The organism is Streptomyces sp. NPDC034037, from assembly GCF_055575715.1.
Window position 1 is genome coordinate 56,553 of sequence record NZ_JBVISC010000006.1, and the last position, 55,926, is coordinate 112,478.

Sequence of the window (55,926 nt, forward strand, 5' to 3'; positions counted from 1 at the left end):
TCTGGGCACCGGGACGTGGGAGCAGGTCTTCACCCGGCTCGGCACCCGGCTCCCCGCGGACTTCACGGCCCTCACCGAGCGGTACGGCGCGGGGAACTGGAGCTGGTGGCTGGACATGCCCGCTCCCCTGGACCTGGAGGGCCGCTGCGGGCTCGCGGCCGGCGCCGAGGAGATGCTGGAGGGCTACCGCGCCCTGCGCGAGGCGCACCCCGAGTACTACCCCCTGCCCGCCTGGCCGGAGCCCGGCGGCTTCCTGCCGTTCGCCTCGACCATCGACGGGGACGTGATCGGCTGGTGCACCGAGGGCGAGCCCGACCAGTGGCGCGTCGCCGTCAACCCACGGCACGCCGACCAGGGGCCGCCGCTGCCGGGGAACTTCACCGGGACGCTGCTGAACTGGCTGCGCGGCGACGGACCGGGCACCGCCGGCTTCCCCGGACTGCGCCCGGACCAGGACCCGTTGGAGCACATGTTCTTCGAGCCGTTCGCAGCGCGCGGGACCGGATGAGCGTCATCCCTCCGGACGTGCGGGTACGGGTGAGGGGGCGGCGCCCCTGTCGGGTGCGCCGCCCCCTCACGCGGACGGTGGAGAGCCTCAGCCCTCGCTGACGCCCAGCTTCTCCAGGATCAGCTCCTTGACGCGGGCGGCGTCGGCCTGGCCACGGGTGGCCTTCATGACCGCGCCGACCAGCGCCCCGGCCGCGGCGACCTTGCCGCCGCGGATCTTGTCCGCGACGCCCGGGTTGCCGGCGATGGCCTCGTCGACGGCGGCGGTGAGCGCGCCCTCGTCCGAGACGACCTTCAGGCCGCGCTTTTCGACGACCTCGTCCGGCGTGCCCTCGCCCTTCAGGACGGCCTCGATGACCTGGCGGGCCAGCTTGTCGTTCAGGTCGCCCGCGGCGACCAGCTCCGCCACGCGGGCGACGTGCTCCGGCGTGATCGGCAGCGCGCCGAGGTCCACGCCCTGCTCGTTGGCGTGCCGGGCCAGCTCGCCCATCCACCACTTGCGGGCCGACGCGGCGTCCGCGCCCGCGTTGATGGTGGCGACGATCGGGCCGATGGCGTCCGCGTTGAGGATCGACTGCATGTCGTGCTCGGAGATGCCCCACTCCTCGCGGAGCCGGTTGCGGCGCAGCCGCGGCAGCTCCGGGAGACCGGCGCGCAACTCCTCGACCCACTCCCGCGAGGGGGCCACGGGGACCAGGTCGGGCTCCGGGAAGTACCGGTAGTCCTCGGCGTTGTCCTTGATGCGGCCGGAGGTCGTGGAGCCGTCCTCCTCGTGGAAGTGGCGGGTCTCCTGGAGGATCGTGCCGCCGGAGGAGAGCACCGCCGCGTGGCGCTGGATCTCGAAGCGGGCGGCGCGCTCCACGGAGCGCAGCGAGTTGACGTTCTTCGTCTCGCTGCGCGTGCCGAACTCCCGTTGCCCCTTGGGGCGCAGGGAGAGGTTCACGTCGCAGCGCATCTGGCCCTTGTCCATGCGGGCCTCGGAGACGCCGAGCGCCTTGATCAGCTCGCGCAGCTCGGCGACGTACGCCTTGGCGACCTCGGGGGCCCGCTCGCCCGCGCCCTCGATGGGCTTGGTGACGATCTCGATGAGCGGGATGCCGGCGCGGTTGTAGTCCAGGAGCGAGTGCGAGGCGCCGTGGATGCGGCCCGTCGCGCCGCCCACGTGGGTGGACTTGCCGGTGTCCTCCTCCATGTGGGCGCGCTCGATCTCCACGCGGAAGACCTCGCCGTCCTCCAGCTGGACGTCCAGATAGCCGTTGAAGGCGATCGGCTCGTCGTACTGGGAGGTCTGGAAGTTCTTCGGCATGTCCGGATAGAAGTAGTTCTTCCGGGCGAAGCGGCACCACTCGGCGATCTCGCAGTGCAGCGCGAGGCCGATCTTGATGGCCGACTCGACGCCGATCTCGTTCACGACCGGCAGCGCGCCGGGCAGGCCGAGGCAGGTCGGGCAGGTCTGGCTGTTCGCGCCCTGCTTGAGGGTGGTCGAGCAGCCGCAGAACATCTTGGTCTTGGTGCCCAGCTCGACATGGACCTCGAGGCCCATGACGGGGTCGTACGTCGCGAGGGCTTCCTCGTACGACACCAGGTCGGTAGTGACAGTCACGGTGAAACTTTCCCTCTCAGCCCAGCAGGACGTCGTCGTCGCCGAGGCGCTTGAGCTCCCGCAGGAGCAGCGCGACGCCGGTGGCGATGGCGGCAGCGGAGACGACGGCGTCCACGAGGCGGAGCGTGTCGTGTTCGGTGCGGGCCAGCCTGGCCTGCTTGAGCACGGAGACCGCGCCGAACGCGGTGGTGCCGATCGACAGATACGTACCGGTCTTGGACTTCTTGAAGCCCTTGGCCTTGTTCAGTGCGCTCACAGTGACGGTGCCTCCTCCAGCAGCGGGTGCCCCCACTTTTCCACGAAGGCGGCCTCTACGGCGGCGCCCACCTTGTACAGGCGGTCGTCCTTCATGGCGGGGGCGATGATCTGCAGTCCGACGGGCAGGCCGTCCTCCGGCGCGAGACCGCAGGGCAGCGACATGGCGGAGTTGCCCGCCAGGTTGGTCGGGATGGTGCACAGGTCGGCCAGGTACATGGCCATCGGGTCGTCGGCGCGCTCGCCGATCGGGAAGGCCGTGGTCGGCGTCGTCGGGGAGACGATCACGTCGACCTGCTCGAAGGCCGCCTCGAACTCGCGGGTGATGAGCGTGCGGACCTTCTGGGCGCTTCCGTAGTACGCGTCGTAGTAGCCGGAGCTGAGCGCGTACGTACCCAGGATGATGCGGCGCTTGACCTCGTCGCCGAAGCCGGCCTCGCGGGTGAGCGCGGTGACGTCCTCGGCGGACTTCGTGCCGTCGTCGCCGACGCGCAGGCCGTAGCGCATCGCGTCGAACCGGGCGAGGTTCGAGGAGCACTCCGAGGGCGCGATCAGGTAGTACGCCGAAAGGGCGAGGTCGAAGGAGGGGCAGTCCAGCTCGACGATCTCCGCGCCCAGCGACTTCAGCAGCTCGACGGACTCGTCGAAGCGCTGGACGACACCGGCCTGGTAGCCCTCGCCGCGGAACTGCTTGACGACGCCCACGCGCATGCCCTGGACGGAGCCGTTGCGCGCCGCCTCGACGACCGGCGGGACCGGGGCGTCGATGGACGTCGAGTCCAGCTCGTCGTGCCCGGCGATGGCCTCGTGCAGCAGGGCCGCGTCGAGGACGGTGCGGGCGCAGGGGCCGCCCTGGTCCAGGGAGCTGGAGAAGGCCACCATGCCGTAGCGGGAGACGCCGCCGTAGGTGGGCTTGACGCCGACCGTGCCGGTGACGGCCGCGGGCTGGCGGATGGAGCCGCCGGTGTCCGTGCCGAGGGTCAGGGGGGCCTCGTAGGCGGCGAGGGCGGCGGCCGAGCCGCCTCCGGAGCCGCCGGGGATGCGGGTGAGGTCCCAGGGGTTGCCGGTCGGGCCGAAGGCGCTGTTCTCGGTGGAGGACCCCATGGCGAACTCGTCCATGTTGGTCTTGCCGAGGATGACGACGTCGGCGGCCTTCAGCTTCTTGGTGACCGTCGCGTCGTACGGCGGGATCCAGCCTTCGAGGATCTTGGAGCCGACCGTGGTCGGGATGCCCTCGGTGGTGAAGATGTCCTTGAGCGCCACGGGCACGCCGGCCAGCGGGCCGAGCTTCTCGCCCCGGGCGCGCTTCTCGTCGACGGCGCGGGCCTGCGCGAGGGCGCCCTCGCGGTCCACGTACAAGAAGGCGTGCACCTTCTCGTCGACGGCGTCGATGCGGGCCAGGTGGGCCTCGGTGACCTCGACGGCCGTCAGCTCGCCGGAGGCGATCCTCGCGGCGATCTCGGCGGCGGTGAGCTTGATGATGTCCGTCATGTTCTTAGTCCTCCCCCAGGATCTGCGGCACCTTGAAACGCTGCTGCTCCTGGGCGGGGGCGCCCGAGAGCGCCTGCTCGGGGGTGAGCGACGGACGGACCTCGTCCGCGCGCATGACGTTGGTCAGCGGCAGCGGGTGCGAGGTCGGCGGTACGTCTTGGTCGGCGACCTCCGAGACGCGGGCGACCGCGCCGATGATGTCGTCGAGCTGTCCGGCGAAGTGGTCGAGCTCCTCGGCCTTCAGCTCCAGACGTGCAAGGCGGGCGAGGTGGGCGACCTCCTCGCGCGTGATGCCAGGCATGCGGCGATCCTCAGGGGTGAGTTTGCGGGTTGTGGGGCCAATCCTATGGGTCGAGGTGGTGTGGCCGTTAAACGGTTTCCCCGCGGCCGACCGCGGGGGGCCTCTCGCCGCGCCTCAAGGGCTGCCCTGCCGCCTGCCGCCTGCGCCCGCCCGGTACCCCGGGGTCTCGGGCTACTTGACCACGTGCCCCGAGGACTCCCCCACGTCGGAGCCCTCGGCGAGCGCCGCCGCCTCCGCCGCGACGTCCGCCGGGCGGCGCCAGCCGCGTGAGCCGCGGGCCCGCAGCCAGGCGGTCGTCTCCTCCGGAGGCATCGCGGCGGCGACCAGCCACCCCTGGACCGCGTCGCACCCGAGGTCCCGCAGCCGCTCCCACGTCTCGTCGTCCTCGACGCCCTCGGCGACGACGAGCAGGCCCAGCGAATGGGCGAGGTCCACCGTGCAGCGGACGATCGAGGCGTCCTCCTCGTCGATGGCGAGCCGGGCCACGAAGGAGCGGTCGATCTTCAGCTCGCTGACGGGCAGCCGCCGCAGGTGGACCAGCGAGGAGTACCCCGTGCCGAAGTCGTCGAGGGACATCTTGACCCCGTGGCCGGTGAGCCCGGCCAGGGTGTCCGCGGCGCGCTGCGGGTCCTCCAGGAGCACGTGTTCCGTTATCTCCAGCTGGAGCGCCCCCGCGGGCACCCCGTGCCGGGCCAGGCGCGCCGCGACGGACCCGGCGAAACCGGGCGTGTGGACGTCGCGCGGGGAGACGTTGACGGCGACCGGGACCTTGAGGCCCTGGGCGTGCCACTTGGCCACCTGGCCGAGGGCCGACTCCAGGACGTACTCCGTCAGGTGCGGCATGAGTCCGGAGGACTCGGCGATGGCGATGAACTCGTCCGGCGGCACCTTCCCCCGCTCGGGGTGCACCCAGCGCACCAGCGCCTCCAGGCCCTCGACCTTGCCGTCGAAGCGGACCTTGGGCTGGTAGTGCAGTTCGACGTCGCCCGCGTCCAGCGCCCGGCGCAGGTCCCCCAGCAGGCCGAGGCGGTCCGGGGTGTTGGAGTCCCGCTTGGACTCGTACACCTCGACGCCTGTGCGGTCCCGCTTGGCCTGGTACATCGCCACGTCGGCGCGGCGCAGGAGGCCCTCCGCGTCGAGCGCGTGGTCGGGGAAGACGGCGAGGCCCGCGCTGGCCTCCAGGACGAGGGTGAGGCCGTCGAGGTCGAGCGGTGAGCCGAGCGCGGCCACCAGCTGCCGCGCCACGCGCGTGGCGGACGTGGTGGAGTCGGCGATGGGCAGCAGCACGGCGAACTCGTCGCCGCCGAGGCGGGCCGCCTCCGCGCCGTGCGGGAGGGCGAGCCGGAGCCGGTCCGCTATCTGCAGCAGCAGCCGGTCCCCGGCGAGATGGCCGAGGGTGTCGTTCACGGACCGGAAGCGGTCCATGTCGATCAGCATCAGGGCGGAGCGCGCGCCGATCCGCTCGGCGTCGTCGAGGGCCGTCCAGGTCCGCTCCAGGAGCCACTGCCGGTTGGGCAGTCCGGTGAGCGGGTCCCTGAGCTGCTCCTCGGCCCGGGCGCGGGCGATCCACAGGGTGGAGTCGAGTGCGACCAACGGGATCGCGAAGAGCGGCAGCAGGATCGGCAGGGAGACGGCCACCACGCAGATCAGCGGGGCGATGCCGAGCAGCGCGATGCCGAGAAGGCCCTGCCTGACCAGGGCCGTTCGGGTGACGGTCGGCAGGGCGCCGGTGCGCGGCGCGTGGACGTACCAGAGCAGGACGCGGGTGACGACGAGGTAGGCGACGGCGACCAGCGCCACTTCGGGGGCGGTGTACAGGTCCCAGGTCTCGGGCAGCCAGGGCGACTCGGCGGTCGGCGCCGTGCCGAACGCGGCCAGGGTGAGCGCGCCCGCGCCGATGCCGAGGAGGTCGACCGCGCCGTGCAGCACGCCCTGGCGCCGGCGGTGCCTGCGGGCGACGCCGACCAGGACGACGACGGTGAGGCTGACCAGGCCGGCGGGCACCCACCCGTACAGCAGGAGCACGGCGACGGTGAGGGCCCCGCCGGAGCCCGTGCCGCCCCACCAGCGGTCGCGGCCGAGGGCGACGAGGTGGCCGACGATGAGGCCGGTCAGGACGGCGAGGGACCAGCCGGTCGCCCCGGCGGGGAACAGCGTGTGCCGGCCCGTGAGGGCCTGGAAGAAGCCGGTGCCGAGGAGTAACGCGGCTGCCGCGACGACCAGGAGGGGCAGCAGGGGCCAGGGGTCGCGGGGGTCCTGTTCGGTGGGGCCGCCCGCCATGGCCACGGCGCTCTCCGTGCCGCATCCGGAGGTGGGCGAGGTCCAGGCCCGCTCACGGGGTTCGATGGCGGTGCTCAGCGCGCCGCAGCCGGGTCCGCTCGCGAGGCCCGGGTCGGCGGCCGGTACGGTCCGCCGGCCGCGCAGCCAGGTGGCCGGCGCGCACCACCGGCGCGCGCGCAGCGGTGAGTACGGGGCGGCGCTCTCGGTCGGTTCCATTCCCGTCCCTCTCACAGCCGGCGGTGCCCACGCCAAACGGACTCGGCCCAAAGGCGGCCGGGCCCGGAACTTCCGTCCCCGCGCTCCGAACGAGCGAGGGCCGCACAACTCCCGGACTCGTGCCGAGCGGGGGATGCCCCCTTCCGAGCTCTTGTCGAGCAGGAGATGCCCCGTTCGCGGCGGGGCCCGGCAGGCGCACCTCTCAACAGTAGGCCGCGGAAGGCTTCCACGGGCAGCGGTCGCCCACGGTTGCCCGAATGCGACCCGGCCACCCGTATGCATCTGGTATGCGCCGAACGGGTGGCCTTCAACCGCTACTCCTCGGTCGGAAGCGCGACTTCCCGCGCCGCGTCCGGTCCTTGTTCCAGCAGCACGACGAAGCCTTCCTCGTCGAGAACCGGAACCTTCACCTGCATCGCCTTGTCGTACTTCGAGCCGGGGTTGTCCCCCACGACGACGAAGGACGTCTTCTTCGAAACGGAACCCGTCACCTTCGCGCCACGGCTCTGCAGCGCCTCTTTCGCGCCATCCCGGGTGTAGTGCTCCAGCGTGCCGGTGACGACGACCGTGAGGCCTGCCAGGGGGCGGGGACCCTCGTCCTCGCCGCTCGTCTCCTCCTCCATGCGCACCCCGGCCGCCCGCCACTTGCGGAGGATCTCGCGGTGCCACTCCTCGGCGAACCACTGTTTGAGGGAGGCCGCGATGACCGGCCCCACTCCTTCCGTCGTGGCCAGCTCTTCCTCGGTGGCCTGTTCGATCCGGTCGATGGAGCGGAACTCGCGGGCCAGCGCCTCGGCGGCCACCGGGCCGACGTGCCGGATCGAGAGGCCGGTCAGGACGCGGGCGAGGGGGCGCTCCTTGGCCGCCGCGATGTTCTCCAGCATGGCGAGGGTGTTCTTCTTCGCCTCGCCCTTCTGGTTGGCGAAGAAGGTGACGACCTTCTCCTCGCCGGTCTTGGGGTCGCGCTTGGGCAGGCCGGAGTCCTGGTCGAGGACGTAGGACTTGATGGGGAGCAGCTCCTCGATCCGCAGGTCGAAGATGTCGCCCTCGTCGAGGATCGGTGGCTCGGCCGGCTCCAGGGGTCTGGTCAGCGCGGCCGCGGCGACGTATCCGAAGTTCTCGATGTCCAGGGACTTGCGGCCGGCCAGGTAGAAGAGCCGTTCGCGCAACTGGGCCGGGCAGGTCTGGGCGTTGGGGCAGCGGAGGTCGATGTCGCCCTCCTTCATGGGCCGCAGCGCCGTGCCGCACTCGGGGCACTCGGCGGGCATCTCGAACTCCCGCTCGGTGCCGTCCCGCAGGTCCACCACCGGGCCGAGGATCTCCGGGATGACGTCACCGGCCTTGCGCAGCACGACCGTGTCGCCGATGAGGACGCCCTTCTTCTTCACCACCTCCTGGTTGTGCAGGGTGGCGAACTCCACCTCGGAGCCGGCGACCGTGACGGGCTCCACCTGGGCGTACGGCGTGACGCGGCCGGTGCGGCCGACGCCGACGCGGATGTTGACCAGTTTGGTGTTGACCTCCTCCGGGGCGTACTTCCAGGCGATGGCCCAGCGCGGGGCGCGCGAGGTGGAGCCGAGGCGGCCCTGGAGGGGGATCTCGTCGAGCTTGACGACGACGCCGTCGATCTCGTGCTCCACGGAGTGGCGGTTCTCCCCGAAGTACGTGATGAAGTCCCGCACGCCTTGGAGGTCGTCGACGACCTTGTTGTGCCGGGCGGTGGGCAGGCCCCACTCGTGAAGCAGCTCGTAGGCGTGGCTGAGGCAGTCGATGTCGAGGCCCTCGCGGGCGCCGATGCCGTGCACGACCATGTGCAGGGGCCGGGTCGCGGTGATGCGGGGGTCCTTCTGGCGCAGTGAGCCCGCCGCGGCGTTGCGAGGGTTGGCGAAGGGCTTGTCGCCCGCCTCCACCAGGCGGGCGTTGAGCTCCTCGAACTTCTCCATGGGGAAGAAGACCTCGCCGCGGATCTCCACCAGGGCGGGCACGCGGTCGCCCTTGAGCCGCTGGGGGATGTCCGCGATGGTGCGGACGTTCGGCGTGATGTCCTCGCCGGTGCGGCCGTCGCCGCGGGTGGCGGCGCGGGTCAGCCTGCCGTCCTCGTACGTCAGGTTGACCGCGAGGCCGTCGACCTTCAGCTCGCACAGGAAGTGGTAGCCCGGCGAGCCGACGTCCTTGGCCACGCGGTCGGCCCAGGCGGCCAGCTCCGCGTCGTCGAAGGCGTTGTCGAGGGAGAGCATGCGCTCGCGGTGCTCGACCGCCGTGAACTCCGTCTCGTACGCCCCCGAGACCTTCTGGGTGGGCGAGTCCGGTGTCCGCAGCTCCGCGTACTCCTCCTCCAGGGCCTCCAGGGAGCGCAGGAGCTTGTCGAACTCCGCGTCGCTGACGACGGGTTGGTCCTTCACGTAGTACCGGAAGCGGTGCTCCTCGATCTGTTCGGCCAGCTGGGCATGCTGATCCCGTGCCTCGGCGGGCACGGAGCCTTGCTGTTCGACAGCCACCGTAAAAGTCCTCCCGTTACGTCATACCCAATTACTCAGGGTTGTCTGCGAGCGATCTCGCCGCCTTGACGCAGTGGGCGTGTGCCGCGCGGGCGTACGCGGGGGAAGCCCCCGCGAGTCCGCACGACGGAGTGAGTACGACCGACTCCGCGAGTGATCCCGGATTCAGCCCCAGCCTGCGCCACAGCGTCCTGACACCCATGACGCTACCGGCAGGGTCCGACAATGGGCCGTTCACGCCCGGCACGACACCGGCGAAGAGCTTCGTGCCGCCCTCGACCGCCTCGCCGATCACCTCGTCGTCACGCTCGGTGAGGAGCGAGAAGTCGAACGAGATCGCGTGGGCCCCGGCGCGGCGCAGCAGCGCGAAGGGCACGTCCGGCGCACAGGAGTGGACGACGGTCGGTCCCTCGCCCTGGACGGCCAGGACGTCCCGCAGGGTGTCCTCCACGCTCTGGCGGTCCACGGCGCGGTGGGTGCGGTACTGGCTCGCCGTCCTGACCTGCCCGCGGAGCACGGCGATGAGCGAGGGCTCGTCCAGTTGCAGCACCACCTGGGCGCCCGGGACCCTGCGGCGCACGTCGGCGAGGTGCTCGCGCAGGCCCTCGGCGAGGGATCCGGCGAGGTCACGGCAGGCGCCCGGGTCGGAGAGCGCCACTTCGCCGTTGCGCAGCTCCAGGGCGGCGGCGAGCGTCCAGGGGCCGACGGCCTGGACCTTGAGCGGCCCCTGATACCCCTGGGTGAACTCCTCCAGGGCGTCGAGGTCCTCGCCGAGCCAGGCCCTGGCCCGCTTGGTGTCGCGGCCGGGGCGGTCGCCGACGCGCCAGCCGCTGGGCTCCACGCGCGCGTACAGGTCCACGAGCAGTCCGGCGGTGCGGCCGATCATGTCGGCGCCGGGTCCGCGCGCGGGCAGTTCGGCGAGGTGGGGGATGCCCTCCCCGGGGCCCGCGAAGCTGCCGGTGACGGTCTTCGCGGCCTCGCGGGCGTCCCCGCCGGGCAGGGACCCGACGCCGGTCGCCGGGCCCCAGGTCATCGTGTCGCTCATCGTCCCGGCCGCACCGTCAGGTCGTTGACCTCCGCGTCGCGCGGCAGGTCCAGGGCCATGACGATCGTCGTGGCGATGGACTCGGGGTCGATCCAGCGGGACGCGTCGTAGTCCTTGCCCTCCTGCTGGTGGACCTTGACCTGCATGGCACTGGCCGTGCGGCCGGGGTAGACGGAGGTGACCCGCACGCCGTTGCCGTGCTCCTCCTGGCGCAGGGAGTCGGCGAGGGCCTTCAGGCCGTGCTTGGAGGCGGCGTACGCGGACCACTCGGCGTGGGCGTTCAGGCCGGCGCCGGAGTTGACGAAGACGACGTGTCCCTGGCAGGCGCGCAGTTGGGGCAGGAAGTGGCGGGTCAGTTCGGCGGGGGCGACGAGGTTGACGTTGAGCTGGTGGTGCCAGGCCTTGGGGGTGAGGTCGCCGACCGGGCCGAGGTCGACGACGCCGGCGATGTGCAGGAGGGAGTCCACGCGCGAGGGCAGCGACTGGTGGCCGAAGGCCCAGGAGAGCCTGTCGGGGTCCGCGAGGTCGCCGACGAGCGTGCTCGCGCCGGGGAACTGCGCGGCCAGTTCCTTGGCGCGGCCCGCGTCGCGCGCGTGGAGGACGAGTTCGTCGCCGCGTGCGTGCAGGCGGCGGGCGACGGCCGCTCCGATGCCGGAGCCGGCCCCGGTGATCACATGTGTTGCCATACCCGCCATGCTCGCATCACCGCGTGCCCTGTGATTCCTCCAGGTAGGCCAGGGCGCCGACGGGCTCCTCGGCGAAGAAGACCAGTTCGGTGAGGGGTACGGGCAGGAAACCCTCGTCCTCCATGCGGCGGAACTGCTCCTTGAGGCCGTCGTAGAACCCGGCGGAGTTCAGCAGGACCACCGGCTTGGTGTGCTTGCCGTGCTTCTTCAGCTCCAGAATCTCGGTGGCTTCGTCGAGGGTGCCGGTGCCACCGACCATGATCACGATCGCGTCGGCCTTCTCCAGGAGGAGCGCCTTGCGCTCGGCGAGGTCGCGGGCGATCACCATCTCGTGGGGGTCGGCGACGGCCCGGGCCTTGGCCGCGAGGAAGTCGACGGAGACACCCACCAGCCGCCCGCCCGCCTCCTCGACACCGTCCGCGACCACCTTCATCAGGCCGCTCTCCGAACCGCCCCACACCAGGGTGTGGCCTCCCTTGCCGAGCAGTTCGGCGAACTGCCTGGCGGGGCGGGTGTAGCGCTCGTCCAGGTCGGCGGCGGAGAGGAAGACGCAAATATCCATGTGCTCACGGTACGGTCCGAGGGGAAGGCGCCTGTCGAGGAGGTACGTCGTGGCCAAGGGACACCGGATCACTGTCGAGCAGGGCACGGACCATGTGCGCGTGGTGCACGACGGGCAGGTCGTCGCGGAGAGCCGCCGCCCGCTGCTGTTGCGCGAGACGGGGTGTCCCGTGCGGTACTACCTGCCTCCGGAGGACGTGCGTACGGACCTGCTGACGCCGTCCGCGACGAGCACGCACTGCCCGTTCAAGGGCACGGCCTCCTACTGGTCGCTGCCGGGCGCGCAGGACGCGGTGTGGGCCTACCCCGAGCCGAAGCCGGAGGTGGCCGCCGTCAAGGACCACTACTGCTTCTACGAGGCACAGGTGGTCCCGCCGCAGGGTTAGGTAGGTCACCCGCCGGCGCCGGCGAACGTCTTGCGGTAGGCGGCCGGGGAGACCCCGAGCACCGCGCGCATGTGCTGGCGCAGTGAGTTGCCGGTGCCGAATCCGGCCCGGTGGGCGACCACGTCCACGGGCAGGTCGCTCGACTCCAGGAGCTGGCGGGCCAGTTCGATGCGCTGGGCGGTCAGCCAGCGGCCGGGGGGCATGCCGACCTCCTCCTGGAAGCGGCGCGTGAAGGTCCGCAGGCTCATGCGCGCGTGGGCGGCCAGCTCGCCGAGCGGCAGCGGCTCGTGGAGCCTCTCGAGCGCCCACGCGCGCGTGGCGGCCGTCGTGGCGAGCGTCGGCGCGGGGACGGGCCGCTCGATGTACTGCGCCTGCCCGCCCTCGCGCCAGGGCGGGACCACGCAGAAGCGGGCGACGCGGTGGGCGACGGCGGTGCCGTGGTCGCGGCGCAGCAGGTGCAGGCACAGGTCGATGCCCGCGCCGACGCCGGCCGCCGTCAGGATGTCGCCGTCGTCCACGAAGAGGACGTCCTCGTCGAGCGCGACCCGGGGGAAGGTGCGCCGGAAGTGGTCGGCCTCCTTCCAGTGGGTGGTCGCGGGGCGCCCGTCGAGCAGCCCGGCGGCGGCCAGGACGTACGAGGCGGTGCAGAGCGACACCCAGCGTGTGCCGGGCCGCACCCGGGCGAGCGCGGCGGCCAGGGGGCCCGGCAGGACGCCTTCGTCCGTGCCGCCGCACAGCCGCTCGGTGGGCGGGATGACGACCGTGTCGGCGGCGGCGAGCGCCTCGGGGCCGTGTTCCACCGCCACCTCGAACCCGGCGTCGGTCCGCACCGGCCCGCCGTCCACCGTGCACACGACGACGTCGTACAGCGGGTGTCCGCCGGCGTCCTGGGCGGCCCCGAAGATCCGGGGCGGGATGCCCATCTCGAAGGCGTACACCCCGTCCAGCGCGAAGACCGCCACCCGATGCCGGCCGCCAGGAGAAGTCATGGCCGAATCCTGTCACATCATGGCCAAACTGCCAGCACCGCGCCCGCCGGTCCCGACGCACTCTGGGTCCTCCAGCCGTTCCGGCAGAAGATCCGGCCCGGCAGAAGAACCGGTCCGGAGTTCCAAGAGGATGACCATGAAGATGCGTGCCGTAAGCCCCCGCTCCTGGGGCGCCCCCGAGAACCTGCTCCCCGTGGAGGTGGACCGTCCCGAGCCCGGCCTCACCGAGATCCTGGTGCGGGTGCACGCGGCGGGGGTGAACCCCGTCGACTGGAAGACCCGCGCGGAGGGCGCCTTCGGCAGCTGGGGGGACACGCCGATCCTCGGCTACGACGTGTCGGGCGTCGTCGAGGAGGTGGGCCCCGGAGTGACCCTGTACTCCCCCGGGGACGAGGTCTTCGGCATGCCCCGCTTCCCCGAGCAGGCGGGCGGCTACGCGGAGTACGTCGTGGCGCCCGCGCGGCGCTTCGCGCCCAAGCCCGTGGGCCTGTCCCACGTGGAGGCCGCCGCCCTGCCGCTCGCGGCGCTCACCGCGTGGCAGGGGCTCGTCGAGACGGCGGGGCTGCGGGCCGGGCAGCGGGTGCTGATCCACGCGGCGGCCGGCGGTGTGGGGCACCTGGCCGTGCAGATCGCCAAGGCCCGGGGCGCGTACGTCATCGGGACCGCGCGGGAGGACAAGCACGCCTTCCTGCGCGGCCTCGGCGCGGACGAAGTCGTGGACTACGCGTGCGTGGACTTCACCGAGGCGGTGAGCGACGTCGACGTCGTCCTGGACGGGGTGGGCGGCGAGTACGGCACACGGTCCCTTCGGGTCCTGCGTCCCGGCGGCCACCTGGTGACGCTGCCGGACCCCGGCGGCCTGCCGGACGCCGGTCTCGCGCGGGAGCACGGCGTCCACGCGGGCTGGACGATCGTGGAGCCGGACCGCCTGGGCCTCTTGGAGATCGCCCGCCTGGTGGACGAGGGGAAGCTCCGCGTCGAGATCGACACGGTGCTGCCTCTGGAGGAGGCGGCCAAGGCCCACGCGCACGGCGAGCAGGGCCGCACGCGGGGCAAGATCGTGCTCCGGGTCGCCGCGTAGCCGCCGGGTGAGCGGGTGGGGCGGCGGGTGTCAGACGCCCGCCGTCACCCGCTCCGTCGTCGCGATCGTCGCCGAGCCGACCACGCGCGTGCCGTCGTACAGCACGATCGCCTGGCCGGGGGCCACGCCGCGGACGGGCTCGGTGAAGGAGACCCGCAGTTCGCCGTCGACCAGCTCGGCGGAGACCTCGCTCTCGCCGCCGTGGGCCCGCAGCTGCGCCGTGTACGTGCCGGGGCCGGTGGGGGCCGCGCCGCACCAGCGGGGCCTGACGGCGGTCAGGCCGGTGACGTCCAGGGCGGCGGCCGGGCCGACCGTCACGGTGTTGTCCACCGGCGAGATGTCCAGGACGTAGCGCGGCTTGCCGTCGGGGGCCGGGGTGCCGATGCGCAGGCCCTTGCGCTGGCCGATGGTGTACCCGTACGCCCCCTCGTGGCTGCCGAGGACCGTCCCGGACTCGTCCACGATGTCGCCCTGCGCCTTGCCGAGGCGGGCGGCGAGGAAGCCCTGGGTGTCGCCGTCGGCGATGAAGCAGATGTCGTGGCTGTCGGGCTTCTTGGCGACGGCGAGGCCCCGGCGCTCGGCCTCGGCGCGGATCTCCTCCTTGGTGGTGACGGTGTCACCGAGGGGGAACATCGCGTGGGCGAGCTGCCGGTCGTCCAGGACGCCGAGGACGTAGCTCTGGTCCTTGGCCATGTCGGAGGCGCGGTGCAGCTCGCGGGTGCCGTCCTCACGGACGATCACCTTGGCGTAGTGGCCGGTGACGACCGCGTCGAAGCCGAGGGCGAGGGCCTTGTCGAGCAGCGCGGCGAACTTGATCTTCTCGTTGCAGCGCAGGCACGGGTTGGGGGTGCGCCCCGCCTCGTACTCGGCGACGAAGTCCTCCACCACGTCCTCACGGAACCGCTCGGCGAGGTCCCACACGTAGAACGGGATGCCGATGACGTCCGCGGCGCGGCGGGCGTCGCGCGAGTCCTCGATGGTGCAGCAGCCCCGGGCGCCCGTGCGGAACGACTGGGGGTTCGCCGAGAGGGCGAGGTGCACTCCCGTCACGTCGTGTCCGGCTTCGGCGGCGCGCGCGGCGGCGACGGCGGAGTCCACGCCGCCGGACATGGCGGCCAGGACACGGAGGGGGCGCTGGGGAGGCTGCGGGGTCTCGGTGAAAGTCATAGCCCTAACAGAGTACGGGCCCGCGGGAACCGGACGCCCGCCGCCAAGCGTTGACGAGCACATGGGGGAATCAGAGGGGCGCGGACCGGGACGCCGCGGAGTCAGCCGGCGCACCCTGCTGATCGGCGGCGGTGCGGCCGCCGCCGGCACGGCGGTGTTCGCCGGGGACGACCTGGGGCGGCTGTGGTGGCGGATGCCCGGTGTGGTGAAGAGGCGCGAGGAGGGCGAGGTGGACGCCCGGGGCGCGCAGTGGACGGCTGCCTCGGACTACAACTGGCGCCGCGCGAACCGCCCCGACGACTACGCCATCGACCGCGTCGTCATCCACGTCGTCCAGGGCGGGTACGCGACGGCGCTGCGCGTCTTCAAGGACCCCGGCCACGGGGCCGCCGCGCATTACGTGGTGCGCAAGGACGGGCATGTGGCGCAGCTGATCCGCGAGCTGGACGTGGCCTTCCACGCCGGCGACCGGAGCTACAACGAACGCAGTGTGGGCATCGAGCACGAGGGGTTCGTCGACGACAAGTCCTCGTTCACCGACGCGATGTACGCCGCGTCGGCACGGCTCACGGCCGGAATATGCGAGCGGTACGACATCCCGGTGGACCGCGAGCACATCGTCGGGCACGTGGAGGTGCCGGGCACGGACCACACGGACCCGGGGCCGCACTGGGACTGGGACCGGTACCTGCGCCTGGTCCGCGCCGCCCGGGACGGTGGCAGGAAGCTCCCGGGGCAGCGGAAGAAGAAGTCCTAGCTGAGCCCCGCCGTGCGGGCCCGGTCCACCGCGGGGCCGATCGCCGCCGCGACGGCGTCGACGTCCGCCCTGGTGGACGTGTGGCCGAGGGAGAAGCGCAGGGTGCCGCGCGCCAGGTCGGGGTCGGTGCCCGTGGCCAGCAGGACGTGGCTGGGCTGGGCCACGCCCGCCGTGCACGCCGAGCCCGTGGAGCACTCGATGCCCTGCGCGTCGAGCAGCAGCAGGAGGGAGTCGCCCTCGCAGCCGGGGAAGGTGAAGTGCGCGTTGGCGGGCAGCCGGCCCGCCGGGGACGGGTCGCCGCCGAGGATCGCCTCGGGGACCGCCGCGCGGACGGCGGCCACCAGCTCGTCCCGCAGGGCGCCGACCTCGGCGGCGAACCGCTCGCGGTGCTCGGCGGCGTACTCCCCCGCCACGGCGAAGGCGGCGACGGCGGGCACGTCGAGCGTCCCGGAGCGCACGTGCCGCTCCTGGCCGCCGCCGTGCAGCACGGGCACGGGGCTGTGCTCCCGGCCGAGCAGCAGCGCGCCGATGCCGTAGGGGCCGCCGATCTTGTGGCCGGAAACGGTCATCGCGGCGAGCCCCGAGGCTTGGAAGTCCACGGGGATCTGGCCGTAGGCCTGGACGGCGTCGGCGTGCAGCGGCACGCCGAACTCGGCGGCCACGTCGGCCAGTTCGCGGACGGGCTGGATCGTGCCGATCTCGTTGTTGGCCCACATGACGGTGGCCAGGGCGACGTCGTCGGGGTTGCGTCCGATCGCCTCGCGCAGCGCGTCGGGGTGGACGCGGCCGTGGGCGTCGACGGGGAGGTATTCGACGGTGGCGCCCTCGTGCCGGCCGAGCCAGTCGACGGCGTCGAGGACGGCGTGGTGCTCGACGGGGCTGGCGAGGACGCGGGTGCGGGCCGGCTCCGCGTCGCGCCGGGCCCAGTACAGGCCCTTCACGGCGAGGTTGTCGGCCTCGGTGCCGCCGGAGGTGAAGACCACCTCGCTGGGGCGCGCGCCGAGCGACTCGGCGAGGGTCTCGCGGGCCTCCTCGACGGATCGGCGCGCCCGCCGGCCCGCCGCGTGCAGCGAGGAGGCGTTGCCGGTGACGGCGATCTGCGCGGTCATCGCCGCGATCGCTGCCGGGAGCATCGGAGTGGTCGCTGCGTGGTCGAGGTAGGCCATGGTGCGCACGATTCTACGAGCCGTACGGCCCCGGACGCCCCGGCGGTATCAGCCTGCGAGACCCCAGGACACGGTGCCGTCCATCGCGACCAGCGCGGCGAGGACCGCCAGGTCGGCCACGCCGAGCCCGAGTCCGAGCAGGGCGCGGCCCTTTCGGGCGGTGCCGCGGTGCAGGGCGAGGCCCGCGAGGACGATCGCCGTGGGGCCGAGAAAGATGTTCAGGACGAGCAGTCCGAGCAGGCCGCAGACGAAGGAGGCGACGGCCATGCCGTCGGTGTCCCGGCGTCCGGTGGGGCGCGGCGGGGCGGCCTCCACGGCCTGACGCGGGGTGCGGTCGGCGGGGCGTTCGACGCTCCGGTCCGTGGCGGGTCCGGTGCGGTGCTGGGTGGTGAGTGCCATGGTCCGACTCCTTACGGGTCGTGGTGCCGCACGGATCTGGGATGAGGGCCGCTCAGTGGTGGTGGGTGCGGCGCTCGCGGAGCGCGAAGACCACGAGCCACACCCCGATGACCGCGGCGGCGACGAGCGTCACCGGCAGGGGGGTGTGGGCCACGGAACCCATGGCGACACCCAGCAGCAGGAGGGCGGCGACGAGGAAGAGCATGAGATCCCTCTCCAATCGGCGACCGGACCGTCACGGGCCCGATTCGGTGAACGCTTGTGGTAACAACTGTTCACTGACTTTCAGGGTACTCCGTCCCGCGCTTTCCAAACTCGGAGAACAGTTGTTAACTGCATGGCATGAGTCACACCCTCGGCGTCCGGCAGGCCCAGAAGCGCAGGACCCGGCAGGCGCTCCTCGACGCGGCGCTGCGGCTGCTGGAGGAGCAGAGCCTGTCCAGCCTGGGCCTGCGCGAGGTCACCCGCGCCGTCGGTGTCGCCCCCACCGCCTTCTACCGGCACTTCCGGGACATGGCCGACCTGGGTGTTGCGCTGGTGGAGGAGGCGCTCGGCAGCCTGCATCTGGCGCTCACCGCGCTGCTCTCCGCGACGGGTGAGCGCGCCGGGGATGACGACGGGGAGGAGCGCATCGCGGCCACCGTCGAACTGATCGCCGCGTACGTCCGCGCCCATCCCGCCCATGTCCGCTTCATCGCCCGCGAGCAGCACGGTGGCGTGCAGGCGGTGCGGGCCGCGATAAACGGCCAGCTCGCGCTGTTCGCCCAGGAGGTGAAGGACCAGTTCGCCGGGGAGCCGGGGACGGCGGGCTGGGCCGAGGACGACCTTTTGATGCTCGCCGGGATGTACGTCGACCACATGGTGATGACGGCCTCCGCCCTCCTGGAGGCGCAGGGCGACCCGGCGGCCGCCGAGCGGGTGGCGGCCACGGCGCGGCGCCGGCTGCGCCTGGTCAGCCTCGGGCGCCGCCACTGGCTGGACGTCTGAAGTAAGGGGCAACTAAGCTCTACGGTCATGACGAACGCCGGTGACGCCTGGATTCTCGACCGCACCTTCGCCGGCTCCTCGGGCGCCGTCCGCTGGGCCGCGCTCGGGCCCGTCGGCGCCCCGCCCGTCGTCCTGGTGCACGGCACCCCCTTCTCGTCGTACGTCTGGCGGGCCGTCGCCCGCGCCCTCGCGGGCGAACACCGCGTGTACGTCTGGGACCTGGCCGGATACGGCGCCTCCGAGATGCGGGACGGGCAGGACGTCTCGCTCGCCGCGCAGGGCCGGGTCCTGACCGAGCTGCTCGACCACTGGGGCCTTGAGCGGCCCGCCGTCCTCGCGCACGACTTCGGCGGCTGCGTCGCCCTGCGCGCCCACCTCCTGCACGGCGCGCGCTACGACCGCCTCGCCCTCGTCGACCCGGTCGCCCTCGCCCCTTGGGGCACCCCCACCTACCGGCTCCTCGGCGCGCACGCCGGCGTCTTCGCGCAGCTGCCGCCCCACCTGCACGAGGCGCTCGTACGGACCTACGTCGGCTCGGCGTCCCACCGCGGCCTGCACCCCGCGGTGCTCGACCGGCTGGTGGCCCCCTGGTGCACGGCGGAGGGCAGGCCCGCCTTCTACCGGCAGATCGAGCAGAACGACCAGCGCTACACCGACGAGATCCAGGGCAGGTACGGGGAGTTGGACCTGCCGGTGCTGATCTGCTGGGGCGCCGAGGACACCTGGATCCCGGTGGCGCGCGCCCACGAGCTGGCCGCGGCGATCCCCGGCGCCGGGCTGCGCCTGATCGAGGGCGCGGGGCATCTCGTACAGGAGGACGCGCCCGCCGAACTCAGCGCGGAGCTGGCCCGTTTCCTCCGGGCTGATCCGCCGCGTACAGGGCGGTGACGGCCGCGGCGGCCCGGGCCAGTTCGGCGCGCACCTCGGGCGGCGAGAGCACCTCGACCGTGTCCGCGAAGGGCAGCAGCGTCTTGGTCGCGCCCAGGAACTCGTACGCCAGACGGACCGTGATCCACTCGCCCGTGCCGTCGTCGTCCTCGGGCGGGTGGGCCAACGCGGTGCCGTTGAGGCGCAGGAACAGGTCGTAGCGGTCGCGCCGCACTCGCGCCGTCACCTCGATGCCGCCGGGGCGCTCCTCCACCTGCGCCTTCAACAGCGCCCACACCTCGGCGAGTTCGACGCCGGGGCGGCGCCGGACCGGGGCCTCGGTGAGGGTGGCCGAGCCGATCCGGTCGGCGCGGAACAGGCGCGGGGCGCCGCGCCGGTCGGCGACGAGGTACCAGACGCCGGCCTTCGACACCAGGCCGTACGGGTCGACGGTGTACGTCCTTGGCCGCGGGCCCCCGGCGTGCCGGTAGCGCAGCCGCAGGCGCCGGTCCGCGAAGACGGCGTCCTGGAGCGCGGCCAGCTCCCCGCCGGCCGAGGGGCCCGCCATCCAGCGGGAGGCGTCGACGAGGATGCGGCGGCCGGTCAGTTCGGCGGCGGGCCGGTGCGGTTCGGGCAGCGCGGCCATGACCTTGCGCAGCGCCGAGCCGAGCGCCCGGTCCAGGCCGAGCGCGGCGTGCGCGCCCCGTGCGGCGAGGACGAACAGGGCGCGCGACTCGTCGGCGGTCAGCCCCGTCACGTCGGTGCGGAAGCCGGCGAGCAGCTCGATGCCGCCGTGCCGGCCCCGCTCGGCGTAGACCGGGACACCGGAGGCGGACAGGGCCTCGACGTCCCGGTAGACGGTGCGAACGGAGACCTCCAGCCGCTCGGCCAGTTCGCGCGCGGGCACCCGGCCGCGGGTCTGGAGCAGCAGCAGGATCGAGAGCAGCCGGTCAGCTTTCACGCCGTCCAGGATCCCGTACGAGGGTCTGCCCGCCGCGGCGGCTCCGGTACGAGGGTCTGCCCGCCCGGCGGTTCAGGACAGGCGGGCGCGGGCCAGCTGGCGCGACTGCGCGACCAGGCGGTCCGCGCTGTCCCACACCTCGGCGTCCTCCTCCAGGAAGCCGCCCGCGAGGTTGCGCGTGGTGATCGCGACGCGCAGCGGTCCGGGAGCCGGGCGGCAGCGCACGTGCACCGTCAGCTCCACGGTGGGCACCCAGCCGGTGAGGCCCATTTCGAAGGCGGTGGGCGGCAACGCGTCCACCGCGAGCAGCAGCGACAGCGGGTCGGCGTCGCGGCCGTCCGCGAGGCCGAACCAGGCCCTCATCTCCCCCTTGCCGGAGGGCTGCCCGAGCGCCCAGCCGAGGGTGGCGGGGTCGAGCTTGAGGAAGAGGCGGTCGGCGATGGCGGAGCTGCCGGGCACCGGGCGGTGGCCGGGAGCGTCCTGGGCGCCGAAGCACTGGTCGAGCGGCGGGATCGCGGGCGGCTCCGCACTCGTGCGGACGTCGTCGGGGAGCGCGTCGAGGTCTCCGTACGAGGCGAGGACGCGGATCCGCTCGACCTCGCGGCCCTCCTCGTCGTACTGGAAGAGGGAGGCCTGTCCGGTGGAGAGGGAGCGGCCGCCGCGCACCACGTCCGTGCGGACCACGGCCGGGCCGGGCCGGGACGCGGTGAGGTAGTGCGCGGAGATGGTGAACGGGTCGGCGTGCGGCAGGGCGTCGGCGAGGGCGCGGCCGATGACGGCCAGGAGGTAGCCGCCGTTGACGGCGCTGATGATCGTCCAGCCGGCGGAGAGTTCGGTGTCGTAGACGCCGGGCTCGCGCCGGGTGACCGCGGTGTCGCGGTCGAACTCGCTGTCGCCGATGCGGGCGGGCGCCGCCGCGGGGAGGGGGGCTGCCGAGGTGTCCGAAGCTGCCGTTGCCATGGCAGCAAGGTACAACACCCAATTACTGAGCGGTAGCTTTTCGGGCTACGGCGTCTCCTCCACGTCCGCCTCCACCGCCGTGGAGCGCCGGTGCCAGGCACGCGGTGCCCGCCAGTGGTAGCGCAGCGCCAGCAGGCGCAGGACGAACGCCGTCACGACGGCGAGGCCGCTGGTGAAGGCGGTCAGCTCGTCGAAGCGGATGCACAGGGCGACCATCGCCGCGCCCACGATGGCCGGCACGGCGTACAGGTCGCGGTCCCAGCGGACCAGCGAGGGCACTTCGTTGGCGACGATGTCGCGCAGGACGCCGCCGCCGACCGCGGTCATCAGGCCGAGGGCGGCGGACGCGGTGAGGCCGAGGCCGTAGTCGTACGCCTTGGTCGTCCCCGACACGCAGAAGAGCCCGAGGCCCGCCGCGTCGAAGACGTTCACCGCGAGCTGGGTGCGCTCCACCTCCGGGTGGAGGAAGAAGACCAGGGCGGCCGCGAAGAGCGGGGTGATGAAGTATCCGAGGTCGGTGAAGGCGGCCGGCGGGACGGCTCCGATGACCAGGTCGCGGAAGAGTCCCCCGCCCAGCGCGGTGACCTCGGCGAGGACGGCGATGCCGAAGACGTCGAAGTTCTTGCGCACGGCGAGCAGCGCGCCGGAGATCGCGAAGACGAAGATCCCCACGATGTCGAGCGCGTGCTGGACGGAGGGGCTGAACAGATCCTGGAGCACGCGCCATTCTTACCCGGGGCCACCCCTGCCTCGTCGCCGGCTTCGGCCCCGGTTGAGGGTTCGTGTGCGGCTGTTCGCTGTGCCGCCTCGCGCTGTCGTCCGAAAGTCCCCACTGGAACTTCAATGACACGGTTGAAGGCAGGCAAGGCAGGTGCGACGGACGAGTGAAGTGAGGTGCCATGAAGTTCGTGCTGGAGGTCGACATGGGCGAGAACGCGTTCGAGGGAAGGGCCGCCGAGGAACTGGGCCGCATCCTGCGGTACTGGGGCGGCAACCTCGGCCACTACGCGCTGACGCCCGGCGACGGCGAGGCCGTCCAGGACTCCGCGTACCGGGAAGTGGGGCGCTGGAGCGTCACGGAGTGAGCGGGGTCGGCTCGCCGCCGACACGGCGGAGGGAGGGCACGCGCCGATCGCGCGCCCTCCCTCCGGGGCCTCCTACTTGCCCGCCGACTCCGCGGGCGGCTCCACGGACTTGGCGGGGGCCTCAGCCGACGTGGCGGGGGTCTCGGCCGACTCGGCGGGGGTGTCCGCCGGCCCGGCGGGGATCTCCGCAGACTTGGCGGGGGCCTCCCCGGGCTCGGCGGGGGTCTCCGCCGACTTCGCGGGAGTCTCCACCGGCTCGGCCGGGGTCTCCACCGGCTGCACAAGCGGCTCCACCGACTTCGCGGGGACCTCCACCGGCTCGGCCGGGGTCTCCACCGGCTTCGCAAGAGGCGCTGTCGACTTCGCGGAGGCCTCCGTCGGCTTCGCGAGCGGCTTTGCCGTCTTCGTGGCGGGCTGATCCGGGGTCGATCCGTCCGCCTTGGGGGCCACCCTCACCACCTCGATGGCCTCCTTGGCGGCCGCCAGCAGCGTGGTGTCCTCGGGGGCCTGGTCCGCCGCGTTCTCCGGGTGGTGGCACGCCACCTGGTGCCCGGTGGCGAGCGGGATCAGCGGCGGCTCCTTCGTCTTGCAGATCTCCGTCGCCTTCCAGCACCGCGTGTGGAAGCGGCAGCCGCTCGGCGGGTCGATCGGCGAGGGCACGTCGCCGCGCAGCAGGATGCGCTCGCTCTTGGTGCCGCGCCGCTTGGGGTCGGGCACCGGCACGGCGGACAGCAGCGCCTTGGTGTACGGGTGCATCGGCGTGGAGTAGAGGTCCCTGCGGTCCGCCAGCTCCACGATCTTGCCGAGGTACATCACCGCGATGCGGTCCGAGACGTGCCGGATGACCGACAGGTCGTGCGCGATGATCACGTACGTGAGGCCCAGCTCGTCCTGGAGGTCGTCCAGGAGGTTGACCACCTGGGCCTGGATGGAGACGTCCAGGGCCGAGACGGGCTCGTCCGCCACGACCAGCTTCGGCCGCAGCGCCAGCGCCCGCGCGATGCCGATGCGCTGGCGCTGACCGCCGGAGAACTCGTGCGGGTAGCGGTTGTAGTGCTCGGGGTTGAGCCCGACGCGCTCCAGCATCTCCTGCACGGTCTTGCGCACGCCGCCCTCGGGCTTGACGCCCTGGAGCTTGAAGGGCGCGCCGACGATCGTGCCGATGGTGTGCCGGGGGTTCAGCGACGAGTACGGGTCCTGGAAGATCATCTGTACGTCACGGCGGAACGGACGCATCTTCGCGGTGTTCAGGTGCGTGATGTCCGTGCCCTCGAACTCGACGCGCCCGCCGGTCGGTTCGAGGAGCCGGGTGATGAGCCGGCCCATCGTCGACTTGCCGCAGCCGGACTCGCCGACCACGCCGAGCGTCTCGCCCGGACGCACGTCGAAGGTCAGCCCGTCGACCGCCTGCACGGCCGCCACCTGGCGCTGGAGCAGCCCCTTCTTGATGGGGAAGTGCTTCACCAGGCCCTCGACCTTGAGCAGCGGCTCGGGCGAGGTCTCGCTCTGCGCCGGGATCGTCATCTCCTGGCCCTGGCCCTTCACGTCGTCTTTCACAGCTTCGGCGCAATCTCTTCGGTCCAGATCCGGGTGCGCTCGTCCCGCGACATGTGGCAGGCGGAGTAGTGCCCCTCGGCCACCAGGCGCAGCTCGGGGCGCTCGGTGCGGGTGATCTGGTCCTTGGGGATGTCCGCGTAGGGGCAGCGCGGGTTGAAGGCGCAGCCGCTCGGCAGGTTGATCAGGCTGGGCGGGGAGCCCTTGACCGGGATGAGCCGCTCGGTCTCCTCGCGGTCGATGCGGGGCATCGAACCGAGCAGTCCCCAGGTGTACGGGTGCTGCGGCTCGTAGAAGACCTTCTCGGCGGTGCCGCGCTCGACGCACCGGCCGCCGTACATGACCAGCAGCTCGTCGGCCATCTCGGCGACCACGCCCAGGTCGTGCGTGATCATGATGACGGCGGAGCCGAACTCCTTCTGCAGATCCCGGATGAGGTCCAGGATCTGCGCCTGGACGGTGACGTCCAGGGCGGTGGTCGGCTCGTCGGCGATGAGCAGCTCGGGGTTGTTGACCAGCGCCATGGCGATCATGGCGCGCTGGCGCATGCCGCCGGAGAACTCGTGCGGGTAGCTGTCCACGCGCTTGTCGGGCTGCGGGATGCCGACCCGGTCGAGCATCTCGATCGCCCGCTTGCGGGCGGTCTTCTTGTCGACGGCGTTGTGGACCCGGTACGCCTCGACGATCTGCTTGCCGATGGAGTAGTACGGGTGCAGCGCGGAGAGGGGATCCTGGAAGATCATCGCCATCTCGCGGCCGCGCAGCTTGCGCACCTCGGTGGGGTCGGCGCCCAGCAGCTCCTTGCCGTCCAGCCAGATCTCCCCCGAGATCCGCGCCTTGCGGGCGCCGTACTGGCCGGCGGTGTGCAGTCCGAGGATGCCGAGCGAGGTGACCGACTTGCCGGAGCCGGACTCGCCCACGATGCCGAGGGTCTTGCCCTTCTCCAGCGAGAAGGTGAGCCCGTCGACGGACTTGACCAGGCCGTCGTCGGTCGGGAAGTGCACCTTGAGGTCGCGCACCTCCAGGAAGGCGGAGGGCGCGGGCGAGTCGGTGACGGGCTCGTTCACCGCGGCCCCGCTCTTGGACAGTTCGGTCATCCCAGCCTCACTCGCGGGTCGATGACGGCGTACAGAAGGTCGACGACGAGGTTGGCCACGGCGATGGCGAGCGCCGCGCACAGGGTCACGCCCAGGATGACGGGCAGGTCCTTGCTGCTGATGGCCCTGACCGCCTCCAGGCCGAGCCCGGGCAGGTTGAACGTGGACTCGGTGAGGACCGCGCCGCCCATCAGGACACCGAGGTCGAGGCCGAAGACGGTGAGGATCGGCGTCATCGCGGAACGCAGCGCGTGCTTGCGGATGACGGCGGACTCGCCGAGGCCCTTGGCGCGGGCGGTGCGGATGTAGTCCTCGCCGAGCACCTCCAGCATGGTGGCGCGGGTGAGGCGGGCGTACATGGCGGCGTTGAGGAAGGCCAGCACGATCCACGGCAGGATCAGCGTCTGGAGCCAGACACCGGCGGAGTCGTCGGTGCTGAGACTGTCCGCGATCTTGACCCAGCCGAGGTTGTGGACGAAGACGCCCATCGCGATCATGCCGGTGAAGAAGACGGGGAGCGAGACGCCGCCGAGGGCGGTGGTCATCGCGGCCCGGTCCCAGACGGTGCCCCGGCGCAGCGCGGAGACGACGCCGGTGGCGACACCGCCGGCGAGCCAGAGCACACACGCGCCGGCGGCGAGCGCGCCGGTGACGGGCAGGGCGTCCTTGAGGGTCTCCCACACGGGGGCCTCGGTGCGGAAGGAGTAGCCGAAGCAGGGCGCCGGGCAGTGCGTGACGTCACTGCCGTTGACGTAGTCGCGCCCCATCGGGATGCCCTTGACGAAGTCCCAGAACTGGACGAGCAGGGGGTCGTCGAGACCCAGTTTGACGCGGATGCCTTCGAGCTGCTCGGCACCCGACGCCTTGCCGGCGAAGAGGACGGCGATGTCCTGTCCCGCCCATTTGGGCAGCATGAAGAAGACGGTGAAGGTCGCGAGCAGTACGACCAGCACCATGATGATGACGGCGATCAGGCGCCGGATGAGGTAAGCAAGCACTGTGCGCGGCCCGGCGGCGGCCAGGACCCCCTTGTGAGGGGTCCCGGCCGCCGCCCGGGGCCATCACCTGCCCTTCGGACTGGCGGGATGCGGCGGCGGTGGGTCAATCAACTGCGGGTGCCCGGACGGATGGTGCCTCGCCCGGTGTTCCGGGTGTTACTTCGTGACGCCGAGCGAGACGTAGTCGTAACGGCCGTTGTAGGCGTCCGACATGTAGGCGTTGGTCAGTCGCGGTCCGCGCCAGGTGATGTTCTTCTCGTAGAGGAAGGGCATCCAGTCGGCGTTGTCGAGGATCCGCTTGTCGAGCTGCTTGTAGATCTCGCCGGCCTTGGCCGGGTCGGTCTCCGCGATGGCCTTGTCGAAGAGCCCGTCGATCTTCTTGTCCTTGATCTGCGACTCGTTGTAGTTGCCGTTGTCGATCAGGTAACGGCTGTCGAACAGCGGCTGCGCGTAGCCCTGGCCGGAGGGGAAGTCCGGGCCCCAGCCGCTCATCTGCATGCTGTAGCCGCGCTTCTTCACGACGGAGGGCGAGCCGGTGATGCTGGCGGAGTCGGCGCCGTCGAGGGACTCGACCTCGACCTTGATGCCGACCTTCTCCAGCTGGGCCTGGAGCGCCTCGGCGGCGTCGACCTCACCCGGGTTGTTGTTGCGGGCGGTCAGCTTGGCCGAGAAGCCGTTCGGCTTGCCGCACTTCTTCAGCTCGTCCTTGGCCTTGGTGGCGTCCGGCTTGCCCTTGCGCTCAAGCACGCCGTACGGGTCGTAGTCGCTGTGACCGGGGATCGCCACGGGGAACGTGCTGTTGGCGATGTCGCCGGCCGCCACCTTGCCGCCGCGGGTCTGCTGCAGGCCGGCGAAGTCGGTCCCGTAGAAGACGGCCTTGCGGCAGTGCGCGTTGTCGAACGGCTTGGCGGTGTGGATCAGGGCGACGTAGCGCACGAAGGACGTGTGCATGTTGTCGACGCTGTCGCGGTGCTTCTGCACGGCGGTGACACGGCCGGACTGGGTCATGCCCGTGCCGTTCATGTCGACGTCGTAGTCACCCGCCATCAGCTTCTTGTCGTTCTCCTCCAGGTTGGCGGAGATCGTCACGTCGACCTTGTCGGGCAGCGCCGCGCGGATCGGGTCCGTGGACTTCTTCCAGGCCGTGTTGCGCACCAGCACGATCTTCTTGCCGGACTTGTACTCCTGGAACTTGTACGGGCCCGAGGAGAACGGACGCGCGGTGTACTTCGCCTTGGTGTCCTTGGCCTCCTTCACCGGCGAACCGGAAGGCATGGCGAGGAACTGCTCGAAGTCACCGTTGCGCTTGGGCAGCTTGAAGACGATGGTCTGGTCGTCGGGCGTCTGGATCGCCTTCAGACCGCCCTTGTCCTTGTAGGGGCCCTGGTACTTCTTGTCCGGGTCGAGGGCCTGGCGGATGTAGCCGGGGCCACCGGTGATGGTGTCCGTCGCCCAGGAGCGCTCGATGCCGTACTTGATGTCCTTGGAGGTCAGCTTGGAGCCGTCCTCCCAGGTCAGGCCATCCCGCAGCTTGTACGTGTAGGTCTTGCCGTCGTCGGAGATCTTCGCCGTGGAGGTGGCGAGGTCCGGGACCAGCTTCGTGCCCGCCTTGCCCGGCTTGGTGTCGTAGGACACCAGCTGCCGGGTGTAGAAGCGCATGAAGTCCCACGACATGCCGTAGTAGGCGCGCTGGGGGTCGGCCGAGTCGAGGTCCTGCTTGCCGACCATCCTCAGCGTGCCCCCCTTCTTCTTGGACGGGTTGGCGACCTTGTCGAGCGCCGCGTTGTAGCCGGCACCCTTCGAGTCGCCGTCGTCACCGTCACCGCCGCCGCACGCCGTGGTGGTCACCAGCGCCGCGACCACGAGGGCCGCACCAGCGGTGAGCCGTCGTTTCGAGGAAACTGTGGGCATTTTCTCGTAACCTCCGAGATTCGCGGTCCCTGGCCTTGAGCTGCCGGAGAACCATGGATAGAGCCACCTGACATGCGGCAGGGGCAAGTCGGTCGGGGACCGCTAGCGCGTCCCCTTCGGGTCGAGCGCGTCGCGCAGCCCGTCACCGAAGAGATTGAAGGCCAGGACCGTGATGAAGATCGTCACGCCCGGGAAGACCATGAACATCGGATCGTGCTCGTACGTCTCCAGCGCGTCGCGCAGCATGCCGCCCCAGGAGGCGGTGGGCGGCCGGACACCGGCGCCGAGGAAGCTGAGGGCCGCCTCCGTGAGGATGTTGGTCGGGATCATCAGCGTCGCGTAGACGGTGATCGGGGCGACCAGGTTGGGCAGCAGCTCGCGGAAGAGGATGTGACGCTTTCCGCCGCCGAGGCTGCGGGCCGCTTCCACGTACTCGCGCTCACGCAGCGAGAGGGTCTGCCCCCTGACGATGCGTCCGACGTAGGGCCAGCCGAAGAAGCCGATGACCAGGACCAGGATCGCGACGCGCACGCTGGAGCCGGTCAGGCCGAGCAGGTCGTCGGGCAGGACGGAGACGAGGGAGATGATGAAGAGCAGCTGCGGGAAGGAGAGCAGTACGTCCATCACCCGGCTGATCAGCGCGTCGATCCAGCCGCCGAAGTAGCCGGCGATGATCCCGAAGAGGGTGCCGAGCACGACGGCGACGATGGCGGCGAGGAAGGCCACCAGGAGCGAGATCCGCGCGCCGTAGACGATGCGGCTGAAGACGTCGCGGCCCTTGTTGGGCTCGACGCCGAAGAGGAAGTCGCCGCTCATGCCGCCGAGCGCGCCCTTGGGGAGGTTGGTCAGCTCGTCGAGCTCTTCCTGGTGGAAGTCGTTGGGCGGGTGCCCGAGCAGGCTCACGATCAGGGGCGCGAAGACGGCGACCAGGACCAGGAGCACCACGGTGATGCCGCCCGCGAGGGCGACCTTGTCCCGCTTCAGGCGGTTCCAGGCGATCTGCTTGAGGGACCGGCCCTCGACCTTCTTCACCCCTGCACCAACTGCGGGAGCGACGTCCTCGGTCGGGTCCGCGTCCGCAGGTGTGTCATGCAATGGTGCCGTCATCGTGGCAGGGACCCCTCTCAACCGGTGGTGACCGGCCCGCACTTGCCGCTGTAGCGACGTGATCAGTCCGTCGTGCACAGGGGCGAAGGCCCCTTGGAGCGGGAGTCTTCATCCAGGCTGCGAGCTGTTACCAGTCTTGTTGGTGAATGGATGCGCAACCGTGATGCTGATCGAGGTGTTCCGTTATCCGGACGCGGCTGAACGAGGGTCGAACACGGGGCAGTTGGGGTGCAACGCTTCACGGGCGACCATAGGGCCCCACCCGCATCAGAACGGACATCGCGTCCGTTCGCGCTGTTCAGTACTGCGCGGGGTAGCCGTAACCGCCGGCCGGGGCGGGGGACGCCTGGGCCTCGCGGTCGTAGAAGGGGCGGGCGTTGGCCCGCAGCCACAGGGTGACCGGGTCGTAGTCGTCCGACATCGCGACCGTCGAGACGGGCAGGCCCTCCGGCACGGCGGGGATGGACTGGCGCATCATCGCCCGCACCGCCTCCACCGAGGGCGGCGAGGTGTCGTACACGTCCAGGCCGATGGCCAGGTGGGGCGCGCCGAGCACGGGCTGGACCCAGGCGCGGCGTAGGGAGCGCACGACGGGCGTGCGGTGCGCGTTCTGCGTCAACAGGGCGTAGAACTGGGGCAGCTCGATGCTCGGCTCGGTCAGCCTGAGCGGTCCGGCGGGCAGCAGGTCGAGGCCGGTGGCGATGCGGCGCAGATCCAGCCAGGGGATGCCGACGCCGCCGCCGGGGGCGTGCGGATTGAGCCACAGGCCGTAGTGGTCGGGGTAGAGGGTGCGGGCGACGTCGACGCCGCGCACCACCTCGTAGCTGCGGTTCCAGCCGCTGGCGGACAGCTCCTGGGCGGAGGTCACACAGGGGGCGTAGCCGAGGCCCTCGACCTCCATGGTGCCGTACTGGGCGTCGGGCGAGCCGGCCTGGCCGTGCCACAGGAGCATCCACAGCTGGTCGGCGGCGAGCGCGCGCAGCAGTGCCTCGTACGCGTCGTAGCGCCCCGGCGTCACCTGGCGCAGCATCTGCTCGACCTGTCCCCGAGGACTTGAGCCAGCTCGTCCAGGGGAGGCCCCATCGGCCGCAGCCGTGCCCGACGCACTCACCCGTTACCGCCCCTTCACTACGAACCCGCACCGCCCCGGCCGGGCCATGGAACCAGCTTAAGCGGCGAGGCGGGCGCGGACTTGACGTACGCGCTTCCCATCGCGCCCCGACCGGCGCGGGCTCAGGCGTGCCGCTGGAAGAACGGCCGCACCTTCGCGCGCAGCCAGTCGCCCACCGGGTCCTGCGCCACGTCCAGCAGGACGAGGTTGACCGGCCAGGCCACCGGGACCCGGCCGAGGGCGCGGCCGAGCGCCTCCATCGGCAGCTCGCGGGCCGGACCCTCCCAGGTGGCCAGTTCGACGCCGACGAACAGGGTCGGCTCGTCCGTCTCGACGGCGGCCAAGCAGCGGCGGGCGGTGAGGACGACGCCCGTCGCCTCGAACTCCCCGGCGGCGGCGGCGAGGAAGTCCACCGGGTCCTCCTGCCAGTCCGGCTCGAAGAGGCGGACCCGGCCGCCGGTGGTCGGCCCGTCCAGCGGGGTGCGCCCCGCCCGGCACAGCTCGGCCACGGCGGCCGGCGGCAGGGGGACGCCGACGGTGCCCTCGGGGTTCAGGGCGATGCCCAGCTGCGGTGGCAGGCCCCGGGCGAACTCCACGGCGGGCGCCACCGTGCAGCCCATGCGGTCCGCCGCGTCGCCGAGGGCCTGGCGGAACTGCTGCTCGGAGGTGAAGACGGGGACGTAGGCCTGGCCGTCGATCTCCAGCGTGGGCAGGTCCAGGGTGCGGCTGTCGGGGCCGCCGCCGTTCGGCAGCGGGACCCAGAGGTGGCTGCGGCCGAGGACCTCCACGATGCGGCCGCCCGCCGGGACGGGGGCGCCGAGGCAGGCCGCGAGGACCTCTTCCAGTTCGTTGCCCGGCCATCCCCCGTACGGATGGGCGTGTGCCTGCGCCGGAAAGTTCATCTGTCCAACCCCTGCTCGCGACCGCTTAGCCTGCGGCTGAACCCTAACGTCGGCCGCCCTCAGCGGTCGAAGGCGATCCCCCGGCCGTCGAAGGAGACGGCCCGCAGCACCTGTGCCGCCGCCCGGTCCAGGAGCACCGCCGACCCGCAGCCGCGCGGCAGGTCGCCCCGCTCGGCGGCGCCGACCAGCCGGCCGACCGTCCTGCGGTGGCGCGCGAAGGCGTACCGGGACACGCCCCGGCCGCGCTCGCGCTGGCCCTGGAGGGCGGTGTCGGCCGGCACGTCGAGCAGGAGCAGATGCAGTGTCCTGCCCCGTCGGGCGGCCTCGCGGGCCAGCCAGCGGCGCACCCAGGGCTGGGTGCCGCAGTCGTGCACGACGACGCCGGCGCCGGACCGCAGGACGCGGCGCAGGCCCGCGTAGTGCGCGAGGCGGACCAGGGGGCGGTAGAGCGCGTACGGCAGCGGGGCGGGCATGCGGGCGGCCCACGCGTCGCGGGTGTCCTGGGAGTCGACGCGGGGGCCCGTGACGGCCTGGCGCATCAGCGTGGACTTCCCGCCGCCGGGCAGCCCGGAGACGACGACCAGGTCGCCCTCGTCGAAGGTGAGGCGGTGGGGGCTGTGCCCGGCCCGCTGCCGCAGGTCCCGGACGACGGGCACGGGCAGCGGGCCGCAGCCCTCCCGGGCCGGGGCGGCAGCCTGCTTCGGCAGCGCCATCCCCGTGGTCATGGCGTGGACGCTCGTCCTGCTGCGCACCGTGATCGGCCTCCCCATAGCGGTCACGTACTGCTTTCCCCGGCAAGTGTAAAGAGAAGGTAATGCGGCACAAGGGAAATTTCCGGAGCCCGCGCCGGACCCCACGCGGCCGGACCACCAGTCCCCCTGGCCCCCGCCGCGTGCAATGATGTGCGCGCCAACTCCATACCGGCCGTTTGAATCCGCGCGGGAGAGTTCCCGGACCAGCACGCATGGGCCCGGGGCGCCGAAGGAGCAAGTCCCTCCCTTGAATCTCTCAGGCCCCGTACCGCGCGGGCGAGGCACATCTGAAAAGCGAGCCGGCATGCCGGCTCCACCCAAGGTGCAAGCCGTCCGTCCCGCATGTCGGGACGCTCGCGGCGAACCTCTCAGGTTCCGATGACAGATGGGGAGGATCGACCTCGCCCGTCATGCCCTGGGAGTTCCCTCATGAGCACTGCCCCCCGCCTCACCGCCCTCGATGCCGTGCATCGTGCGCTCGGCGCGACCATGACCGACTTCGCGGGCTGGGACATGCCGCTGCGCTACGGCAGCGAGCGCGACGAGCACAACGCCGTGCGCACCAAGGCCGGCCTCTTCGACCTCTCCCACATGGGCGAGATCACCGTCACCGGCCCCGAGGCCGTCGACCTGCTGAACTTCTCGCTGGTCGGCAACATCGGCTCGGTGGGTGTCGGCCGCGCCCGCTACACCATGATCTGCGCCGAGGACGGCGGCATCCTCGACGACCTGATCGTCTACCGCCTCGGCGAGAGCGAGTACCTGGTCGTCGCCAACGCCTCCAACGCCCAGGTCGTGCTCGACGCGCTGAACGCCCGCGCCGAGGGCTTCGACGCCGAGGTCCGCGACGACCGCGACGCCTACGCGCTGCTCGCCGTCCAGGGCCCCGAGTCCCCCGGCATCCTGAAGTCGGTGACCGACGCCGACCTGGACGGCCTGAAGTACTACGCGGGCCTGCCCGGCACCGTCGCGGGCGTCCCCGCCCTGATCGCCCGCACGGGCTACACCGGCGAGGACGGTTTCGAGCTCTTCGTCGCCCCCGGTGACGCGGAGAAGCTGTGGAACGCGCTGATGGAGGCGGGCACGCCCGCCGGCATGGTGCCGGCCGGCCTCTCCTGCCGCGACACGCTGCGCCTGGAGGCGGGCATGCCGCTGTACGGGCACGAGCTGACCGCCGCCCTCACGCCCTTCGACGCCGGTCTCGGCCGGGTGGTGAAGTTCGACAAGACCTCGCAGGCCGACACCTTCGTGGGCCGCGCGGCGCTCGCGGCCGCCGCCGAGCGCGCCGAGAGCGCCCCGCCGCGCAAGCTGGTCGGCCTGGTCGCCGAAGGCCGCCGCGTGCCGCGCGCGGGCTTCTCCGTCGTCGCGGACGGCCAGGTCATCGGCGAGGTCACCTCCGGCGCCCCCTCCCCGACGCTGGGCAAGCCGATCGCGATGGCGTACGTCGACGCGGAGCACGCCGCCCCGGGCACGCCCGGCGTGGGCGTGGACATCCGCGGTACGCACGAGCCGTACGAGGTCGTGGCGCTGCCGTTCTACAAGCGCCGGAAGTGACCCCCCGCACACCTTTCCCGTTCCGCAGCACCCACCCGCGTACAGGAGAATTCAGGTCATGAGCAACCCCCAGCAGCTCCGCTACAGCAAGGAGCACGAGTGGCTGTCGGACGCCGAAGAGGGCGTGTCGACGGTGGGCATCACGGAGCACGCGGCCAACGCGCTCGGTGACGTCGTCTTCGTGCAGCTTCCCGAGGTCGGTGAGACGGTGACCGCGGGCGAGACCTGCGGCGAGCTGGAGTCGACCAAGTCCGTCAGCGACCTGTACTCGCCGGTGAGCGGCGAGGTCGTCGAGGCCAACCAGGACGTCGTGGACGACCCGTCGCTGGTGAACTCGGCTCCCTTCGAGGGCGGTTGGCTCTTCAAGGTCCGGATCGCGGAGGAGCCGAAGGACCTGCTCTCCGCGGACGAGTACACCGAGTTCTCCGGCAGCTAAGGATCATCCCGATGTCGCTTCTGAACACCCCTCTGCACGAGCTGGACCCGGACGTCGCCGCCGCCGTCGACGCCGAGCTGCACCGCCAGCAGTCGACCCTGGAAATGATCGCCTCGGAGAACTTCGCTCCGGTCGCCGTCATGGAGGCCCAGGGCACCGTCCTCACCAACAAGTACGCCGAGGGCTACCCCGGCCGCCGCTACTACGGCGGCTGTGAGCACGTCGACGTCACCGAGCGACTCGCGATCGAGCGCGTCAAGGAGCTGTTCGGCGCCGAGTACGCCAACGTCCAGCCGCACTCCGGCGCCTCCGCCAACCAGGCCGCCCTCTTCGCGCTCGCCCAGCCCGGCGACACGATCCTCGGCCTGGACCTGGCGCACGGCGGCCACCTCACCCACGGCATGCGCCTGAACTTCTCCGGCAAGCAGTTCAACGTGGTCGCCTACCACGTGGACGAGGCCGGCCTGGTCGACATGGCCGAGGTCGAGCGCCTGGCCAAGGAGAACAGCCCGAAGGTGATCATCGCGGGCTGGTCCGCCTACCCGCGGCAGCTGGACTTCGCCGAGTTCCGCCGGATCGCCGACGAGGTCGGCGCGTACCTGTGGGTCGACATGGCGCACTTCGCCGGTCTGGTCGCCGCCGGGCTGCACCCGAACCCGGTGCCGCACGCGGACGTGGTGACCTCCACCACGCACAAGACGCTGGGCGGCCCGCGCGGCGGCATCATCCTGGCCCGCAACAAGGACTTCGCGAAGAAGCTGAACTCCGCGGTCTTCCCCGGCTTCCAGGGCGGCCCGCTGGAGCACGTGATCGCGGCCAAGGCGGTCTCCTTCAAGGTCGCCGCGAGCGAGGAGTTCAAGGAGCGCCAGCAGCGCACCCTGGACGGCGCCCGCATCCTGGCCGAGCGCCTGGTCCAGGACGACGCGAAGGCCGTCGGCGTCGACGTCCTGTCCGGCGGCACCGACGTGCACCTGGTCCTGGTGGACCTGCGCGACAGCGAGCTGGACGGGCAGCAGGCCGAGGACCGCCTCCACGAGGTCGGCATCACGGTCAACCGCAACGCGGTCCCGAACGACCCGCGCCCCCCGATGGTCACCTCGGGCCTGCGGATCGGCACCCCGGCGCTCGCCACGCGCGGCTTCCAGGAGGACGACTTCCGTGAGGTCGCCGACATCATCGCCGAGGCCCTCAAGCCCGGCTTCGAGGCGGACGCCCTGAAGGCCCGGGTCTCGGCCCTGGCCGACAAGCACCCCCTGTACCCCAGCCTGTAGTGATTTCGTACGCTTTCCTTCGTACGTAACTCCGGGGCACCGCGCACACTGGAACTGAACACAGTGAGCGCGGTGCCCCCGCTCATGCCCGGCGCACGCCCCGGTCTCCGCACCACCCCGGCGGACGGGGCGTCCACCAAAACCATTGGAGTCTCCCGTGGCCATCTCGGTCTTCGACCTGTTCTCGATCGGCATCGGCCCGTCCAGCTCCCACACGGTCGGCCCGATGCGGGCCGCCCGCATGTTCGCGAGCCGCCTCAAGAACGAGGGCCTCATGGCCCACACCGCCGCGATACGGGCCGAGCTGTACGGCTCGCTCGGCGCCACCGGCCACGGGCACGGCACCCCCAAGGCCGTCCTGCTCGGCCTGGAGGGCGAGTCGCCCCGCACCGTCGACGTGGAGTCCGCCGACGGCCGCGTCGAGGCGATCAAGAGCAGCGGCCGCCTCAGCCTGCTCGGCGTGCACGAGATCGACTTCGACTTCGACACGGACCTGGTCCTGCACCGCCGCAAGGCCCTGCCGTACCACGCCAACGGCATGACGATCTTCGCGTACGACCGTGACGGCGCCCTCGTCCTGGAGAAGACGTACTACTCCGTGGGCGGCGGTTTCGTCGTCGACGAGACCGTCCTGGAGCAGGAGGGCGGCTCGGGCGAGAACCCGATCGTGCCGGACGACACCGTCCTGAAGTACGCCTTCCGCACCGGCGACGAGCTGCTGCGGCTCTCCCGGGAGACCGGTCTGTCCATCTCCGCGATGATGCTGGAGAACGAGAAGGCCTGGCGCACCGAGGAGGAGATCCGCGAAGGCCTCCTGGACATCTGGCGCGTCATGCAGGCCTGCGTCTCCCGCGGCATGTCCCGCGAGGGCATCCTGCCGGGCGGTCTGAAGGTGCGCCGCCGCGCGGCGAACTCGGCCCGCCAGCTGCGCGCCGAGGGCGACCCGCAGGCCCGCTCCATGGAGTGGATCACGCTCTACGCCATGGCCGTCAACGAGGAGAACGCCGCCGGCGGCCGCGTCGTGACCGCCCCGACGAACGGCGCCGCGGGCATCATCCCGGCCGTCCTGCACTACTACATGAACTTCATCCCCGGAGCCGACGAGGACGGCGTGGTCCGCTTCCTGCTCGCGGCCGGGGCGATCGGCCTGCTCTTCAAGGAGAACGCCTCCATCTCCGGCGCCGAGGTCGGCTGCCAGGGCGAGGTCGGCTCCGCCTGCTCGATGGCGGCGGGCGCCCTCGCCGAGGTCCTCGGCGGCTCCCCCGAGCAGGTGGAGAACGCCGCCGAGATCGGCATGGAGCACAACCTCGGCCTGACCTGCGACCCGGTCGGCGGCCTCGTGCAGATCCCGTGCATCGAGCGCAACGGCATGGCGGCCGTGAAGGCCGTCACCGCCGCCAAGATGGCGATGCGCGGCGACGGCTCCCACAAGGTGTCCCTCGACAAGGTCATCAAGACCATGAAGGACACCGGCGCCGACATGTCCGTCAAGTACAAGGAGACGGCCCGGGGCGGGCTCGCGGTGAACATCATCGAGTGCTGAGGCGCTCCGCGAGGTGATCCCGTCGTCGCGGTCGACGACGGGACATCTCGAATTCACTGTGCGCGGACTCCGCCCCACGTACGCGCTCTTTTCTCGGAAAGGCCTCCTTTTCCGGCGCCTGATGAGAGGGAAATGGCGTTCCCCCGGATCGGTGGACGCCGTCCGCAGGGCCGCCGGGCCACCCGGCCGCCATCCTTTTGGCTCTCCCTCAAAACGTCGGGAAGACCGTCTCGGAAAGCGAGACATCCGGCTGTTTTCCTCAAAAGCTGCTGCTACGTTCTCGCCTGTCGCCGGCATTCAGTACCCGGCCCGTGACGCGGCACCGTCATCACCGCCCGCGAGATCGGGCCCAGGCAGCGCAATGGGGGCCACTGCCAGTGATCATCGTTCCGTACGCTCATGGCGCGGCCAGCCCGCACCGGATCGCCGGAGCGGCGGCGCCGTTCGGCGGTGCCGTCTTCGTCGTCGACCCCGCGGAGCCGCTGCCCCCGACCGTGCTGTCCCTGCTGGGGCAGTTGGGGCCGGTGGTCTCGGGCAGCCAGGGGGACGCGGCGCTGCTCACCGAGCTGGAGCGGTACCGGCCCAGGGGCGTGGTCGCCTTCGTCGACGTGCTGCTGCCGCTCGCCTCCTGGATCGGCGCCCACTTCGAACTGCCCTGTCACACCGCCGCCACCTGCGCCTTCCTGACCAGCAAGGCCGCCCAGCGGCGCCGGCTCAACGAACAAGGCGCGGGGCACGTCTCCACCACCGCGTTCTCGTTCGAGGGCGACCTGCCGGCGCACCTCGCCGAGTCGGTCTACCCGGCGGTGCTCAAGCCCGACGCGGGAGCCTCCAGCCGGGACACCTTCTACCTGGAGAGCTTCGCCGATCTGCGGGCGCACACCGGTGACCTCGTCACCGGCCGGCGCTACGTCCTCGAAGAGGCGATCGTCGGCGCCGGCCGGCTGCCCGGGTCGTGGCTCGCCGACTATCTGTCCGTGGAGCACGCCCTGGCCGACGGGGAGGCCCACTGCCTCGGCATGACGGGCCGGCTGCCCCTGGCACCGCCGGTGCGCGAACGCGGCCTGGTCCACCCCCTGACCCTGGACGGGGACCTCGGCGCCGAGGTCCGTGAGCTGGCCCTGCGGGCGGTGCGGGCCCTCGGGGTGACCACCGGCCTGACCCACACCGAGATCAAGGTGACCCCGAAGGGCCCGCAGGTCATCGAGGTCAACGGCCGGCTCGGCGGCTCACTGGAACGCCTGGTCCCGCGGGCCGGGGTGGCCGACGTGGTGAGCCTCGCCGTCGAGATCGCCGCCGGCGCCAAGGCGGCGCGCGTGGCCGAACTGATCCGTCCCGCCGAGCAGGTGGCCATGGTCCGGTGGGTGCAGCCCCCCATGGCGGCGACCGCGGTCGAGGGCATCACCGGCCTCGCCGACCTGCGCCGGATGCCGGGCGTCTTCGGCGCCGGACGCGTCCTCGCCCCCGGCTCCGCCGTCGACTGGCGGCGCGGCTCGATCGGCCGGGTGGTCGACGTATGGCTGGAGGCGGCCGACCTGGACGAGCTGGCGCACCGCTCGGCGGCCGTGGAACGACACATCGATCGCCACATCACCTGGAGGTACGCGTGACCGTCACCACCCTGAACACCCCCTCGGCCGAGGCCGTCGTCACCGAGGCCGTCCGCCGGGCCTGGAGCGAGGTGCTGGGCGAGGAGCCCGAGTCGGCGGACGTCAGCTTCTTCGAGGTGGGCGGTGACTCGCTCGCCGCCGTGGAGATGATCGAGCACCTCCAGGAGGAGCTGGGCCTCTCGGTGCGCATCCAGGACGTCTACCGCTCCCCGTCGCAGGCCGGCCTGGTGACGGCGCTGCTGATCGACGAGGGTTCCGTGCCGGCCGCCCACCACACGACCGGGCGCACCGTCGTGCGGCTGCGCAACGCCGGCGCGGGCCGCCTGTGGTGCTTCCTGCCGCCGCAGTCCGGCGCCGTGACCCGCTACGCGAGCATGGCGCGCCTGCTGCCGCTGGCCGACGCGGTCTGGGCCTGCGAGACCCCGGCGGCCCTCTCGCGCGAGGGCATGCGGGCCGTCGCCGACGGCCTGGCGGACGCCCTGATCGGCGAAGGGGCGACGGACTTCGACGAGATCGTGCTGGCCGGGTACTCCCTCGGCGGTGTCTTCGCCCACGAGGTCGCCGCCGCCCTCGCCGCGCGGATCGGGCACGAGCGGGTGTCGGCGCTGCAGATCGACCCGCCCTCCCCCGGCGACCCGGCCCTGTCGCTCACCGCCACCTTCGAGGTGTTCGTGCGCGTCGGCTGGCGCATCACGGCCCGGGAGCCCGCCGAGTTCATCGACGCGGCGGGCGAGCGGGACTTCGCGGCCGTCGCCGCCGCCGCGGCCGAGGCCGGCACCCTGCCGAAGAACGCGGGCGCCGACGAGGTCGAGGAGGCGTGGGAGGTGTACGCCGCCAACGCCGCGATCCTCGGCGGGTGGGAGCCGGTGCGGCACCACCCGGACGACCGCCGGGCCATGCTCCGCAGCGTGGCCGCCGACGAGAGCGTGCCGGGCGCCACGGAGACCGTGTGGGCGCCCTGCGCGCCGGAACCGGCCTGGGCCCCGGCCCTCGACGCCGGCCACTGCTGGGGCATCCGCCTCGAACACTTCCAGCTCCTCGAGGCGCCGAACGACGCGACCATCGCCCGCTGGCTGATAGCGGCGGCGGACCTGCTCGCCGGTGAAGTCGGGGCGCGGTAGATGACCCTCACGCCGTCGGTCGAGGACGCCGCCGCCCCACCCCCGCCCGGCCGCGGCCGGCTGCCCGGCTGGCTGACCGAGCTGGGCAGGCCGGGCGCCCGCGGCACGCTGGCCCGGCAGGCGCTGATCGACTCCGCGGGCAACGGGATCGCGCTCGGTCTGCTGACCCTGTTCCTCGTCGGCCCGGCCGGTCTGACCAAGGCCGAGGTCGCCGGCTGTCTGACGCTGGCGGCGGCCGGGGGCCTGCTCGCGACCCTGCCGGCCCGCCGGCTGATGCCCCGGATCGGCGCGCGCCGCTACGCCATCGGCTCCAACCTGATCCGCGCGGTGCTGATCGGCGTCCTGCCCTTCACCTCCGGGGTGGTGCCGCTCGGCGCCCTGCTGATCCTCAACGGCGTGGCGGAGGCCGGGCGTTACGCCATGTACCAGGTGATCATCGCGGAGGCGGTGCCGGACGAGGCCCGCACCGAGGTGCTGGGCATCCGCCGCGCGCTCGGCAACCTCGGCTTCACCGCGGCGGCGGGCCTGTCCGCGGTCGCGATCGCCGGGGGCGGCCGGTCCGCCTTCCAGGCGGCCTTCCTCTTCGACGTGCTGACCTTCCTCGTCAGCGCCGCGCTCGTGGCGCGGATCGAGGCCGGGCTGCCCGGCACGGCACCCCCCGCCGCGACGACGCGGCACGGGGCGCTCGGCGACGTGCGGTACATGACGCTGACCGGCCTGCGCAGCGTCTGCGGGATCGTCGCGTCCGGGGTGCTGACCGTGGGCCTGCCGCTGTGGGTGGTCACCGAGACCGAGGCGCCGCGCTGGATCGCGGGACTGCTGCTCGGGGTCAACACGCTCCTCGTGGTGCTGTTCCAGGTCGCGATCTCCGCGCGGGTGACGCATCTCGTCGCCGCCCGGCGCGCCCTGCTGGTCAGCTGCGCGCTGACCTGCGTGGGGATGGCGGGGTTCGCGCTGGCCTCGCACGTCGGGGCGGGGACGGCCGCGCTGCTGCTGTGCGCGGGGACCGCCCTGGTCGGCTTCGGGGAGATGGCCGACACCGCGAGCTGGTGGGTGATCTCGTTCGACCTGGCGCCGGTGGACCGCCGCGCCGAGTACCTCACCACCTTCGACATGTCCACACCGGCGACGGAGATCGCCGGCCCGACCGCCATGGTCCTCGTGGTCGCGGCGGGCAGCACGGGCTGGGTCGCGTTCGGCGCGCTCGTGCTCGCCTCCGGCCTCTTCTCGGCGCTGCTGCTGCGTCATGAAACCGCTCCTGGGAAGGACACCGCATCCGCATGAGCACGCTGTACGCGTCGTTTCTCGACACCGTCCGCCGGCACCCGGCCGAGACGGCGCTGGAGGTCGACGAACACGTCCTGACCTACGCCGAGTTGGCCGCCGTCGTGGACGGCCTCGCCGGCCGTCTCACCGTCGGCCCCGGCGCACGCGTCGGGCTGCTGGCGTCGCGGAGCCTGGCCGCCTACGCGGGGTATCTGGCGATCCTGCGCAGGGGTGCCACGGTGGTGCCGCTGAACCCGAAGTTCCCGCCGCAGCGTATCGAGTCGATCGCCGAACAGGCCGGGCTCGGGCTGCTCCTGGTGGACGAGGGGCTGGACGCGGCCGTGGTGGCCGCCGCGAGGGAGTCGGCCAAGCGCCTTTCGGTGGCGACGCTCGTGGAGAGCGATCGCACGCTGACGGCTCCTTCGACGGGCCCCGCCCCGGGCCCCTGCGCCGGTAGCGCCGATGACGTCGCGTACATCGTGTTCACGTCCGGCTCGACGGGGCGCCCCAAGGGGGTGCCGATCCGCCACCGCAACGTCGTGGACTACGTACGGCACCACGTCGACCGGTACGAGAGCGCGCCGGGCTGCCGGTTCTCCCAGATCTCCGACCTCACCTTCGACATGTCGGTGTTCGACCTGTTCGTGTGCTGGGCCGGTGGCGCGGCCCTCGTGGTGCCGAGCGCCGCCGAGGTCCTGGACCCGGCCGCCTTCGTCGGCGCCCGGGGGATCACGCACTGGTTCTCGGTGCCCTATGTCGTGACGCTCGCGAACCGGCTGAAGCTGCTGTCGCCCGGCGCGATGCCCGGCCTGCGCCGGAGCCTGTTCGGCGGCGAGCAGCTCACCTTCGAGCAGGCCCGGGTGTGGGCCGACGCCGCGCCGGGCAGCACGATCGACAACGTGTACGGCCCGACCGAGCTGACGGTGACCGTCACCTCGTACCGGCTGCCCGCCGAGCGGGATCAGTGGCCGACGACGAGCAACGGCTCGGTGCCCATCGGCACGCCGCATCCCGCGATGGAGTACACGCTGCTGGACGACGAGTTGTGCGTGCGCGGCCCGCAGCGGTTCGACGGCTACTTCGACCCGTCGGACAACACCGGGCGCTTCCACCCGCCGACGGGGGACGAGCCGGCCGCGAGCGACTGGTACCGCACCGGAGACGTGGTCTCGGTGGAGGAGGACGGGGTGCTCGTCCACCGGGGCCGACTGGACCAGCAGGTCAAGTTCCGCGGCTACCGCATGGAGTTGCCGGAGATCGAGGCGAAGCTGCGGGCGGCGCCGGGCGTCGAGGACGCGGTCGTGGTGCACCAGGCCTCGGGCGGCAACGGCGGTCGGCTGATCGCCGTCTACACCGGGGAGCGCACCCCGCCCGCCGCACTGACCAAGGAGTTGCGCGTCAAGTTGGCGCCGTACATGGTGCCGAGCCGGTTCATCTGGGCCGAGCGGCTGCCGACCAACGCGAACGGCAAGATCGACCGTCGGCGCCTCGCCGCCGAACTCGACTGATCCGGCAGGGGAGATGACTCGGCCGGGGCGCCAACGCAGCGAGTTCGCACCCTGGTTGAGCCCCCTTCAAGAAACGTGCATTCAACAATCTCTTTACCTTCATTATTCGAGATTGCACTGTCGCTCCACGGACCGCTGTGCCTATGATCAAGCTCCGCTCACCAGCGGATACGCATCACGCACACCGACGGTCCCGCTCCGTCGGACCGCACGCCCGAGGCCTGAGCGCATACCCTGCGCCTCTCTCGCGGGTTTTCGTTCTTGGCATATCCCGCCGCTTTTCCCCGGGCACCCGGTGACGCCTCCCCGTCACCGCCATCCCCGGCCCCGGGCCCGTCCCAAGCGGCACCAAGAAGAAATCCGGAATTGATGAACCAGCTCGCAGACATACCCCTCTCCACGCCTGAATCCGGGACCATGACCGGCGCCCAGTCCCTCGTCCGATCCCTCGAACTCGTCGGCGCGGAAACGGCGTTCGGCATACCGGGCGGCGCGATCACCCCGGCGTACGACGCGCTGATGGACTCGACGAAGGTGCGGCACATCCTGGTGCGGCACGAACAGGGCGCGGGCCATGCCGCGACCGGTTACGCGCAGGCCACCGGCAAGGTCGGCGTCTGCATGGCGACGAGCGGTCCGGGCGCCACCAACCTGGTCACCCCGATCGCCGACGCCTACATGGACTCGGTGCCCATCGTGGCGATCACCGGCCAGGTGATGAGTTCCTCGATCGGCACGGACGCCTTCCAGGAGGCGGACATCTGCGGCATCACCATGCCGATCACCAAACACAGCTTCCTGGTCACCGACCCGGACGACATTCCCCGGGCGATCTCCGAGGCCTTCCACATCGCCTCGACCGGCCGTCCCGGGCCCGTCCTGGTCGACATCACCAAGGACGCGCTGCAGAAGGAGACGGTCTTCCGGTGGCCGGCCGAGCACCGGCTCCCCGGCTACCGCCCGACGACCAGGCCGAACAGCAAGCAGATCCACGAGGCCGCCCGGCTGATCGCCGCCGCCGAGCGCCCGGTGCTCTACGTCGGTGGCGGCGTCCTCAAGGCACGGGCCTGCGCCGAGCTGCGGACCCTGGCGGAACTCACCGGCATCCCGGTCACCACGACCCTCATGGGCATCGGCGCCTTCCCCGACAGCCACCCCCAGCACCTGGGGATGCCCGGCATGCACGGGACGGTCGCGGCCGTGACGGCGCTGCAGAAGGCGGACCTGATCGTCGCCCTCGGCGTGCGGTTCGACGACCGCGTCACCGGCAGGCTGGACAGCTTCGCGCCGCACGCCAAGGTCGTGCACGCCGACATCGACCCCGCCGAGATCGGCAAGAACCGCTTCGCGGACGTGCCGATCGTCGGGGACGCCCGCGAGGTGCTGGTGGACCTCGTCGCCGCCCTGCGCGAAGGGCCGAAGGGCACCGCGGCCGACCTCACCGCCTGGTGGAAGCTGCTCGACGACTGGCGCGCGAGGTATCCGCTGGGCCACGAGCCGGCCCCGGCCGGCCGCCTCTCCCCGCAGGAGGTCATCCGGCGCATCGGGGAGCTGACCGACGACTCCACGATCTTCACGGCCGGTGTGGGCCAGCACCAGATGTGGGCCTCCCAGTTCATCACGTACGACCGGCCGGGCAGCTGGCTCAACTCCGGCGGCGCGGGCACCATGGGCTACGCCGTGCCTGCCGCGATGGGCGCCAAGGTGGGCGAGCCCGGGGCGACGGTCTGGGCGATCGACGGCGACGGCTGCTTCCAGATGACCAACCAGGAACTGGTCACCTGCGCGCTCAACAACATCCCGATCAAGGTCGCGATCATCAACAACGGCGTCCTCGGCATGGTCCGCCAGTGGCAGACCCTCTTCTACGGGCAGCGGTACTCCAACACCGTGCTGCACGCCGGAAAGGCCGCCGGCGGAAAGGCGGCCGAAGGAGCGCCCGGCGGCACCCGCGTCCCGGACTTCGTCAAGCTCGCCGAGGCCATGGGCTGCCACGCGCTGCGCTGCGAGACGCCCGAGGAGCTGGACGCGACGATCGAGAAGGCCATGGCCCTCGACGACGCCCCCGTGGTCATCGACTTCATCGTCCACGAGGACGCGATGGTGTGGCCGATGGTCGCGGCCGGCACCTCCAACGACGCCATCATGGCCGCCCGCGGCATCCGTCCCGACTTCGGTGACGACGAGGAGTAGGAACGCCATGTCGAAGCACACACTCTCCGTCCGCGTCGAGAACAAGGCCGGTGCCCTGACCCGGATCGCCGGGCTCTTCTCGCGCCGCGGCTTCAACATCGACTCCTTGTCGGTGGGACCGACCGACGAACCGACCACCTCGCACATGACGATCGTCGTCGACGTGGTGGAGGAGCGCCCGCTGGAGCAGGTCGTCCAGCAGCTCCACAAGCTCGTCAACGTCATCTCCATACAAGAACAGCCCCGGTGACAGCGCCGGGAGCACCAAGCCGTGAAGGTCGGGGGGAGACCACACCGGATGTCCATCGCCGCTCAGCCTCCGCTGATCAGTCAGCGGACCGCAGCACAAGCACCGACCCGCTCGACGCCCGCTCGCCCGCCGCGGGACCGCGGCGAACGCGGTGACCGGATCACCCTCGGCATCTCGGCGCGCGAGCTGTCCCGATGCCGCTTCTCCGTCTCGCCGCTCCTGGAGGTCCTCGCGGCGGCCGAACTCCTGTGCGGCCAGTACCCGGCCGCGCTCGGCCGCCGCCCGCGCGGCCCGAAGTTCGGCAAGCGGCACGCCTTCACCCCCTCCGCGGTCCAGCGCCACATGCGGCTCGCGGCGGGCCGGCTGGCGCTGCGGGAGCGGGGCGGGGCCGGCCGCCAGGAGACCGACTTCGCGGCTCTCGGGCCGATGGAGGGGCCGGTGCGCGAGTTCTTCCAGGAGTGTCTCGCCGAGGACTGGCCCCGGATCAGGACCGCCCTGGAGTCGGATGTCGCGCTGCGCGCGCACGACCTCGCCGCGTACGGCGTCCGCCAGGTCGTCGACAGCCTGCCCGGGGTCACCGTGCGCGAGGTCCGCGGCGAGCCCGCGGGCGGCGAGCGCGAACTGATCCTGGTGCCCTCGGTGTTCCAGCGCACGCGCGTGCTCCTGACGGGCGCGGGAGGGTCGGTGATCACCTACCCCGCCTCCGGCCACCGCCGGATCTGGGACGACGAGGCCGTCGCCCCCACCCGGCTCGGCGCGCTGCTCGGCCGCGGCCGCGCGGCGGCGCTGCTGAACATCGGCGCCGGCTGCGGGACCACGGAACTGGCGGACCGGCTCGGCGTCAGCGCGGGCACCGCCTCGGTGCACGTGTCCGCGCTGCGCAACGGGGGCCTGGTGGCCACGCACCGCATCGGCAAGGCGGTCAAGCACGTCCTGACGCCCGTCGGTTCGGCGCTCCTCACCGCGCACGTCACGGCGGAGACGAGCATGCTCCCGCAGCTGTTCTGACGGCCGCGACGCCGCCGCGACCACCGGCCGGACGCCCCCTTGCCGGGGCGCCGGCCGGGCGCCGGGGCCGGTCAGCCGTTGATCAGGTGGTCGGTGCCGGGGACCAGGTGCTCCTTGTGGGGGGCCATGTCGTCCACGTTCACCGTCTTGATGATCCAGCGCGTCTGCAGCGCCTCCGGGTCACCGACCTCGACGACCTCCTTGGCGTGGATCGTGTGGTTGTTGTACGTGACCACGAAGTCGCCGGGCTCGATGAACACCCGCTGCTTGAGCTTGTGCAGGGTCTCGGCGACCTTCGGCACGATGGCCTTGGCGGCGTCGGTGACCCCCACCGTGCGGTTCTCGAAGAACCGGAGGTCCTCCGGGCCGCGCCCGCCGATGATCGGGTGCATGTCCGCCTCACCGAGCTCGACCCGGCCGCCGCCCATGGTGCTCAGGTCGTCGAAGGGCGTGTAGAACTCGGCGGAGCGCAGCAGCGCCAGCTCCTCCTCGGTGAATGAGGCGATGACGTCGATGTTGCGGACGAACGACGTGTAGACCTCGTTCACCGGGGTGCTGCGCATGCCGACCATGTACACCTGGTCCGGGCGCACGAAGTGGTTGGCCAGGTCCTTGTGGAAGTGGATCTGGTTGAGCGCCTTCTGCGACTGGCTGCTCTGCAGCCGGCGCTGCGGGTAGATGTCCTGGAAGACGTCGCCGTCGTTGACGTTGACGTATCCGATGGCCGGGGTGTTCGCCAGCTGGGCGAACAGCGCGAGGAACCCCTCGGCGACGAACGTCTTCTTCAGCTCGTACTTGGAGCGCACCGGCTGGTCGAAGTCGAATACGGGTACGTCGCGGTCGTGGGGCACGTTCTTCAGGACCACCACGGGCTCGGTGGCGCGGTCGCGGGTCGCCAGCGAGTCGACGTAGGCACGGAAGCGGGCCGGGACGGCGTCGGTGGATATGAGCTGACCCACCTGGAAGCGGTGGGCCTCGTAAAGGCGATAGGGGTTCGCCGTGACACCGGCGAGCGCGGACTCCAAGGCCTCGCGCTCCGCGTCCGTGAACACGAACTCCGGGGTGATGGTCCAACTGGTCCCGATGGCGGCCTCGACAGTCATTTACGCTCCTTGGAGAAAGTGAATTCCACGCCTCGGCTGGGAAGTTAACCCCCGCGCTTTCACCGTTGTCCATGAATTTGAGGCAGAGTCAAAACCTGCGTCGAAACCTGTGAGTGCCCACTGTTTTCGGCCTGTTCACCCGAGGGCGGTGAACGCCGTACGCCCCGGCCACGGACCCGGGGAACCAGCCGCATCCACTTGCCGCGCACGGGAGTGGACACCGTGTGATCCCAGCCACCCGGGATTGATCTTCCTCGAGGCCGACTGCTAGCGTCTGAAACAGGCGAGCTGAAAATAGCTTGCGCGTCGGGGGCTCACAAGGTCATCACCCGGAAAGCCACCCCACACTTTCCCCTTGCCGGGACGCGGAACGCCGACACTTCTCGATTCAGCCGCCCGGCATATCCACTCCGCGTGGATGCCACCCGAATGCCTGCCGACGCCTCGCCGCGGGCATGAGAGAAGATCGAGAACCACATGTCGCCGGCAGAAAATCGGCCAGAAATGACATCCCGCACGTTCGGTGTCGTGGCCACCGCCTACCTGAGCCTGTTCATGGTTTCCGCGGACAATTCCATCATCAACACCGCGGTGCCGCGCATCTCGGCCTCGCTGGGGGCGGGCACGCCGGACGTCCAACTCGCCATCGACGCCTACATGCTGGTCTTCGCGTCGTCCCTCATCGTCGCGGGCAGCGCCGTCGACCGCATGGGGGCCCGCCGCTCCTACGCGGTGGGCCTCACCGTCTTCACCGCCGCCTCGCTGCTGGGCGCGTTCGCGCCCTCGGTGCTCGCGCTGGTGCTCTCCCGCGCGGGCATGGGCATCGGCGCCGCGTTCATCGTGCCGAGCATCTTCGGTCTGTTCGCCGCGGAGTTGACCGACGGCGAGCGGCGGCGCGTCCTCGCGCTGTGGCCGGCCGTCGTGGGGCTCGGGGTGGCCATCGGCCCGGTGCTCGGCGGGCTGCTGCTGACCCGGTTCTGGTACGGATCGATCTTCCTGATCAATGTGCCGGTCGGCGCGATCGCCCTCGCCGGCACGGCCACGCTCATCCGGCGCAGGGAGCCGGTGCCCACCGGGAAGCGCCCGAGCCCCGTCGGGGCGCTGCTGCTGCTAGCCGGGGTCGCGGTGTTCGCCTCGGCGATCATCTTCGCCGCCGACGACCGGCTTCCCGGCCTGCTGCGGCTCGGACTCGGCGCCGCCGGTCTGCTGACCCTGGTCGGCTACACCGTCCACGAACGGCGCACCGACCGGCCGCTGTTCGACCTCGGCTACTTCCGGGAGCGGACGTTCACCGGCGCCGTCGTGGCCATGTCCGGACTGTTCTTCGCCCTGTTCGGCACGGTGTTCCTGGCCGGCCAGTTCACCCAGTACGGCCTGGGCTGGAGCCCCTTGCTCGCCGGCGCCGGGCTGCTGCCGCTGGCGATCGGGCTGACCGTCGCCTCCCTGTCCTGCGTCGCGGTCGTCGCGCGGGTCGGGGCCAAGGCCGCCGTGGCGATCGGGCTCGGCCTCGGCGCCCTCGGCTGCGCCTGCTGCGCCCTGGCCGCCCTCGATCTGCGCTATCCGCTGCTCGCGGCGGGGCTGCTGTGCTGCGGGCTCGGCATGGGACTGTCCGTCGGACCCGCGCTCACGCTGATCGTCAGCGGCCTGCGGCCCTCCGACGCGGGCGTCGGATCGTCCGTGAACGCCATGTTCCAGCAGATCTGCGGGGCCGGTGGCGTCGCCGTGATGGGCCTGGTGTTCACCGCCGGCTACCGGGCGCGGGTCGACTCGGTGCCCGGCCTGCCGGGGGGCGCGGCGGCGTCCGTGACCGAGGGCCACGCCCTGATCGCCCGTGGCGCCGGAGGGGCCACGGCGTGGTTCACCGACGGAGTCGGCTCCGGCCTGCTCATCGCCTGGATCGTCGGCGCGGTGGTGGCCTCGGCCGCCGCGATCACCGTCCTGGTGCTGCTGCCCGCCACCGCCAAGGCCCCCTCCCCCACTCCCAGTTCGCGAAAGGTGAACGCCTGATGACTTCGGAAACCGGCGCCACGCTGTACGCCGCGATCGCCGCGCACGCGATCGACCGTCCCGAGCGGACCGCGCTGTCCCGCGGCGATCACCGGCTGAGCTACCGCGACCTCGCGGCGGCCGCGGACACCCTGGCCGAGCGGCTGCGCGACCTGGGGGCAGGACCGGAGAGCGTGGTGGTCATCGACCTGCCGGTCGGCTTCGACACGGTCGTGGCGATGGCCGCGGTCAGCCGCGTGGGTGCGGCCTTCACCCTGTTGGAGCCCGATCTGCCCGAGGCCCGCAAGCAGTTGATCATCGACGACTGCGGGCCGGCCGCGCTGATCACCGGGGCGGGCCCGGCGCGCGGCCCCCGGCCCGGCCCGCCGCTGGACGAACGGCTGGTCCGGCGCACCTCGCCCGCCGCGTACGTCGCCTACACCTCGGGGTCGACGGGAGTGCCCAAGGGCGTCGTCGTCGAGCAGGCCGCGCTGGACAACCACGTCCGGCGCACCATCGACTGGTACGGCCTGACCTCGGCCGACACCCGGCTGTTCTTCTCCTCCATCGCGTTCGACCTCGCGCTGGAGCAGATCTGCACGTCCCTGGCCGTCGGCTGTGAACTCGTCTTCCGCGACGAGACGTTCGTGTACGGCGGCGCCGAGGAGTTCCTGCACCACTGCCGCCGCCTCGGCATCACCGTGCTGAGCCTGCCGACGGGCGTGTTCAACCGGTTCGGCGCCGAGCTGGCCGGGTCGGCCGGCCACACCGCGCCGGAGCTGCGCCTGGTGATGGCGGGCGGCGAGGCGCCGACGCGGCGCGCGGTGGCGTCCTGGGCGGTCGTCGCGCCGGGCGGCACCCGCGTGGTGAACGGCTACGGTCCCACCGAGACGGCCGTCGTCGTCTGCTACCGGGACCTGCTGCCCGGCGACGCCATCGCGATCGGCGCGCCGATCGAGGGTGTCCGGTTCCGCCTCGAACCGCTGGGCGAGGACGGCACCTCGGCCGGCCTCGTCATCCAGGGCGTCGCGGTCGGCCGCGGCTATCTGGGGCGGGCGGCGTCCTCCCCGGCGTTCCACCTGCTCGACGGGGAGTGGTCCTACCGCACCGGCGACGTGGCGACGGCGCGGCCCGACGGCGGCTACGACCTGCACGGCCGCTTCGACGCGCAGGTCAAGGTCAACGGCGGCTTCCGGGTCGAACTCGGCGAGATCGTCTCGCGCCTGCTGGCCATCGACTTCGTCCTCGACGCGGTGGTCGTGCCGTACGAAGGGGCCGGCGGCCGGCTGCTCGCCGCGTTCGTCCGGCTGGACGCGGGCCGCGCGCCGGGGACGGATCCGGCGGCGGTGATCGCGCGGCGGCTGGCCGACTCCCTGCCCGACTACATGGTGCCCGCGCGGGTGAGCGTGGTGGACGAGTTCCCGCTGACGTCGCGCGGCAAGGTCGATCAGGCCGCGCTCCTGGAGCGCGCCCGAAGCCTGACGGCCCCGGAGGCCGAGGAGGGCGCCGACCCGGCGGATGTCGCCGCGCAGCTGCGGCTCGCGTGGCGGCAGGTCCTCGGCAGCCCGCCCGAGGACGAGTCGGCGAGCTTCTTCGCGGTGGGCGGCGACTCGGTCAGGGCGATCGAGCTGATCACCCAGGTGCGCGACCGGCTCGGCGTGCAGGTGCGCGCCGCCGAGCTGTACCGGACGCCGTCCTTCGACGCGCTGGTGCGCCTGCTGACCGATCGCCGCGAGGGGATCCCGACCGCGCACCACACCACCGGCACCACGCTGGTGCGGATGCGTCCGGCGGGCGAGGACAGGCTGTGGGTCTTCCTGCCGCCGCTGTCCGGCGCCGTCACGCGCTACGCGTCGCTGTCCAGGCTGCTGCCTCCCGAGGACACCGTGTGGGCCATGGAGACCCCGCCGGAACTGTCCGGCAAGGGCATGGCGGCCCTCGCCGACGGGCTGGCCGAGGTGCTGCTGGCGAGCGGCGTCGACGGGTACGGCACCGTCTGCGTGTCCGGGTTCTCGCTGGGCGGCGTGTTCGGCTACGAGGTCGCCCGCCGGCTGCGCGACCGGCTCGGCGACCCGGTGCGGGCCCTGCTCATCGACCCGCCGGACCCGGGCGCGCACCGGGTGAGCGTGCGGGACGCCTTCGACATCTTCGTGCGGGTCGGCTGGTCGATCCCGGTGCCCGCGGAGCGGTTCGTCGACGCGTCCGGCGGGTTCGACCTGGCGGCGGTCACCGCGGCGGCCAAGGACGCGGGGACCCTGGCGCGGGACGCGGGGCAGCGGGAGATCGAGGACGCCTGGGCGGTGTACGAGTCGAACGCGCGGGTGCTGGACGGCCTGGTCCTCGGTGAGCCGGGCGGGCTGCCCGTGCGCATCCTCCAGGGCGACACGGGCGGCGAGATCGACTACGCCCGCCGCGGCCCGACCGCCGTGGCGGCCGGCGGCGACGAGCCGTGGACCGGCGGGCGGGCGCTGGGCCAGTGGCGGGAGATCCTGCCGGACGCCGCCGTGGACCGGCTGCCCGTCGACCACTTCGCGCTGCTCGAATCGCCCAACGACGAGCTGGTCCGGGACTGGCTGGTCGCCCGGGCACAGCACTCGTTGTGAGCCGGACCAGGGGCGGCCGTTACCCTGACCCCCGTCAGTAGTGCATTGAGAAGGGGTGGATCCGGTGGCGGACATCGAGGAAGCGCGCAGGACGTTCGACCAGTTCGACGCGGACGGCGACGGTTTCATCACGGCGGCCGAGTGGAAGAGCGCCATGGCCAAGATGGGCGACTTCTACATGACCGAGACGGTGGCCGAGGCCGTCATCGGCGCGAAGGACGTGGACGCGGACAAGCGGCTGTCCTTTGACGAGTTCTGGGCGAGCCTGAACAAGTAGTCGAGCCTGAACAAGCAGTCGCGGCCGGAGGGGCCCGGCGCATTCGTGCGCCGGGCCCCTCGCCGTGTCCGGGGGTGCCTGCGCCCGCGATCCGGCGGCCCCGCCGGAATACCCCCGCGCTTCCGGAGGTTACCTCCGTATACGCATTGGCCCGCCGAAACACGCGGTGGGCCAACCGGTACGGCAGCGCATCACCAAAGGGGCAGTCATGAAGATCGGCATCATCGGCGCGGGCAACATCGGCGGCAACCTCACCCGCCGCCTGACCGCTCTCGGTCACGACGTCTCCGTCGCGAACTCCCGCGGCCCGCACACCCTGACCGCCCTCGCCGAGGAGACCGGGGCGACGCCCGTCCCGGTGGAGGAGGCCGCGCGCGGCGCGCAGGTCGTCGTGGTGACGATCCCCCTCAAGGCGGTCCCGGACCTGCCCAAGGGCTTTTTGGACGCAGCGGCGAAGGACGTCGTCGTCATCGACACCGGCAACTACTACCCGCAGCAGCGCGACGGCAGGATCGCCGAGATCGAGGAGGGCCTGACCGAGAGCCGCTGGACGGAGCGGCAGATCGGCCACTCCGTCGTCAAGGCGTTCAACGGCACCTACGCCCAGGACATCCTCGACAAGCCGCGGCCCCAGGGCGCCCCGGACCGCGTCGCCCTGCCGGTGTCCGGTGACGACGACGCCGCCAAGAAGGTCGTACGCGATCTGCTCGACGAACTCGGCTTCGACACCGTCGACAACGGCGGCCAGGACGAGTCGTGGCGCCAGCAGCCGGGGACTCCCGTGTACGGCAACACCGGCGGCGTCGAGGCGATCCGCGAGGCCCTGCGGGCGGCCTCCCCCGAGCGCACGGCCGAGTGGCGCGCCTGACCTTTCCGCCGGGACGCCGCGGCGCCCTAGGGCGAGGCCCACTCCCGCAGGGCGTCCTCGCTCTCGAAGCGGGCGACGTTCTTGTCCACCGGTGACGACGTGTACTGGTGGAACGTCCACGGCGCCTTGATGCGCGGCTTCCCGGCGCTCACGTAGTCGGCGATCCACAGGCCGTCGCCGGCATACGACGTCGTGTCGTGGTTGAGCCAGAAGTCGCGGTTGCAGTAGAGCAGCACCCGGTGGTCGGGACGGAGCCGCTTCACCTCCCGGATGAAGCGGTCCTTCTCGCCGTTGGTCGCGCGGGTGTGGTCGCCCGTCCACTCCCAGTCCACCGCGAGCAGGTCCCCCTTCTTCTCGGGGGCCCTGGCGACGAAGTACTCGGCCTGGGCCTTGATGTTCCCCGGCCACAGGAAGTGGTAGTAGCCGACGACGCAGTCGCCGTCGCGGGCCAGCTTCGTCTGCTCGGCCAGTCTCGGGTTGACGTACGAGCGCCCCTCCGTCGCCTTGACGAAGACGAAGCAGAGGCCGTCGGTGTCGAACGTGGTCTGGTGGGAGCTGACATCGATGCCGCGCAGCATGACGGCCTCCGGTGGGCGAGGGTACGGTGGGGGGGTTTGCGAACTGCCCCTTTTGTGCCCGGTGTCGGCATGCGTCAACCGTCAACCGTCCATCTGTCAACGGAAGATGCCGGTGTGCCCCAGTGAGTAGCGGCCCGGCTGCGGGTAGACGGCGAGGCCGTGCGGGCCGCTGCCGACCGGGATGCGGCCCAGCTCGACCCCGGTGCGGGTGTCGATGGCGTACACCTCGGAGTCGTAGCGCCCGGACAGCCACAGGGTGTTGCCGTCCGCGGAGACACCGCCCATGTCGGGGCTGGCGCCCCGGGAGAGCTTCCACTTCTTGGTGAGCCGGTTCTTCGGGAAGTCGAAGACGGAGATGGTGCCCTCGCCGCGGTTGGAGATGTACATCTCCTTGGAGTCGCGGCTGACGTAGAGGCCGTGGCAGCCCTTTCCGGTCGGCAGCAGCTTCGGCTCCGTGAACTTCTCGCCGTCGAGGACCCACATGCCGTGCGCCATCATGTCGGCGACGTAGAAGGTCTTGCCGTCCGGGGACATCTTCACGTCCTGCGGCATGGCGCCCTTGAAGGGGATCTTCCGCTGGCCGACGACCTCCATCTTCTCCGTGTCGACCTTGAGCAGCTCACCGGAGAACTCGCAGGAGACGATGAAGTAGCGCCCGTCCATGGAGAAGTCGGCGTGGTTGACGCCCGCGCAGGTGACCGGGACCGTCTTGACGCGGTTCATGGTCTTCGGGTCGCGGAAGACCAGCTCGCGGTCCATGGACGCCATCACGACGGCGTGCTTGCCGTTCGGCGTGAAGTAGAGGTTGTAGGGGTCGGAGACCTCGACTGTGCGGCCCGGCTTGCCGGTCACCGGATCGATGGCGGTGAGACTGTCGCCGAGGTCGTTGTTGACCCAGAGCGTCTTCATGTCCCAGGAGGGGACGACGTGCTGGGGCTGGTCGCCGACCTTGATGGTCTCGACGACCTTGAACTTCTCGGGGTCGATGACGGACACCGTGTCGGACTCGGTGTTCGGGACGTAGACGCGCGACAGGAACTTCCTGGCCACGGGCGCCAGGGCGTTCGGGCGGTCGGCGGCGTAGGCGTCCTTGGGGTCCAGGACCGGCGGCATGCCGGGCAGGCCGCGGATCGCCTTCGGCCTGGCGGGCTCGCGGGCGCCCTTGGTGCCGAGGGCCTCGTCGGACCGCTCGTCGGTGCCGCAGCCGGCGAGGGCGGCGAGCACCGCGCCCGCGGCGAGGACGGCGGCGGCGCGGGTGGTCAGGTTCAGTGCGATGCGGGACATCAGGTCAGCAGCTCCGTGGTCGTCACCGCGCGCAGGCCGCGGCGTTCCAGTTCTTGCAGGACGGCGGGGAGCGCGGCGACGGTGTCCGCGTACCCGAAGTGCAGGCTCACCACGGATCCCGCGCGGACCTCGGCGGCGATCTTGCGGGTGACGGCCGGGGCGCCCGGCGAGGTGAAGTCGAGGGAATCGACGTCGTAGGACAGGACGTGCGGGTAGCCGGCGCGGTGGGCGAGCCGTTCGACGAGGGGGGTCGCCGTGCGGGCCCGCGAGGGGCGGAACCAGGTGCCGATGGAGCCGGTGAGGCGGCGCAGCCGCTCCGCGCAGCCGGTGATCTCGGCGTAGGCGTCGGCTTCCGGCATGGCGTTGACGTCGAGGTGGTGGAGGGTGTGGTTGCCCAGGTCGTGGCCGCCGTCGAGAATGCGGTGGGCGAGGTCGGGGTGGGCGTCGAGCCAGCCGCCGACAGCGAGCACGGTGACCCTGGCGCCGGCCCGCTCCGCCTCGGCGAGCAGCGCCCTCGCGATGGCGGGGTCGCCCTGCCCGTGAAAGGTGAGGGCGACCTCCGGGCGCTTGCGGGGCCCGTGCTCGATCTGCCCGGGCAGATCGGGGAAACGACGCGGCGCGGGGGCGGCCGGCGGCGCCTTGGCCACGGACGAACGCTCCCGCGCGGGCACCCTCGGGCGCCCACTCCCACACCCACCGAGCAGCGCGACACCGGCACCCGCGGCAGCGACCGACACCCCGCCCCACAGCACCCCACGCCGCCCGGGCGGGGGCGACTGGGGCGAGCCTGAGACGCACGGGACAGCTGGGTCCACCGGGGCAGCTGGGGCGGGCGGCGCGGACAGATCGAGCGGCACGGCTGAGCCCTGCGGCTCGGCCGGGATGGGCGGCCCGGACAGGGCGACCGGCATGACGGGGGCAGACGGCGCGGCCGAGACGAGCGGGGCGGCCGGGGTGGGCGGCGCGGTCGAGGCGAGCGGGACTACTGGGGCAGGCGGCGCCGCTGAGCCCAGCAGGGCGGCCGACGCGGGCGGCGCGGGCTGGGTGACTGGGGCCACCGGGCCGGCTAGGGCGGGCGGTGTGGCGGAGATGGGCGGCATGGCTGGGGCCGGCGGGCCACCCGTGTCGGCCCTCGCGTTCGGCGGTTCCTGGTCCGGGAGGCCCGCGGCCCTCGCATGCGCTGTCACGCGACCATTTAATGGGCCTGGTGGGCGATTCGCGGTGATTGACCCGCTTCGCACCCTCGCTCAGCCGGGAGGCCGCCCGTTCGGGAGCCACCGCAGGCCTTGCTTATCGCCAGTCGTAGCCGCCGCTCGTCCACCGTTTTCCAGGCAGGTGTCCCATCTCACCAAGGATTCACCTCTAAACTGTCACTTCTTGTCCCTATATGCCCGGATAGGGGGTTTTGGATCGTCGGCCCCCGTCTGCCATAGTCGGGGACGCGACCCCCATTGACCCGGGCTCAGGTCGTCCGGCGGCCGTGGTCACACCCCCTCGTCCACGCCGCTTCCCGAAAGCCCCCGCCGTGCCCGACCGTGGCCCGCAGGGGGCTTTCGCGTGTCCGGGGGCGGACGTCAGCGGTCGGCGACCCGCATCTCGAACCACGTCGTCTTGCCGCGCGGGAGCAGGTCCACGCCCCACCGGTCGGAGAGCTTGTCGACGAGGAAGAGGCCGCGGCCGCTCAGGTCCGTCTCCTGGACCGGCATCAGACAGGGCAGACCGCGCGAGGGGTCGCGGACCTCGACGCGGATCCAGCCGCGCCGCCGGTGCATGCGCAGCCCGAAGAC

Annotated in this window: 51 protein-coding genes, 1 pseudogene and 2 riboswitches (2 of these 54 running past the window's edge); of the genes and pseudogenes, 22 read left to right on the top strand and 30 right to left on the bottom strand. The window is 71.9% G+C overall.

Annotated elements, in window-relative coordinates; all coding sequences use genetic code 11:
- Positions 1–508: the 3' end of an SMI1/KNR4 family protein gene (locus ACZ516_RS21505; RefSeq protein WP_469011387.1), read on the top strand. Its footprint begins 656 nt before the window's first position; only the last 508 of its 1,164 coding nucleotides appear in the window; the start codon falls outside the window, past its left edge; its stop codon occupies positions 506–508.
- Between the two features lie 87 nt (positions 509–595).
- On the opposite strand, the gene gatB is transcribed toward ACZ516_RS21505, so the two are convergent.
- The 9 genes from gatB to ACZ516_RS21550 form a co-directional block, all read right to left on the bottom strand.
- Positions 596–2,110 (bottom strand): Asp-tRNA(Asn)/Glu-tRNA(Gln) amidotransferase subunit GatB, encoded by a 1,515-nt coding sequence (gatB, locus tag ACZ516_RS21510; RefSeq protein WP_358579404.1) that lies wholly within the window; start codon positions 2,108–2,110, stop codon positions 596–598.
- A 16-nt stretch (positions 2,111–2,126) separates the two neighbouring features.
- On the bottom strand, positions 2,127–2,366 hold the full coding sequence (locus ACZ516_RS21515) for a hypothetical protein (protein WP_358579402.1): 240 nt from the start codon (positions 2,364–2,366) through the stop codon (positions 2,127–2,129).
- Positions 2,363–3,856: an Asp-tRNA(Asn)/Glu-tRNA(Gln) amidotransferase subunit GatA gene (gene gatA / locus ACZ516_RS21520; protein WP_469011388.1), complete on the bottom strand. Its 1,494-nt coding sequence runs from the start codon at positions 3,854–3,856 to the stop codon at positions 2,363–2,365. The genes ACZ516_RS21515 and gatA overlap by 4 nt, the downstream gene beginning before the upstream one ends.
- Positions 3,857–3,860: 4 nt before the next feature.
- Positions 3,861–4,157, bottom strand: coding sequence for an Asp-tRNA(Asn)/Glu-tRNA(Gln) amidotransferase subunit GatC (gene gatC, locus ACZ516_RS21525; RefSeq protein ID WP_010984178.1), 297 nt, complete (start codon positions 4,155–4,157; stop codon positions 3,861–3,863).
- Positions 4,158–4,328: 171 nt separating this feature from the next.
- Positions 4,329–6,437 carry a putative bifunctional diguanylate cyclase/phosphodiesterase gene (locus tag ACZ516_RS21530; RefSeq protein ID WP_469011600.1) on the bottom strand — a complete coding sequence of 703 codons (2,109 nt, stop codon included), beginning with the start codon at positions 6,435–6,437 and terminating at the stop codon, positions 4,329–4,331.
- Between the two features lie 530 nt (positions 6,438–6,967).
- Positions 6,968–9,151 (bottom strand): NAD-dependent DNA ligase LigA, encoded by a 2,184-nt coding sequence (gene ligA / locus ACZ516_RS21535; RefSeq protein ID WP_361086352.1) that lies wholly within the window; start codon positions 9,149–9,151, stop codon positions 6,968–6,970.
- Between the two features lie 31 nt (positions 9,152–9,182).
- Positions 9,183–10,196 carry a methionine synthase gene (locus ACZ516_RS21540; protein WP_469011389.1) on the bottom strand — a complete coding sequence of 338 codons (1,014 nt, stop codon included), beginning with the start codon at positions 10,194–10,196 and terminating at the stop codon, positions 9,183–9,185.
- Entirely contained in the window at positions 10,193–10,891 is a 699-nt protein-coding gene (locus tag ACZ516_RS21545; RefSeq protein WP_469011390.1) for an SDR family oxidoreductase, read from the bottom strand. The genes ACZ516_RS21540 and ACZ516_RS21545 overlap by 4 nt, the downstream gene beginning before the upstream one ends.
- 7 nt (positions 10,892–10,898) lie before the next feature.
- Positions 10,899–11,444 carry an LOG family protein gene (locus tag ACZ516_RS21550; protein WP_361086346.1) on the bottom strand — a complete coding sequence of 182 codons (546 nt, stop codon included), beginning with the start codon at positions 11,442–11,444 and terminating at the stop codon, positions 10,899–10,901.
- 49 nt (positions 11,445–11,493) lie between these two features.
- Here ACZ516_RS21550 and ACZ516_RS21555 point away from each other — a divergent pair, with 49 nt between their 5' ends.
- Positions 11,494–11,829 (top strand): DUF427 domain-containing protein, encoded by a 336-nt coding sequence (locus ACZ516_RS21555; protein ID WP_469011391.1) that lies wholly within the window; start codon positions 11,494–11,496, stop codon positions 11,827–11,829.
- Between the two features lie 5 nt (positions 11,830–11,834).
- On the opposite strand, the gene ACZ516_RS21560 is transcribed toward ACZ516_RS21555, so the two are convergent.
- The gene (locus tag ACZ516_RS21560; RefSeq protein ID WP_469011392.1) at positions 11,835–12,818 is read right to left on the bottom strand and encodes a GlxA family transcriptional regulator; all 984 of its coding nucleotides are present in this window, start codon (positions 12,816–12,818) and stop codon (positions 11,835–11,837) included.
- Positions 12,819–12,960: 142 nt separating this feature from the next.
- Between ACZ516_RS21560 and ACZ516_RS21565 the strand changes: the two genes are divergently transcribed.
- Positions 12,961–13,899 carry an NADP-dependent oxidoreductase gene (locus ACZ516_RS21565; RefSeq protein WP_469011393.1) on the top strand — a complete coding sequence of 313 codons (939 nt, stop codon included), beginning with the start codon at positions 12,961–12,963 and terminating at the stop codon, positions 13,897–13,899.
- 30 nt (positions 13,900–13,929) lie between these two features.
- On the opposite strand, the gene mnmA is transcribed toward ACZ516_RS21565, so the two are convergent.
- Entirely contained in the window at positions 13,930–15,066 is a 1,137-nt protein-coding gene (mnmA, locus tag ACZ516_RS21570; protein ID WP_361086338.1) for a tRNA 2-thiouridine(34) synthase MnmA, read from the bottom strand.
- 61 nt (positions 15,067–15,127) lie between these two features.
- Between mnmA and ACZ516_RS21575 the strand changes: the two genes are divergently transcribed.
- Entirely contained in the window at positions 15,128–15,823 is a 696-nt protein-coding gene (locus tag ACZ516_RS21575; protein WP_469011394.1) for an N-acetylmuramoyl-L-alanine amidase, read from the top strand.
- Here the strand turns inward: ACZ516_RS21575 and ACZ516_RS21580 are convergent.
- The 3 genes from ACZ516_RS21580 to ACZ516_RS21590 all read right to left on the bottom strand — a co-directional run bounded on the left by ACZ516_RS21580 (position 15,820) and on the right by ACZ516_RS21590 (position 17,593).
- Positions 15,820–16,989 carry a cysteine desulfurase family protein gene (locus tag ACZ516_RS21580; protein ID WP_361086333.1) on the bottom strand — a complete coding sequence of 390 codons (1,170 nt, stop codon included), beginning with the start codon at positions 16,987–16,989 and terminating at the stop codon, positions 15,820–15,822. The genes ACZ516_RS21575 and ACZ516_RS21580 overlap by 4 nt on opposite strands.
- A 48-nt stretch (positions 16,990–17,037) precedes the next feature.
- Positions 17,038–17,256, bottom strand: a complete 219-nt coding sequence (locus tag ACZ516_RS21585) for a DUF4190 domain-containing protein (RefSeq protein WP_358587152.1) — start codon at positions 17,254–17,256, stop codon at positions 17,038–17,040.
- A gap of 184 nt (positions 17,257–17,440) precedes the next feature.
- Positions 17,441–17,593, bottom strand: a complete 153-nt coding sequence (locus tag ACZ516_RS21590) for a hypothetical protein (protein ID WP_358587138.1) — start codon at positions 17,591–17,593, stop codon at positions 17,441–17,443.
- Positions 17,594–17,730: 137 nt separating this feature from the next.
- On the opposite strand from ACZ516_RS21590, the gene ACZ516_RS21595 reads away from it, so the two are divergent.
- Positions 17,731–18,375, top strand: coding sequence for a TetR family transcriptional regulator (locus ACZ516_RS21595; RefSeq protein ID WP_358587136.1), 645 nt, complete (start codon positions 17,731–17,733; stop codon positions 18,373–18,375).
- A 27-nt stretch (positions 18,376–18,402) separates the two neighbouring features.
- A complete protein-coding gene (locus tag ACZ516_RS21600) occupies positions 18,403–19,263 on the top strand; it encodes an alpha/beta fold hydrolase (RefSeq protein ID WP_469011395.1) in 861 nt (286 codons plus the stop codon).
- Here the strand turns inward: ACZ516_RS21600 and ACZ516_RS21605 are convergent.
- The 3 genes from ACZ516_RS21605 to ACZ516_RS21615 form a co-directional block, all read right to left on the bottom strand.
- The gene (locus ACZ516_RS21605) at positions 19,208–20,203 is read right to left on the bottom strand and encodes a helix-turn-helix transcriptional regulator (protein WP_469011396.1); all 996 of its coding nucleotides are present in this window, start codon (positions 20,201–20,203) and stop codon (positions 19,208–19,210) included. The genes ACZ516_RS21600 and ACZ516_RS21605 overlap by 56 nt on opposite strands.
- Positions 20,204–20,275: 72 nt before the next feature.
- Positions 20,276–21,163 (bottom strand): thioesterase family protein, encoded by an 888-nt coding sequence (locus ACZ516_RS21610; protein ID WP_469011397.1) that lies wholly within the window; start codon positions 21,161–21,163, stop codon positions 20,276–20,278.
- A 45-nt stretch (positions 21,164–21,208) separates the two neighbouring features.
- Entirely contained in the window at positions 21,209–21,883 is a 675-nt protein-coding gene (locus ACZ516_RS21615) for a trimeric intracellular cation channel family protein (protein WP_358587128.1), read from the bottom strand.
- 179 nt (positions 21,884–22,062) lie between these two features.
- Between ACZ516_RS21615 and ACZ516_RS21620 the strand changes: the two genes are divergently transcribed.
- The gene (locus tag ACZ516_RS21620) at positions 22,063–22,248 is read left to right on the top strand and encodes a hypothetical protein (protein ID WP_469011398.1); all 186 of its coding nucleotides are present in this window, start codon (positions 22,063–22,065) and stop codon (positions 22,246–22,248) included.
- 72 nt (positions 22,249–22,320) lie between these two features.
- Here the strand turns inward: ACZ516_RS21620 and ACZ516_RS21625 are convergent, their stop codons facing one another.
- From ACZ516_RS21625 to ACZ516_RS21660, 8 genes are all read right to left on the bottom strand, one after another.
- Positions 22,321–23,772 carry a dipeptide ABC transporter ATP-binding protein gene (locus tag ACZ516_RS21625; RefSeq protein ID WP_469011601.1) on the bottom strand — a complete coding sequence of 484 codons (1,452 nt, stop codon included), beginning with the start codon at positions 23,770–23,772 and terminating at the stop codon, positions 22,321–22,323.
- Between the two features lie 29 nt (positions 23,773–23,801).
- Positions 23,802–24,899 (bottom strand): ABC transporter ATP-binding protein, encoded by a 1,098-nt coding sequence (locus ACZ516_RS21630; protein ID WP_358587125.1) that lies wholly within the window; start codon positions 24,897–24,899, stop codon positions 23,802–23,804.
- A complete protein-coding gene (locus ACZ516_RS21635; protein WP_358587123.1) occupies positions 24,896–25,897 on the bottom strand; it encodes an ABC transporter permease in 1,002 nt (333 codons plus the stop codon). Before ACZ516_RS21635 ends, ACZ516_RS21630 begins: the two co-directional genes overlap by 4 nt.
- A 156-nt stretch (positions 25,898–26,053) precedes the next feature.
- A complete protein-coding gene (locus ACZ516_RS21640) occupies positions 26,054–27,808 on the bottom strand; it encodes an ABC transporter substrate-binding protein (RefSeq protein WP_469011399.1) in 1,755 nt (584 codons plus the stop codon).
- 102 nt (positions 27,809–27,910) lie between these two features.
- A complete protein-coding gene (locus tag ACZ516_RS21645) occupies positions 27,911–28,915 on the bottom strand; it encodes an ABC transporter permease (RefSeq protein ID WP_358587119.1) in 1,005 nt (334 codons plus the stop codon).
- 298 nt (positions 28,916–29,213) lie between these two features.
- Positions 29,214–30,026: an enhanced serine sensitivity protein SseB C-terminal domain-containing protein gene (locus ACZ516_RS21650; RefSeq protein ID WP_469011400.1), complete on the bottom strand. Its 813-nt coding sequence runs from the start codon at positions 30,024–30,026 to the stop codon at positions 29,214–29,216.
- Between the two features lie 122 nt (positions 30,027–30,148).
- Positions 30,149–30,928 carry an enhanced serine sensitivity protein SseB gene (locus ACZ516_RS21655; protein WP_361086309.1) on the bottom strand — a complete coding sequence of 260 codons (780 nt, stop codon included), beginning with the start codon at positions 30,926–30,928 and terminating at the stop codon, positions 30,149–30,151.
- A 59-nt stretch (positions 30,929–30,987) separates the two neighbouring features.
- Complete coding sequence (locus tag ACZ516_RS21660) at positions 30,988–31,698, bottom strand: AAA family ATPase (RefSeq protein ID WP_469011602.1); 711 nt, start codon at positions 31,696–31,698, stop codon at positions 30,988–30,990.
- 159 nt (positions 31,699–31,857) lie between these two features.
- A riboswitch (glycine riboswitch) is annotated at positions 31,858–31,961 on the top strand.
- Positions 31,962–32,075: riboswitch (glycine riboswitch) on the top strand.
- A gap of 34 nt (positions 32,076–32,109) precedes the next feature.
- On the opposite strand from ACZ516_RS21660, the gene gcvT reads away from it, so the two are divergent.
- From gcvT to ACZ516_RS21715, 11 genes and pseudogenes are all read left to right on the top strand, one after another.
- A complete protein-coding gene (gcvT, locus tag ACZ516_RS21665) occupies positions 32,110–33,234 on the top strand; it encodes a glycine cleavage system aminomethyltransferase GcvT (protein WP_361086303.1) in 1,125 nt (374 codons plus the stop codon).
- 58 nt (positions 33,235–33,292) lie between these two features.
- On the top strand, positions 33,293–33,670 hold the full coding sequence (gcvH, locus tag ACZ516_RS21670; protein WP_358582332.1) for a glycine cleavage system protein GcvH: 378 nt from the start codon (positions 33,293–33,295) through the stop codon (positions 33,668–33,670).
- An 11-nt stretch (positions 33,671–33,681) separates the two neighbouring features.
- Positions 33,682–34,941, top strand: a complete 1,260-nt coding sequence (glyA, locus tag ACZ516_RS21675) for a serine hydroxymethyltransferase (RefSeq protein WP_358582334.1) — start codon at positions 33,682–33,684, stop codon at positions 34,939–34,941.
- A 157-nt stretch (positions 34,942–35,098) separates the two neighbouring features.
- Entirely contained in the window at positions 35,099–36,484 is a 1,386-nt protein-coding gene (locus ACZ516_RS21680; RefSeq protein ID WP_358582336.1) for an L-serine ammonia-lyase, read from the top strand.
- Between the two features lie 377 nt (positions 36,485–36,861).
- Positions 36,862–38,094 carry a hypothetical protein gene (locus ACZ516_RS21685; RefSeq protein ID WP_469011401.1) on the top strand — a complete coding sequence of 411 codons (1,233 nt, stop codon included), beginning with the start codon at positions 36,862–36,864 and terminating at the stop codon, positions 38,092–38,094.
- Complete coding sequence (locus tag ACZ516_RS21690; RefSeq protein WP_361086297.1) at positions 38,091–39,215, top strand: phosphopantetheine-binding protein; 1,125 nt, start codon at positions 38,091–38,093, stop codon at positions 39,213–39,215. Before ACZ516_RS21685 ends, ACZ516_RS21690 begins: the two co-directional genes overlap by 4 nt.
- The gene (locus ACZ516_RS21695) at positions 39,216–40,499 is read left to right on the top strand and encodes an MFS transporter (RefSeq protein ID WP_469011402.1); all 1,284 of its coding nucleotides are present in this window, start codon (positions 39,216–39,218) and stop codon (positions 40,497–40,499) included.
- Positions 40,496–41,989, top strand: a complete 1,494-nt coding sequence (locus ACZ516_RS21700) for an amino acid adenylation domain-containing protein (RefSeq protein ID WP_469011403.1) — start codon at positions 40,496–40,498, stop codon at positions 41,987–41,989. Before ACZ516_RS21695 ends, ACZ516_RS21700 begins: the two co-directional genes overlap by 4 nt.
- Positions 41,990–42,358: 369 nt before the next feature.
- Positions 42,359–44,182 carry an acetolactate synthase large subunit gene (locus ACZ516_RS21705; RefSeq protein WP_469011404.1) on the top strand — a complete coding sequence of 608 codons (1,824 nt, stop codon included), beginning with the start codon at positions 42,359–42,361 and terminating at the stop codon, positions 44,180–44,182.
- Between the two features lie 7 nt (positions 44,183–44,189).
- A pseudogene (gene ilvN / locus ACZ516_RS21710) lies at positions 44,190–44,420 on the top strand (acetolactate synthase small subunit); the annotation flags it as partial.
- 60 nt (positions 44,421–44,480) lie between these two features.
- Complete coding sequence (locus ACZ516_RS21715; RefSeq protein ID WP_361086285.1) at positions 44,481–45,440, top strand: hypothetical protein; 960 nt, start codon at positions 44,481–44,483, stop codon at positions 45,438–45,440.
- 71 nt (positions 45,441–45,511) lie between these two features.
- On the opposite strand, the gene ACZ516_RS21720 is transcribed toward ACZ516_RS21715, so the two are convergent.
- Positions 45,512–46,543: a hypothetical protein gene (locus tag ACZ516_RS21720; protein WP_361086282.1), complete on the bottom strand. Its 1,032-nt coding sequence runs from the start codon at positions 46,541–46,543 to the stop codon at positions 45,512–45,514.
- A 504-nt stretch (positions 46,544–47,047) separates the two neighbouring features.
- Here ACZ516_RS21720 and ACZ516_RS21725 point away from each other — a divergent pair.
- The 4 genes from ACZ516_RS21725 (at position 47,048) to ACZ516_RS21740 (ending at position 52,277) form a co-directional block, all read left to right on the top strand.
- Entirely contained in the window at positions 47,048–48,550 is a 1,503-nt protein-coding gene (locus tag ACZ516_RS21725) for an MFS transporter (RefSeq protein ID WP_361086280.1), read from the top strand.
- Positions 48,550–51,132 (top strand): AMP-binding protein, encoded by a 2,583-nt coding sequence (locus tag ACZ516_RS21730; protein ID WP_469011405.1) that lies wholly within the window; start codon positions 48,550–48,552, stop codon positions 51,130–51,132. Before ACZ516_RS21725 ends, ACZ516_RS21730 begins: the two co-directional genes overlap by 1 nt.
- Before the next feature lie 64 nt (positions 51,133–51,196).
- On the top strand, positions 51,197–51,409 hold the full coding sequence (locus ACZ516_RS21735) for an EF-hand domain-containing protein (RefSeq protein ID WP_358582359.1): 213 nt from the start codon (positions 51,197–51,199) through the stop codon (positions 51,407–51,409).
- Between the two features lie 208 nt (positions 51,410–51,617).
- Positions 51,618–52,277, top strand: a complete 660-nt coding sequence (locus ACZ516_RS21740; RefSeq protein ID WP_469011406.1) for an NADPH-dependent F420 reductase — start codon at positions 51,618–51,620, stop codon at positions 52,275–52,277.
- Positions 52,278–52,303: 26 nt separating this feature from the next.
- Here ACZ516_RS21740 and ACZ516_RS21745 read toward each other — a convergent pair whose 3' ends face one another.
- The 4 genes from ACZ516_RS21745 to ACZ516_RS21760 all read right to left on the bottom strand — a co-directional run.
- On the bottom strand, positions 52,304–52,855 hold the full coding sequence (locus ACZ516_RS21745; RefSeq protein WP_469011407.1) for a glycoside hydrolase family 25 protein: 552 nt from the start codon (positions 52,853–52,855) through the stop codon (positions 52,304–52,306).
- 96 nt (positions 52,856–52,951) lie between these two features.
- The gene (locus tag ACZ516_RS21750) at positions 52,952–54,139 is read right to left on the bottom strand and encodes a YncE family protein (protein WP_358582364.1); all 1,188 of its coding nucleotides are present in this window, start codon (positions 54,137–54,139) and stop codon (positions 52,952–52,954) included.
- Positions 54,139–54,786: a polysaccharide deacetylase family protein gene (locus ACZ516_RS21755; RefSeq protein WP_469011408.1), complete on the bottom strand. Its 648-nt coding sequence runs from the start codon at positions 54,784–54,786 to the stop codon at positions 54,139–54,141. Before ACZ516_RS21755 ends, ACZ516_RS21750 begins: the two co-directional genes overlap by 1 nt.
- 927 nt (positions 54,787–55,713) lie before the next feature.
- A protein-coding gene (locus ACZ516_RS21760; protein ID WP_469011603.1) for an ATP-binding protein crosses the window boundary here: on the bottom strand, positions 55,714–55,926 show its 3' end. Its footprint extends 396 nt past the window's final position; the window shows 213 of its 609 coding nt (coding positions 397–609); its start codon lies off the right edge, out of view; its stop codon occupies positions 55,714–55,716.

What these genes read in the sequence shown, in the direction of transcription:
- ACZ516_RS21630 (WP_358587125.1), bottom strand. Translation starts at nt 24,899, where the DNA reads ATGACCGAACTGTCCAAGAGCGGGGCCGCGGTGAACGAGCCCGTCACC.
- ACZ516_RS21530 (WP_469011600.1), bottom strand. Translation starts at nt 6,437, where the DNA reads ATGGCGGGCGGCCCCACCGAACAGGACCCCCGCGACCCCTGGCCCCTG.
- mnmA (WP_361086338.1), bottom strand. Translation starts at nt 15,066, where the DNA reads ATGACTTTCACCGAGACCCCGCAGCCTCCCCAGCGCCCCCTCCGTGTC.
- ACZ516_RS21705 (WP_469011404.1), top strand. Translation starts at nt 42,359, where the DNA reads ATGAACCAGCTCGCAGACATACCCCTCTCCACGCCTGAATCCGGGACC.
- ACZ516_RS21540 (WP_469011389.1), bottom strand. Translation starts at nt 10,196, where the DNA reads ATGAGCGACACGATGACCTGGGGCCCGGCGACCGGCGTCGGGTCCCTG.
- ACZ516_RS21580 (WP_361086333.1), bottom strand. Translation starts at nt 16,989, where the DNA reads ATGGCCTACCTCGACCACGCAGCGACCACTCCGATGCTCCCGGCAGCG.
- ACZ516_RS21700 (WP_469011403.1), top strand. Translation starts at nt 40,496, where the DNA reads ATGAGCACGCTGTACGCGTCGTTTCTCGACACCGTCCGCCGGCACCCG.
- glyA (WP_358582334.1), top strand. Translation starts at nt 33,682, where the DNA reads ATGTCGCTTCTGAACACCCCTCTGCACGAGCTGGACCCGGACGTCGCC.
- ACZ516_RS21620 (WP_469011398.1), top strand. Translation starts at nt 22,063, where the DNA reads ATGAAGTTCGTGCTGGAGGTCGACATGGGCGAGAACGCGTTCGAGGGA.
- ACZ516_RS21730 (WP_469011405.1), top strand. Translation starts at nt 48,550, where the DNA reads ATGACTTCGGAAACCGGCGCCACGCTGTACGCCGCGATCGCCGCGCAC.
- ACZ516_RS21550 (WP_361086346.1), bottom strand. Translation starts at nt 11,444, where the DNA reads ATGGATATTTGCGTCTTCCTCTCCGCCGCCGACCTGGACGAGCGCTAC.
- ACZ516_RS21590 (WP_358587138.1), bottom strand. Translation starts at nt 17,593, where the DNA reads ATGCTCTTCCTCGTCGCCGCCCTCCTGCTGCTGGGTGTCGCCATGGGT.
- gcvT (WP_361086303.1), top strand. Translation starts at nt 32,110, where the DNA reads ATGAGCACTGCCCCCCGCCTCACCGCCCTCGATGCCGTGCATCGTGCG.
- ACZ516_RS21725 (WP_361086280.1), top strand. Translation starts at nt 47,048, where the DNA reads ATGACATCCCGCACGTTCGGTGTCGTGGCCACCGCCTACCTGAGCCTG.
- ACZ516_RS21750 (WP_358582364.1), bottom strand. Translation starts at nt 54,139, where the DNA reads ATGTCCCGCATCGCACTGAACCTGACCACCCGCGCCGCCGCCGTCCTC.
- ACZ516_RS21695 (WP_469011402.1), top strand. Translation starts at nt 39,216, where the DNA reads ATGACCCTCACGCCGTCGGTCGAGGACGCCGCCGCCCCACCCCCGCCC.
- ACZ516_RS21715 (WP_361086285.1), top strand. Translation starts at nt 44,481, where the DNA reads ATGTCCATCGCCGCTCAGCCTCCGCTGATCAGTCAGCGGACCGCAGCA.
- ACZ516_RS21585 (WP_358587152.1), bottom strand. Translation starts at nt 17,256, where the DNA reads ATGGCCGTCGCCTCCTTCGTCTGCGGCCTGCTCGGACTGCTCGTCCTG.
- gcvH (WP_358582332.1), top strand. Translation starts at nt 33,293, where the DNA reads ATGAGCAACCCCCAGCAGCTCCGCTACAGCAAGGAGCACGAGTGGCTG.
- ACZ516_RS21595 (WP_358587136.1), top strand. Translation starts at nt 17,731, where the DNA reads ATGAGTCACACCCTCGGCGTCCGGCAGGCCCAGAAGCGCAGGACCCGG.
- ACZ516_RS21545 (WP_469011390.1), bottom strand. Translation starts at nt 10,891, where the DNA reads ATGGCGGGTATGGCAACACATGTGATCACCGGGGCCGGCTCCGGCATC.
- ACZ516_RS21720 (WP_361086282.1), bottom strand. Translation starts at nt 46,543, where the DNA reads ATGACTGTCGAGGCCGCCATCGGGACCAGTTGGACCATCACCCCGGAG.
- ACZ516_RS21575 (WP_469011394.1), top strand. Translation starts at nt 15,128, where the DNA reads ATGGGGGAATCAGAGGGGCGCGGACCGGGACGCCGCGGAGTCAGCCGG.
- ACZ516_RS21565 (WP_469011393.1), top strand. Translation starts at nt 12,961, where the DNA reads ATGCGTGCCGTAAGCCCCCGCTCCTGGGGCGCCCCCGAGAACCTGCTC.
- ACZ516_RS21560 (WP_469011392.1), bottom strand. Translation starts at nt 12,818, where the DNA reads ATGACTTCTCCTGGCGGCCGGCATCGGGTGGCGGTCTTCGCGCTGGAC.
- gatA (WP_469011388.1), bottom strand. Translation starts at nt 3,856, where the DNA reads ATGACGGACATCATCAAGCTCACCGCCGCCGAGATCGCCGCGAGGATC.
- gatC (WP_010984178.1), bottom strand. Translation starts at nt 4,157, where the DNA reads ATGCCTGGCATCACGCGCGAGGAGGTCGCCCACCTCGCCCGCCTTGCA.
- ACZ516_RS21660 (WP_469011602.1), bottom strand. Translation starts at nt 31,698, where the DNA reads ATGGGGAGGCCGATCACGGTGCGCAGCAGGACGAGCGTCCACGCCATG.
- ACZ516_RS21645 (WP_358587119.1), bottom strand. Translation starts at nt 28,915, where the DNA reads ATGACGGCACCATTGCATGACACACCTGCGGACGCGGACCCGACCGAG.
- ACZ516_RS21655 (WP_361086309.1), bottom strand. Translation starts at nt 30,928, where the DNA reads ATGAACTTTCCGGCGCAGGCACACGCCCATCCGTACGGGGGATGGCCG.
- ACZ516_RS21600 (WP_469011395.1), top strand. Translation starts at nt 18,403, where the DNA reads ATGACGAACGCCGGTGACGCCTGGATTCTCGACCGCACCTTCGCCGGC.
- ACZ516_RS21745 (WP_469011407.1), bottom strand. Translation starts at nt 52,855, where the DNA reads ATGCTGCGCGGCATCGATGTCAGCTCCCACCAGACCACGTTCGACACC.
- ACZ516_RS21640 (WP_469011399.1), bottom strand. Translation starts at nt 27,808, where the DNA reads ATGCCCACAGTTTCCTCGAAACGACGGCTCACCGCTGGTGCGGCCCTC.
- ACZ516_RS21625 (WP_469011601.1), bottom strand. Translation starts at nt 23,772, where the DNA reads ATGACGATCCCGGCGCAGAGCGAGACCTCGCCCGAGCCGCTGCTCAAG.
- ACZ516_RS21610 (WP_469011397.1), bottom strand. Translation starts at nt 21,163, where the DNA reads ATGGCAACGGCAGCTTCGGACACCTCGGCAGCCCCCCTCCCCGCGGCG.
- ACZ516_RS21740 (WP_469011406.1), top strand. Translation starts at nt 51,618, where the DNA reads ATGAAGATCGGCATCATCGGCGCGGGCAACATCGGCGGCAACCTCACC.